The 49,263-nt window shown below is 48.5% G+C and carries 33 protein-coding genes and 1 pseudogene; 14 read left to right on the top strand and 20 right to left on the bottom strand.

Features of this window, described 5'->3' with window-relative positions:
• The coding region (locus KKE17_05965; GenBank protein MBU1709533.1) for an MFS transporter at window positions 1–1,105 on the bottom strand (1,105 nt) is incomplete at its 3' end.
• Window positions 1,106–1,402: 297 nt separating this feature from the next.
• Here KKE17_05965 and KKE17_05970 point away from each other — a divergent pair.
• From KKE17_05970 to KKE17_05980, 3 genes are read left to right on the top strand one after another with little or no spacing between them, the layout of a single operon-like run.
• Window positions 1,403–2,539, top strand: a complete 1,137-nt coding sequence (locus KKE17_05970) for a Fic family protein (GenBank protein MBU1709534.1) — start codon at window positions 1,403–1,405, stop codon at window positions 2,537–2,539.
• A 5-nt stretch (window positions 2,540–2,544) separates the two neighbouring features.
• Entirely contained in the window at window positions 2,545–3,795 is a 1,251-nt protein-coding gene (locus tag KKE17_05975; protein ID MBU1709535.1) for an exonuclease SbcCD subunit D, read from the top strand.
• A gap of 3 nt (window positions 3,796–3,798) precedes the next feature.
• The gene (locus tag KKE17_05980) at window positions 3,799–6,237 is read left to right on the top strand and encodes an SMC family ATPase (protein MBU1709536.1); all 2,439 of its coding nucleotides are present in this window, start codon (window positions 3,799–3,801) and stop codon (window positions 6,235–6,237) included.
• A gap of 32 nt (window positions 6,238–6,269) precedes the next feature.
• On the opposite strand, the gene KKE17_05985 is transcribed toward KKE17_05980, so the two are convergent.
• Window positions 6,270–7,022 (bottom strand): MipA/OmpV family protein, encoded by a 753-nt coding sequence (locus tag KKE17_05985; GenBank protein ID MBU1709537.1) that lies wholly within the window; start codon window positions 7,020–7,022, stop codon window positions 6,270–6,272.
• 433 nt (window positions 7,023–7,455) lie between these two features.
• On the opposite strand from KKE17_05985, the gene KKE17_05990 reads away from it, so the two are divergent.
• Genes KKE17_05990 through KKE17_06000 form a run of 3 tightly spaced genes read left to right on the top strand, consistent with a single transcriptional unit; the run spans window position 7,456 to window position 15,843 of the window.
• Complete coding sequence (locus KKE17_05990) at window positions 7,456–13,008, top strand: FG-GAP repeat protein (protein MBU1709538.1); 5,553 nt, start codon at window positions 7,456–7,458, stop codon at window positions 13,006–13,008.
• Window positions 13,009–13,029: 21 nt separating this feature from the next.
• A complete protein-coding gene (locus KKE17_05995; protein MBU1709539.1) occupies window positions 13,030–13,563 on the top strand; it encodes a hypothetical protein in 534 nt (177 codons plus the stop codon).
• Window positions 13,564–13,584: 21 nt separating this feature from the next.
• Entirely contained in the window at window positions 13,585–15,843 is a 2,259-nt protein-coding gene (locus KKE17_06000) for a hypothetical protein (protein ID MBU1709540.1), read from the top strand.
• A gap of 60 nt (window positions 15,844–15,903) precedes the next feature.
• Here the strand turns inward: KKE17_06000 and KKE17_06005 are convergent, their stop codons facing one another.
• From KKE17_06005 to KKE17_06040, 8 genes are all read right to left on the bottom strand, one after another.
• A complete protein-coding gene (locus tag KKE17_06005; protein MBU1709541.1) occupies window positions 15,904–16,233 on the bottom strand; it encodes a DUF86 domain-containing protein in 330 nt (109 codons plus the stop codon).
• On the bottom strand, window positions 16,230–16,520 hold the full coding sequence (locus KKE17_06010) for a nucleotidyltransferase family protein (protein ID MBU1709542.1): 291 nt from the start codon (window positions 16,518–16,520) through the stop codon (window positions 16,230–16,232). Before KKE17_06010 ends, KKE17_06005 begins: the two co-directional genes overlap by 4 nt.
• A 160-nt stretch (window positions 16,521–16,680) precedes the next feature.
• Complete coding sequence (locus KKE17_06015; protein MBU1709543.1) at window positions 16,681–18,396, bottom strand: N-acetylmuramoyl-L-alanine amidase; 1,716 nt, start codon at window positions 18,394–18,396, stop codon at window positions 16,681–16,683.
• Window positions 18,397–18,433: 37 nt separating this feature from the next.
• Window positions 18,434–21,055: a DNA mismatch repair protein MutS gene (gene mutS, locus KKE17_06020; GenBank protein ID MBU1709544.1), complete on the bottom strand. Its 2,622-nt coding sequence runs from the start codon at window positions 21,053–21,055 to the stop codon at window positions 18,434–18,436.
• 5 nt (window positions 21,056–21,060) lie between these two features.
• Window positions 21,061–21,561 (bottom strand): HIT domain-containing protein, encoded by a 501-nt coding sequence (locus KKE17_06025; protein ID MBU1709545.1) that lies wholly within the window; start codon window positions 21,559–21,561, stop codon window positions 21,061–21,063.
• Window positions 21,558–22,055, bottom strand: a complete 498-nt coding sequence (locus tag KKE17_06030) for a YfcE family phosphodiesterase (GenBank protein ID MBU1709546.1) — start codon at window positions 22,053–22,055, stop codon at window positions 21,558–21,560. The genes KKE17_06025 and KKE17_06030 overlap by 4 nt, the downstream gene beginning before the upstream one ends.
• Window positions 22,056–22,342: 287 nt before the next feature.
• Window positions 22,343–23,059 carry a PEP-CTERM sorting domain-containing protein gene (locus tag KKE17_06035; GenBank protein MBU1709547.1) on the bottom strand — a complete coding sequence of 239 codons (717 nt, stop codon included), beginning with the start codon at window positions 23,057–23,059 and terminating at the stop codon, window positions 22,343–22,345.
• A gap of 432 nt (window positions 23,060–23,491) precedes the next feature.
• On the bottom strand, window positions 23,492–25,879 hold the full coding sequence (locus KKE17_06040; protein ID MBU1709548.1) for a sucrose synthase: 2,388 nt from the start codon (window positions 25,877–25,879) through the stop codon (window positions 23,492–23,494).
• A gap of 336 nt (window positions 25,880–26,215) precedes the next feature.
• On the opposite strand from KKE17_06040, the gene KKE17_06045 reads away from it, so the two are divergent.
• Window positions 26,216–26,716, top strand: coding sequence for a hypothetical protein (locus KKE17_06045; protein MBU1709549.1), 501 nt, complete (start codon window positions 26,216–26,218; stop codon window positions 26,714–26,716).
• Between the two features lie 59 nt (window positions 26,717–26,775).
• On the opposite strand, the gene KKE17_06050 is transcribed toward KKE17_06045, so the two are convergent.
• From KKE17_06050 to purL, 10 genes are all read right to left on the bottom strand, one after another.
• Complete coding sequence (locus tag KKE17_06050; GenBank protein MBU1709550.1) at window positions 26,776–27,078, bottom strand: YggU family protein; 303 nt, start codon at window positions 27,076–27,078, stop codon at window positions 26,776–26,778.
• A gap of 221 nt (window positions 27,079–27,299) precedes the next feature.
• Window positions 27,300–28,364 (bottom strand): DivIVA domain-containing protein, encoded by a 1,065-nt coding sequence (locus KKE17_06055; protein MBU1709551.1) that lies wholly within the window; start codon window positions 28,362–28,364, stop codon window positions 27,300–27,302.
• A gap of 41 nt (window positions 28,365–28,405) precedes the next feature.
• Window positions 28,406–28,696 carry a YggT family protein gene (locus KKE17_06060; protein MBU1709552.1) on the bottom strand — a complete coding sequence of 97 codons (291 nt, stop codon included), beginning with the start codon at window positions 28,694–28,696 and terminating at the stop codon, window positions 28,406–28,408.
• Between the two features lie 213 nt (window positions 28,697–28,909).
• A complete protein-coding gene (locus KKE17_06065; GenBank protein ID MBU1709553.1) occupies window positions 28,910–29,671 on the bottom strand; it encodes a MinD/ParA family protein in 762 nt (253 codons plus the stop codon).
• The gene (locus KKE17_06070; protein MBU1709554.1) at window positions 29,668–30,303 is read right to left on the bottom strand and encodes a GGDEF domain-containing protein; all 636 of its coding nucleotides are present in this window, start codon (window positions 30,301–30,303) and stop codon (window positions 29,668–29,670) included. The genes KKE17_06065 and KKE17_06070 overlap by 4 nt, the downstream gene beginning before the upstream one ends.
• 80 nt (window positions 30,304–30,383) lie before the next feature.
• Window positions 30,384–32,300 (bottom strand): methionine--tRNA ligase, encoded by a 1,917-nt coding sequence (metG, locus tag KKE17_06075; protein ID MBU1709555.1) that lies wholly within the window; start codon window positions 32,298–32,300, stop codon window positions 30,384–30,386.
• Between the two features lie 166 nt (window positions 32,301–32,466).
• Entirely contained in the window at window positions 32,467–33,414 is a 948-nt protein-coding gene (locus KKE17_06080; GenBank protein ID MBU1709556.1) for a hypothetical protein, read from the bottom strand.
• 106 nt (window positions 33,415–33,520) lie between these two features.
• Window positions 33,521–34,519 (bottom strand): DNA polymerase III subunit delta', encoded by a 999-nt coding sequence (gene holB, locus KKE17_06085; GenBank protein ID MBU1709557.1) that lies wholly within the window; start codon window positions 34,517–34,519, stop codon window positions 33,521–33,523.
• Between the two features lie 31 nt (window positions 34,520–34,550).
• Window positions 34,551–35,618 carry a 3'-5' exoribonuclease YhaM family protein gene (locus tag KKE17_06090; protein MBU1709558.1) on the bottom strand — a complete coding sequence of 356 codons (1,068 nt, stop codon included), beginning with the start codon at window positions 35,616–35,618 and terminating at the stop codon, window positions 34,551–34,553.
• Window positions 35,619–35,743: 125 nt separating this feature from the next.
• Window positions 35,744–38,734: a phosphoribosylformylglycinamidine synthase subunit PurL gene (purL, locus tag KKE17_06095; GenBank protein ID MBU1709559.1), complete on the bottom strand. Its 2,991-nt coding sequence runs from the start codon at window positions 38,732–38,734 to the stop codon at window positions 35,744–35,746.
• Between the two features lie 565 nt (window positions 38,735–39,299).
• On the opposite strand from purL, the gene KKE17_06100 reads away from it, so the two are divergent.
• The 7 genes and pseudogenes from KKE17_06100 to KKE17_06130 form a co-directional block, all read left to right on the top strand.
• A complete protein-coding gene (locus KKE17_06100; GenBank protein ID MBU1709560.1) occupies window positions 39,300–39,932 on the top strand; it encodes a prepilin-type N-terminal cleavage/methylation domain-containing protein in 633 nt (210 codons plus the stop codon).
• 41 nt (window positions 39,933–39,973) lie between these two features.
• Window positions 39,974–40,075, top strand: a pseudogene (locus KKE17_06105) (prepilin-type N-terminal cleavage/methylation domain-containing protein).
• A 404-nt stretch (window positions 40,076–40,479) separates the two neighbouring features.
• Window positions 40,480–41,187, top strand: coding sequence for a prepilin-type N-terminal cleavage/methylation domain-containing protein (locus tag KKE17_06110; protein MBU1709561.1), 708 nt, complete (start codon window positions 40,480–40,482; stop codon window positions 41,185–41,187).
• Window positions 41,188–41,196: 9 nt separating this feature from the next.
• Window positions 41,197–41,763, top strand: a complete 567-nt coding sequence (locus KKE17_06115) for a hypothetical protein (GenBank protein MBU1709562.1) — start codon at window positions 41,197–41,199, stop codon at window positions 41,761–41,763.
• The gene (locus tag KKE17_06120; protein MBU1709563.1) at window positions 41,760–42,371 is read left to right on the top strand and encodes a pilus assembly PilX N-terminal domain-containing protein; all 612 of its coding nucleotides are present in this window, start codon (window positions 41,760–41,762) and stop codon (window positions 42,369–42,371) included. Before KKE17_06115 ends, KKE17_06120 begins: the two co-directional genes overlap by 4 nt.
• Before the next feature lie 49 nt (window positions 42,372–42,420).
• A complete protein-coding gene (locus KKE17_06125; protein ID MBU1709564.1) occupies window positions 42,421–48,048 on the top strand; it encodes a hypothetical protein in 5,628 nt (1,875 codons plus the stop codon).
• Between the two features lie 630 nt (window positions 48,049–48,678).
• On the top strand, window positions 48,679–49,263 hold a 585-nt coding region (locus KKE17_06130; GenBank protein MBU1709565.1), incomplete at its 3' end, for a prepilin-type N-terminal cleavage/methylation domain-containing protein.

Genomic DNA, 49,263 nt, shown 5'->3' on the forward strand with positions numbered 1-49,263 from the left:
CACCGATCAGCACAAAAGACCAGTGCAGGCCGAAAAGGTCGGAGGTGAAACCCGCCCCCATGGCTCCGATAAAAACTCCGCCGCTCATCGCCAGGTTGAATGCCCCCATCATGGTCCCTTGACCAAAACGCCGCCCCTCTTCGGTGGCCAGCGCCCCCAGGGTCGGCCAGATCAGTGCCTCACCGCTGCCCAGGATCACAAACAATCCGATCAGGACCCAGAAATTACCAGCCAACGGTATAAGGCACATCACCGTGCTGATGATCAGACAGCCAGCCCGCAGCAGGAGTATTTTGTCCATCCGGTCTGCAAGTCGGCCACAGGGGGACTGCAATACGGCATTAACCAGGGTCCGGGCGGCGATCACCAGGCCGATCTCCTTACCACTTGCCTGAAACAGCTGGTGCATCAGCAGGGGAAGAAAAGCCATGGTGGGCACCATGATAATCATCGTCGCCAGACGGGTCATAAGAATCCCGGCTGTGCGGCGGGAAGCAAGCATCATTCCCAGGGATTTGATCACTCCGGCACCGCGTTTATTCTTCCGGGAGGACGCCGGACTTGCCGGTAATTGCAGCAGGATCAGCATCAGGGCGAGAAAACTGAAGCCCGCCATAAAATAAAAGGCCGAGGCCATACCCCAGAGATCGGTAAAAATTCCGCCCAGCAACGGGCCGCTGCCGAACCCGGTAAAGATGGCGATATTCAGCAGGCTCATGTAGCGGCCTTCCTGGCCCACCGGCGCCAGATCGCTGACATAGGCCATGGCCACCGGCACGATCATTGCCGAGCCCACACCATGCAGGGCGCGGATCAATAGCAGCGAGCCCATGGTGGTGGCCTCAGGCATCATCAGACCCACCAGGGCATAGACCGCAAGGCCGGCAACGAGAAATCTCTTCCGTCCCCAACGGTCTGAAAGATTACCCACCACCGGCTGACAAAACCCCCGGGTGAGGGAAAAGGCTGCAACGATGAAGCTCAGGGCCAGACCTCCGGCTCCGAGACTTTCGGCGAACACCGGCATGACCGGGACAATGATGCCGATCCCCAGAAGGGCGATGAACACGGAAAGCAGTATTGGCAGCAACAGGTGTCGTTGCATGGGCGGTTCAGCGGCATTGGCAGCAAGGGGTTTGAAGAACATCATCCCTTATAATCATATTTATGAATGATTAGCCCGTATTTCCTGCAGGAAAAGTCAGGGTCAAATCTGGTAAAAATGTGTTCTGCTATTTGCGGGCAAGGATAAAAAAAATCGTGATTACCACTAAATAACTACCGACAGAGATTTTTTTCTTCGATCCTGATTGTTTCGCATTTCGAGCTTTTCATGAGTCACCCGCATGCAGTTTGATGCGATTATCTTGCTTAATCGTGTCACGTTTGATATGATTATCCCATGGAATCGAATCAGAAATGGATATGGCAACACAGGGGCTGGCCTGATTTCACCTACGATGCCGGGAAGTTGTTGCCGGAACTCACCGCTTTATCTCGCCTGATGGGCGGTCTTGAAATGACCTGTCGTACTCTTGCGGTGGACAGCCTGCTGGATGCCAGAGCCCAGGTATTGACCGAGGATGCCCTTGAAACATCAGCCATTGAAGGAGAGATGTTGCGTCGCAGCTCGGTAAGAGCCTCGGCAAGGAAGCGTCTCGGGCTACCGGTAGATCATGATGCTTCCGACAGGCGAACAGATGATCTGGTGGCCATGCTGATGGATGCCCGGGAGAATACCGGCGGGCCGCTCACTGAAGAGATGTTGTTTGCCTGGCACGCCGCCCTTTTTCCCACCGGTTATTCCGGACTCAATAAGATCCGCGTCGGTGCATACCGGGGGAAAGAGCCCATGCAGATTATTTCCGGACCGATAACCAGGGAAAAAGTCCATTATCTTGCGCCTCCGGGTAGTGGTGTTGCTGCTGAAATGGCTCGCTTTCTGCAATGGGTTAACAGTGATAACCGGATCGATTCTCTTCTCAAGGCCGGAATCGCGCATCTCTGGTTCATCATGATTCATCCTTTTGATGACGGCAACGGCAGGGTCGGCAGGGCCATAACCGATTATCTGCTGTCAATGGATTTCCCCCTGCCAATTCAGGTGATATCTTTTTCCAGGCATGTTCGCCTGGATCAGAAAGGCTATTATCATATTCTTGAAGAAACCGGTAAACAAGGGCTTGATATCAACGGCTGGCTGTTATGGTTTTTTAAGACACTCAGCGCCGCAATAGATGAATCGCGATGGATCATTGATCAGGTGGTCCAGAAAGCGGCATTTTGGAATTTGTATGGCGAAGCAGGGATCAATGACCGGCAGCGTAAAGTTCTCAATAAATTACTGGATGCCGGGGAGCGTTTTGAAGGTTTCATGACCACCCGTAAATATGCTGGAATGACAAAATGCAGTAAGGTCACTGCCAGTCGCGACCTGAAAGATCTAGAAGAAAAGGGTCTGGTGCAAAGGAGACCAGGGAGCGGTAGAAGTACAAGTTATGAAATCAAAAAGAATAGCGGGCAGGAGTTCATTGAATAGAAATTATGCAGACACGCTTCATCCACACAGCCGACATACATCTTGGTAAAACCTACCGCAACTCGCCGGGCGAAGGGGCGCGCTACGAAGATTTCTTCAGTTGCCTGGCAGGTATCGTGGGAGATGCGGTGCGTGAAAAGGTTGACTTTGTGCTGATCGGCGGCGATCTCTTCCACACCGGCCAGATCCTCCCCAAGACCTTTGCCAAGACCATCGAAACCCTGCAACCCCTGAAGCAGGCCGGCATTCCGTGTATTGCCATTGAAGGCAATCATGACTGGATTCACCGGCGCAATAATATTTCCTGGATGGAAGCCCTTTCCGAAATGGGCTATATCCGCCTGCTGCGTCCGGACCGTACCGAAGACGGCGAATACCTTTTTAAGCCATTTGATGAACAAACCGGCATGGGCGGCCATATTATAATCAACGGTCTTAATATCTATGGCCTTGGCTATATCGGCGCTCAGGCCGGCAGCCATGTTGAACGCATCTGCAATGCGGCGACCACCGACAATAACCTTTTGCTCTTCCATGTGGGCATCTGGAAATATTCACCGGTTGAGATCGGCAATATGACGATCGAAGAGGCCCATCCCCTGGCTGAAAAATTCGCTTATGTCGCCCTGGGCCACGGCCACAAGCCATACGTCATCGAAACCCCGGAAGGAAAACCTTACGCCTATAACCCCGGCGCCCCGGAACGGGTGAATTTCGGCGAGGAAAAATACGATAAGGGCTATTATTTTGTTACCATTGACGAGGGTAGGTTTTCTCCGGAATTCAGACCCGTCAATCCCCGGCCCATGCTGGTGGAGGTGATCAATCTGGATGGCGCGCCGGATGCTCATACCGCCCTTGACAGTTTTCGTGATCAGGTCCGCGAAAAGCTTATTGGACAGAATGACGGGCGCCAGCCTCTGCTGGAATTGAAACTCACCGGCCGGGTGGGATTTCACCCTTTTGAACTGGGGCGCGAACGACTGCGCCTGGCACTGGATGAGTTTGCCGCGCCATTGCACGTTGAAATAAAAAACCACCTGTCTCTTCTGACCCGCGCCGGGTGTGAGGACCTGGTGAAAAAGTCCCTTGCTGAGATTGAAAATGATGTGCTCCATGAATTGATCGGTGCCCACAGCATTTATAAGGGCCGGGAGCAGGAGTTGGCCAGGTTGTCCCTAGCGATCCGGGATCTGGTTTTGAAGGGTGATGTTGAAGACGATGAATTGCTCGGGTTGTTCTCGGAGCAGAACTGACACATGCAGATACTTTCCATTTCACTCAAAAATATCAAATCCCATCGCGACAAAGAGCTGCACTTTGTCAATGGCATCAACGTCCTTTCCGGTGACAACGGCGCGGGGAAAAGTACGATTTTTGAGGCTATCGGCTATGCCCTGTTCGGGGTTGATGCCCGCGATTTTGTCGGTAATATCGAGCGGTTCATCACCATCGGCGCTAAAAAGGGAGAAATCACCGTAACCTTTCAAACCGATGCTCAAGAGACCTTTCAGGCCTCCCGCAGTGTCGGGGCCGGATCCAAATGGCTGCTGGCCAGAGAAATCGGCGGCGCTTTTGAGGTGGAGGACCATGCCGGCGCCCAGGAAACCGAAGCGCGACTCAAGGAACTCCTGGGTCTTGATAGCGGTCGCCCCTTGGCCGAGCAATACAAACTGGTGATCGGCCCCTTTCAGAACGAATTTCTCGGACCCTTTGTCCTCAAACAACCCACCAAACGTCAGGAAGCCTTTGACGAGATTTTGGGGATTGATGCCTGGCGCAAAACCTATAAGGGCACCAGCACCCTGCTGGCAGCAGTCAAAAATAAAATTGAAGTATTGAGCGTGGAGATACAGGGCAAAGAGGAACAGATTGCAGTGCTTCCCGAACGCAAGAAGGAATTGACTGGTTTGGATGCGGAAGCAAAAGCACAGAAGAAGGAACTGACGGGAAAAGAAACAACATTATCGAAGACCGAAAAGCAGCTTGCCAAACTGGACGCGCAGGAAAAAACAACCAATGCGGTGAAGTCGGATATTCAGATTTTTCAAAACCGTATTCGTGACGGGGAAGCGAAAATTGCCGACCAGAAAAAGCGGGTCGCAGAAGCCGAATCGGCCGTTGAAACTCTTGAAAAAAGCACAGCGGGCAAGGAGGCGTTTGTCGCGGCGGAGGCAAGTCTTGCGTCGCTGCGGCAGCAGGACAAGCAGCGAAGGCAGATCGAAAAGGAGAGTAGTGTCCTGGATAAGGAAACTACCCGCCTGGCCCAGACCCTGGAACACGAAAGCAGAGAAGTTTCAAGGATTGACCTTCAGCTCACAGAAGAGGAAGGTAAAATCAGGGACCAGCAGAAAACCCTGGTGGCGGATGAAAGCCTTGCCAAAAATGCGGCGCGATTGGCGGACCTGAAAAAAGAGCTGAAAAAGCTCTCCTCGGCACAAGGTCTTATTGAAGGCAAGCGGCTGGGCCTCCAGGAAGGCAAGGAAAAATTGGCCCAGGGTGTTTGTCCTTTTTTCAAGGAACCGTGTGAAAATATTGCCGGTAAGGCACCCCGTGACGTCTTCAGCAGCAGGGTAGCCGAACTGGACAAAGAGAGCCTTGAGTTGGTCAAACAAATGGCTGGGCTGAATCAGGAGATCGACGCAGCTGAAAAAGCCCGGCAGGAGTTGGATGCACTTGCGGTACGCGCCCAGGAACTTGAAAAACAGCTGACCGCCCTGTCCAGAAGGCGACAGGAAAATAATAAGCGCCAACAAGGGCTTGAAGAGACCAGGAAACAGCAGGCAGAGGCTGACAAAAAGGCTTTAGCCCGGAAAGAAGACCTTAAACGATACAGTAATCTTGATGCGGAAATAACCAGGATCGAGAAATTACGCACCCAACATCAGGCCGCGCGCGATGCATTCTTTGCCAACCAGAAGGATGCGCAGGATTTGAATAATCGGCGTGAATCCCTGAAAAAGATGTTGGCGCTCATTGAGAAGTTGAAAGAGGATCTTGCTGCCAGACAGAAAGAACTTGTTACCCTGGAAAAAGAGTATGATCCCATGCGTCATGCCGAAGAACGCCTGGTAAAAGAGCAATTGCTCGCCGGTGTTGCCACCCTCAAGCAGAAAATCACTGACCTTGGCAAGGACCGCCTCCGTCTTGACGAAGAGATCAAGAAAATGCAGCAGATTAAACAGGAGATCAAGGAACGGGAGGCTCAGAAGAAAACCCTTGAAGGCAAGGAAGAGTTGGTTAAATTCCTGCGCACCAGGATCTTCAATAATGTTTCGGCGCAGCTTTCAGAGCGTTTCCGCGAGGAAATAAGTTTACGGGCGGACCGCATTTACCGCAGCATTGCTGAAACCGATGAGGAATTGTGCTGGGGCGATAAATACCAGATCATTCTGCGGGACATGCCGGAAGGGGAGTTGCGGGAGCGAACCGATGACCAGTTGTCCGGCGGTCAGACAATGAGCGCCGTGGTGGCCCTGCGCCTCGCCCTGCTGCAGACCATCGGCGCACGGGTTGCGTTTTTTGACGAGCCCACCTCAAACCTTGACGCGGCGCGCCGGGAAAATCTCGCCCAGGCCTTCCGGGCAATCGATGTCGGCCGCGAGGAGGTCACCGAGCACTGGTACGACCAACTCTTCCTGATCAGCCATGATGTGGCATTCACCGAGGTCACCGATCAGATTATTTCCCTTGAATAAAGATGAATCCATCAACGGTTGGATGGTAAATACTAATCCGCATCCACCATTTTCTTGGATTTATACATTTTCCAGATCAGCGATATGCCGACAATAAAGGTGTCGTCCTGTTTGACCAGGGGGCTGTCGTTGAAAACTGCGTGTGAAACATTGTCCCATCTGAGATAGCCGCTCACTGAAAATTTGTCGTTGAGGCCGTAGACCACGTAAGTTGCCAGGCTGTGCCCGGCAGGTCCTTTCCCGGAGCGATAGTAGGGTCGATCATTTCGGATGTATTCCTGGTCAACGTCATAGAAAAAACCGTTCAGGTCGGCGTCGGCATAATACAGCGCGGCGCTTATTCCTAAAGAAGATCCCGGTGGCTTTAAGAGCGTTTCATTCTTGTATCGCAGTGTTGCACTGTAGCGGACTCCTTCATAATAAATGGATATAAAGGAATTGAATCTGGCTGAAGAGACCCCCTGAATCGCGGTTGAAAGGTAGAGGGGGTGATCTGATTCATTGTTGGTAATGTGCCATTTCAGTTCCGGGCCGACCCCGAACAGCGCCCCAAGCTCAGGCATGCCTTCCCTGGCACCATTGTCACCGTCAATGGGCGGATATCCTGATAATGAAATACTTGATTCCAGATACCTTGATTTGAAGAACATTCCTTTGAAGCCGTCCCGGTCGGATCTGAAATATTCTCCCCGATAGACAAAGTAAGGAAACGGCAGGACATAGTAGCTTTGCTCGTTGGACCCGGGATAATGGGGAAAAGACATGGCGCTGTTGAACAAGCCCATTTCCCATAGGGGTTTTTGGTGAGGCGCCGCAGGCTCTGCAGCAGAGATATCTGCCCTTAGAAGAATGCAGGCTTGGAGGATTAAAGAAATAATTAAGAATTTGGAAAAGGTAGTGGATTTCATGTACATAATCATCAAAATATTACATGCAGTTTGTAATGTTGTCTTGCAATATTACACCATGAACTCATCAAAAAGGTTTACCCCAGAGACAATCAAGTGAACTAGACAGTCACCATACAGTATTTAAGCGTAATTGACACTGACAGGCTATAGATTCCTCTCGAAATTGAATCTCAAATAAAAAGTTGTGTAAAGTGGCAATAACAATCCGATGCATTTTTTATTGACGAGGGAGTGTGTTTTTTGTTAGTTAATCCTGACAATCATTTTTATCCTTTTTGCTCGCATACCATTGGTCAGGATAACTTTTATGAAAAAACTATTTTTATTACTCCAATTGATTTTATGCATTGTTGTATTTAGTTCACCGGTATCTGGAAGCACAATATTTGGACCAAAGACATACACGAGATCAATCGGACAAACAACTGTCTATACAGATACATTTCAATTTTCCGCTGGTGAGGCATTATTTACTGTCGAGAATGGCAGCTGGAATGGCGAACATCGTGTTGATAATCAAGTAAGCAGCGCCACTGTTAGTGTAAATGGAATTGAAATATTTCGCCCAAGTGATTTCAACCAGAACGTACACCTTCTAGAAACTGTATTAAACCTCAATTCAGAAAACACCATCGTTGTGGAATTGAATGGTGCACCGGAAGGCTATCTCTCAATTAGTGTTTTTTGCCAGGCTGAAACGCCCAGCATAGCATTGTCGGCTGAACAAGCTTCAATTTACACCGGGGAAGCAACAACTCTGGAATGGAATTCCACTAACGCTGTCTCTGTCAGTATAGAACCGGCAATTGGTTCTGTCGATTTAAGCGGATCAATATCTGTAAGCCCCCTCGAAACTACAATATATACAATATCTGCGGTGGGACCTTGCGAAACAGTTACAGACCAAACCACTATTAATGTAAGCGATCCGCCCCAGCCTCCCACGGTTTTAATGAGTGCCGATCCCATGACAATTTATAACGGTGAGTCGGCGGTTTTATCATGGAGTTCAACGAATGCCGAGACAGTAAGTATTGATAACGGCATAGGGAATGTTCAAGTTGCGGGATCATTGTCAGTTAATCCTATAGTCACAACAGCATATGCTATCTCAGCCTCCGGTCCTGGGGGTACAGAAACAGCAACAGTGATCGTAGAAGTTTTGGAATTGAATGCGGAGCCAACTGTAACCATAATTGAACCAAATAATATGCAGGATATTGCTGACGCGGGATTTATAATTCAATGGATGGATGATGCCCCTGTCGGTAACGCAACGGTTTCGCTTTTCTATGATGTAGATAATCAGGGAATGGATGGAAAACTCATTGTTGCCGGGATAAACGCCGAGCTTGATGGTGTCGGAGATGAATACTTCTGGGACACCTCACAGATATCAAATGGTGCTTTTTATGTTTATGCAATTATTGACGACGATGTCAACGAACCGGTTGTTGCCTATTCTGAATATCCCGTAACCGTGTACCATAAGTCTGCATGTCTCGGCGCAGAAAAAATTGTTGAAAATTATTCAAAATGGTTGGGTTATTCGGGTGCCATGAGTGGTGAATATGCCATCGTTGGGGCACCATATTCCGGTTCTAGGTATGCCTATGGCAAAGCATATATCTATAAAAATGAAGCTCAAGGTTGGGTCAAGAAAAGCGAGCTAACTCCCAATGATTTAAAAAATCATTTTACATTCGGTAAATCAGTTGCAATGGATGGTGATTATGCTGTTGTAGGTGCTGATGGGGAATATAGTTCATATGTAACATATGTAATAGGTGCAGCATATGTATATAAACGAGATGGAGAAAACTGGGTTGAAACCGCCAAGCTCATACCGCATGATTCTTCTCTTCGGGACAAATTCGGGAGAACAGTGGCAATCAGCGGTGATTATATTTTTGTCGGTAGTTTAGGGAATGCTTTTTCAGTATATGTGTTCAAGCGAGAAGGAGAAAATTGGGTTGAACAAACTGAGTTGTTTGCAAGCGATGCCGTACCTGGCGATCAATTTGGTAGCTCCATTTCAATCAGCGGTGATTATGCGGTTATTGGGGCACCAAGCAGGGATGAAGAAGGTGTATGGAATGCTGGTGCTGTATATGTATTCAAGCGCGACGAGAATGGATGGCATGAGCAGGAAAAAATAACTTTAAGTAACCCTAAAGAATCAGATGGCTTCGGAAGTTCATTGGCAATTGAAGGTAATACCTTAATTGTAGGAAAAGGTGCGCGAAACGAAAGTGGCGATGACCCCTATATAGCGTATGTTTTTAAGAATGACAGCACTCAATGGGTTGAACAGGCTCGACTGAGTTATAAACAGAAGACGAGTTTAATGCGTTCTGCTCATGCAGTTTCTATCAGTGGTGATACGGCGGTTATTGGTATATATGATGAAGAAAATGGCAGTGGCGCCGGGGCAATAAATGTCTATAAACGTTATGGAGACATATGGGAGGACCATTTAAAAATAACTTCTTGTGACGGCGCTCCTGGTAACCGGTTTGGAACCTCTGTGTCTATCAGCGGGGATAATATTATGGTTGGCGCCCCACACCTTTATCCTTTATATGATCTAAATAATGGAGCAATATATTTCTATGATGTGCCCAAGGTTACTGTCCGTATTGAAGCTGATAATGAAATGATAGGTTTTGGTGAGTCAGCAATATTATCTTGGGATTCAGTAAATGCCGAGTCATGTGTGATAATTCCTGATATTGGCAGCGTACCTCCCAACGGCTCGGTCACGATTACACCTTCAGAATCCATAATTTATTCGATAGTTGCTATCAGTCCTGACGGCAAAGCGACTTCCAATGTGAAAATAAGTGTAGGCCCTGTCAAGCTCAAGCCCGCTAGGGGTGTGTCGCTTGACAGGTTTGGCAAAGCCGTGGCAATTTCCGAAAATTATGCAATAATCGGAGCGGATGGGGGCTACTCGACTCTTCCTGGTTCGGCATTTATTTATAAACGCGACGGCTATAAATGGATCGAGCAGGCGGAACTTAAAGCAAGCGACCCTAACGAAGAAGGGGAATTTGGCACTGTTGTGGATATAGACGGCGACTATGCTATTGTCGGCGCCCATAAGTATGAAAACAATTCATTAATTGATTCAGGGGCGGCTTATATTTTTAAACGTGAAGGGGAAAGCTGGGCTCAGCACGCCAAACTTCTACCAGACGATAATAATCAAGTGGATTATTTTGGTAATGCGGTTGCGATTAGCGGGGAATATGCAGTAGTAGGCGCACAAGGCAATAAGGATGATGGTTATGGCGGGTCGGTTTATGTCTTTAAGCGAAAAGATGATGCCTGGATCGAACATACAAAACTTCTTCCGCCTGATACTGATCTTGTCTATAATTTTGGACGTTCCGTGTCCATTGACGGGGACTACGTCATAGTTGGTAGTAAAAATAATAATCCATATGGTGGGAATGCTTATATTTACAAGAGAGATGGTTGGCAATGGACTCGAGTAGCAAGGTTGGAGCCAAGTCTTGAAAGTAGTGTGAATTATGGCGATTCTGTTTCCATAAATGGTGATTATGCGATTGTTGGCGACTACAATAACAACCAATATGGGGAGAATGTATCAGCATATATTTACAAAAGAGAAGGTGAATCCTGGGCTGAAACTGCCCGAATACCCACAAGCTACCACAAAGATTTTGCTTATAGCTTCAGGGTTTCACTGTATGATGATCTTGCGGTTATCGGTTCCGGATATCTTGATCCTGAAGGGTTGGGTAATGCGGGGGCTGCGGGAGATAGTGACAATGGTGGGGGGGCTGGTGCTGCGTATATTTTTCCAATACCGGAAGTCTACGTAGATCTTGATGCAGGGCCACCTATAACTCCAACCGGCGAGGCGACCCTGTCCTGGCATTCGATTCAGGCGGATTCCTGTTTTATCGAACCAGAAATAGGGATTGTCCCATGTAACGGCACTCTCGCTATTTCAATTTCTGATACAACCACCTACACCATTCATGCCTCCGGTCCACTTGGAGAATCAACATCATCAACAACAGTAACTCTCGGCCCCGTGCCTCCGGAAGCCCATATTACAGCTTCGTCGTTAATACTTTTCGGGGGAGAATCAACCACTCTTTCCTGGAATTGGTCTGAGGGTGATACAGCTACTATTGATAATGGAATAGGCGAAGTTCCGGCAAGCGGATCTCTTACAGTTACTCCCATTGAAACGACTATATATACTTTGTCGGCAACAGGTTCGGGGGGAATAGCTAAAAACAGCGTGACGGTATTGGTGTTGTACCCCCCTGATATCAGTATTACTGCTGACCCTATGGACATTATGCAGGGAGAACCAGCATATTTATCTTGGTCTATCGAGGATGCTTATACTGCGGAATTTACACAATCATATGGTTGGTCATCTATATATGTCTGGAGTAGAGAAGCAAGGGTATATCCCACTCAGACAATGATTTATACAATTTCAGCTATTGGTAGAGGAGGATCAACTACTGATAGTATAACTGTCAATGTCCGACCGAGCCCCCCCGAAATAGTTTTTTTTAATGCCCAGCCCACAAAAGTGGTTTTAGGCAATAGAGCATGGTTAGGTTGGGAAGTAAAATATGCAACAACGACTTCTATTGATAATGGGATAGGGATTGTGCCTAGTTATACAAGAAGAGATGTTCTTCCATTAGAAACTACAACATATACATTAACAGCTTCAGGTCCAGGGGGTGAGGTATCATCAAGTGTGACGATCGAGGTTGTCTCACCGCCGACAGCATCTATTTCAGCCACCCCCTCAACAATATTCAACGGTGAATCGGCAACTCTTGTTTGGTCAGCATCCAACGTAGATACCGTGACCATTGAACCGGGAATCGGCATTATTACTGCCGATAGCTCGACGGTAATTGCGCCAACCCAGACGACTACCTACACCATCACTGCGACAAATATTGCGGGAACGGCACAGGAAACAGTAACTGTTACCTCAATTGATCCTAATGCCTTCAGGGTGGAGATTGAAACCCCATTAGACGGCGAGATTATTGACAGGCCGAATATTTCCGTCAAGGGTACGATTTATAATGGGGGTAGTGATGAAATCGGAGTAACGGTGAACAGCATACCTGCCTTGGTCAGTGGCGACCAATACATTGCCAATCGGGTTATTCTTGAAGAAGGCGAGAATGTGATTACGGTGCAGGCGGAAATGGCGGATGGATCGATTTCAGACAAATCAATTACGGTTTTCTACCAGCCCGGTGGGGATTACATTAGACTCATCTCAACAATGGAATCAGGCATTGCGCCGTTTGAGACCAGTTTGATTGTCCGCGGCAACTTCGGTTTTGCCGGTGCTCCAACAATCACTGACTCAGGGCCGGGAGCAGTTGAGTATTTACCCGAGACTGAGGAGGACACATTTAAGGTGCGGATGACTATACCTGGCGTCTACACCTTTACTGTTGAGGCGGTGGATGAATTGGGTGATCCTTATACAGACTCGGCATCAGTTCTAGTAATGGATAAAGCCGAGCTTGATATTCTTCTCAAGGCCAAATGGGATGGGATGAAAGCAGCGTTGGCGGGGGGTGATATTGAAACCGGTCTGGCTCACTTTGTCGAAAAAGCCCGTGATCAATACAGTGGGATGTTTAATGCTCTTGCTGTTCAACTGCCGCAGATCGTCTCAGAAATGCAACCGATTGAAATGATCTATACTGAGGACAATCGAGCGGAATACAGGATTAACAGGATTCATGATATAAATGGCTCTCCTGTAATCATAACATACTATATCTATTTTACCCTTGACGAGAAAGGTCTCTGGAAGATTGAGAGTTTCTAAAACATGCATGGAGAAATATTCATGAAATGTATCAAAAATCTGGTGTTCATTATTATTGCCCTGGGCCTGTGTTCGGGATGCGCCATCACGAAAAGTTACGGGCCATACATGGGCAAGGTGGTGGTCAAGGAAACCGAGGAACCCATAGAGGGCGCCGTGGTCTTCATGCGGTTTTATACTGAAGGGATTTATTCCGTAACCGATTTTGCCGATGCAGTGGAGGTCCTTACCGATGCCAACGGGGAATTCAACATAAAACACAGGGTATTTGCCTTCAGGCCGTTTCAGGTGTGGCAACCACACTCACAGACAATCATTTTCAAGCCGGGTTATGGTGCGTTTCCTCGGCATCGAGGAACAAGTATCAGTCAATGGCAGGATGGAGAATTTCCTGAAAACCAGTATGTGACCATCAAGTTGCCGAAGTTGAAGACCAGGGAGGGGAGAAGGGATAATCTCAGTAATTTATATCCAGGGTCGGCACCACCTGAAGCATACAGAACATTACAAAGTCTTGAAGAAATTGAAAGGAAAGCTGTTGGTTTGAATCCTTAACACATGAATCTGGTATAAAATATGAAATACAAACATTTTGTTGTTCTACTTGTTGTATATTACTTCGTATATTCATCATGTTATGCTTATGACGATGAAAAAGTTCATCCAGAAATAAACATTAATGCCGCTAACCAGTCGATTTTAAAAACTACAAATCTTCTGAATATGATTGGCTTTACATATGGATTAGATACTTACATTGTAAAAGATAATGTAAAACTCACTATTGAAAGGTGGATTGGTCGTGGCGGCACAGACGAAGACGGTGCAATCTATGGATTCAGGTATCTCAGGCACTTTCATAACCCCCTAAAACCATGGGATGAAGCAGGGCTTGATATTTTTCTCTGGCCTTATTTCAGGTCATCCATTGTCTGGTCGCAATTAAATACCGCGACACTCTTTTTCCCCAACTATAATTCCTGGGAATGGGCCAGGGAGTATTATTATCAGGCTTTAAAAACCGGTGATGAAAAGTATTTTGCCGACACCTTCAAGTCAGTCGGACATCTGACTCACCTGGTAGCCGACATGGCGGTTCCCGTGCATGTCAGGAATGATTCGCATCCCTTGGGAGGTATCATTATGGAACCCACCTGGCGCAAAGATCCTTATGAAAAGTGGGCTTCAAAAGTAGAAAACCAGCCAAAAATCAATTACAATTTTCCGAACGATCCTGCCAGCCGTTTCAAGATCGATCCGTCAATATTCACGAAACTCGACCATAAGACGGATGCTGATAAAGCCCTTGCTCCTTATCCCATATCAGCCCTTTGGGATCAGAACGAATACACTACAGCAAATCCAGACAAGCTTATAACCCAGACCTCAAATCTCGGCCTGGCCGAATATACCAATGCTAATTTTTTCAGCAAAGACACCGTATTCAGCAGTGATTTCCCGCATCCTGCTGAGAATGACACGGATGTCTGGCTAATCGACTGGAATAATCCTGAGGAAGTTGATGCCAGAGATGGGTTTAAAGATAATAAAATCTATATTCATGGAAATGTAGGAGACGGTAAGGTGATCAGACTGGCCTCCTTGGGTTACCTGGCCCGGGAATGTCTGATTGGTGGCTATTATGATTTTACTCCTTACGGACAGGACGACTTTGTACATGAAGATTATGTATCCGTACTCGTTCCAAGAGCCGTTGGGTACTCTACTGCTCTTATTGATTATTTTTTTCGCGGGACTCTTGATATAAGCGAGCCGTCTGGGCATGTCTATTCGGTTGCAGATGGAGCAAGGCTTTTGGAATTTGATTTTGGAAACGGCCCTGTACTGATGCCGGCATTCACTACTATTAAGGCAAAGGTGAGAAACACGACACCCGACGAAATCATGCAGGGGGGGGAAATGATAGCCGTAGCCAGGTATAAACGGCGCACTGATTATCAGCCCGATCTTTCAACTGATCCGCCGAGTCAAACATCGAGAGAAGCGGATTATTCCTATTCGACCTCCGATTTTTGGAACGTGCCCGCAGAAACAATGAGTACTGGCGATTGGGTCCAATTTGATTTCGATTTTTCCGGCGATCCCATACCTGTTGGAATTACCGACCTTTCATTACGAGTGGTATTTTACGGTACGCTTGGTGATGAAAAGGATGTGGCGGTGGCAGTCGGCATGAAAAACTTAAGTGAACCGGATCATCATGTGCTATGGAACTCAACAGACCAGGTGGTGATTGACAATCAACTATATACTGCGGATCAGATCCGGAATGATCCGGCAATGCTCGATTATGTGGACAAGAACAACAATGACGTTTTGAATGAGATATCCGAGGGAGAACCGTATATCGATCCTTATGATGTAACCTATCAGTTATCATTTTCATTGCTCGACCCACAGACCAATCAGGTCATACCCTACCTTGCAGCGCAGGTTAACAATTTGCCTGCAGGGAGATACTCCAGGTTGATTATTCTCACGGACAAGCCTGATCCGGATACAAGCTGGATAACTGTTGTGAATTCTTCAGTCATAGAAAGTTCGGCTGAATATTATTCTTTTTCAAGTGCCAGGGCCCAGGAAGAGAGAGACCCGGACGGAAATATCATATGGCCAATCCCAACTCCTCTTAAGCCCCAACAGCCAGGTACATATAGAGGAACCCGGCAACATCATTATCTTGCTGAATGGTACTGCTGGATTGCGGATGTTGATTTGCTGCTCCAGAATGTTCCTTGTGATCCGCTTGCCGATGAACGGCCAATTCCAACAGATCTTACACCTTATCCTGTGGATGTGATGCCGTTCCCATGAAGAAAGCAAAAAGCTATACTAGACAAGGTTTGTGCAGAGACGTTGATGGGGAATGAAGGGTTATGATTTCAGGTTATTGAGAATGACTTGTTTTAATTCCGGAAGGTTGTTCTCGATTACATTCCAGACCGTATTCAGGTCCACACCCATATATTGATGGATGAGAATATCCCGGAGACCGGCAATATCTCTCCAGATTATTTCTGGATTATTGCTTTTAAAGTCTTCACTTAATCGTTTTACCGCTTCTCCGATAATCTCTAAATTTCTGATAATTGCATCCTGCCAATGAGATGTTGACATGAAAGTTTCTCTACCGACACGGGAATAGGTCTCTATCTTTTCAATAGAGTCGAGGATGTGATGAAGATAAACGGAATCCTTTTTCATAAGGCAATAGAGTCTCGGAGGACATCCTTTCTGATATAAGGAGAGAGTGCTTGTTCTGTGAGAACATCCACCTTCTTATGGATGAGATCTTCAATTTCATGTTTCATGGCAATAAGATCGAGAAGGGATCTTCCTGGCTCCATCTCAACCAAAAAGTCAATATCACTTTCCGGGTGATCATCACCCCGTGCCAATGAGCCAAATAGCCTTAATGAAATTGCACCATGAGATTGAGCGATAGATAAAATTTCTTCTTTTTTATTTTGTAGAATTTTCATCAAATTCATTCTTAGAGTCTCAATATATGAATTATGGGAAAAAGTATGATTAGAATATATTGACAAATTCTTTGCATTAAGTCGAGTTTGAATTAATGCATGAAAAAGTAATGTGTGTTCTGTCGGTCTCCTTTTTGGTGGGGTCTCTGTTTGTCTGGAATGAGGCGATTTACTTTAACATGAGGTTTGCCATGTTGAGGTGGGTGACGTATTGATTAATTCCGGAAACGATATTTTCAGCAACGGTTGAGAGGTATTTATCGCTTTTCAGGCGTTTTTCTTCCTCCGGGTTCGAGAGAAAGGAGATCTCGACAAGGATGGAAGGCATCTGGGCACCGACCAGGACGATGAACGGCGCTCTTTTTACGCCCAGGTTGGTGATGTTCGGGTAATGGCTGTTGAGGCCGGTCACCATATTATCCTGAATGTATTCAGCAAGTTTTGCCGACTCCTGTATCTTTGAATTTTGGATAAGGTCCATGAGGATTGCCTGCAGATTGCTCATCTGGCCTGCTGATGTAGCGTTTTCACGGGCGGCAAGTTTCATGGCTTCGGCGTTTGAAGTGAGATCGAGGAAATAGGTTTCGATTCCTTTGACATCGCTTGAGGGTGCAGCATTCACATGGATGGAGATAAACAGGTCGCCGTTCCTGCTGTTGGCAATGGCGGTACGCTCTTCCAGAGGAACAAAAATGTCGCTGTCCCGCGTGAGAACAACTTCAGAGCCGATTTCTGATTTAAGAAAACCAGCGACTTTTTTGGCAATTTTGAGCACAACATCTTTTTCCTTGAGACCACTGGGGCTTATGGCGCCGCAGTCTTTTCCGCCATGGCCCGGATCAATGATTACCCGGTTGATGCCAAGGCCAAGCTGTCGTGCAATGGATAATGGCTGAGTGGACTGGATTTTTTCTTGATTTTCTTTTTCAACCTTCTTTGTTCCGCGAACATCGATCACCACGCGGAACGGCTCTTTCAAGCTGAAAATTTTATAATCGCCGATTGACTGGGCATCAAGCACAACCCGGACATTGTCGGCAGAATATTGCGAACTGCGGGCCTGCTGTATCAGACCATCCTGGATGGGAACGGTCGCTTGGAAATTATCAGGGATTTGACAATTTTCAAGGTCGATGAACAGGCGTTTTGAATGGTTCTGGTCTTTATTGAGCATGTAATCTTTAAAAACAACCGGAGATGTGGTTTCAATTACTACCCGGGTATAATCCTCGTTTGACCAGAATCGCAGGGGCTGCAAAGATGCTTTTTCCACACCGGATGGGGAGATTTTTGACGAGCTGTCGAGCATTTGCAGCATTTCATCGGCGGATAGGTTCTGGCGTGTGCTTGGTTGCAGTTTTTTAAGCTGTGCAGCCGCGGTCTGTGCCATATCTCCATCCGGGTAGAGGGCAACTATTTTTGCAAAGACCCGGGCGGCATGGTCACTGTCTTTTTTGTCATCGAGATAAATTTCCCCCACCGCATAGAGGGAGTCGTCCGCAAGCCGGTGCCCGGAAAAAAGCGAGGCCACGTCTTCATAGTAGGCAAGGGCCTCGCCCAGGTCCAGGGGGTTGTTCGACCAGGAGTACATGGTGCGGTACATTCTGGCCATCATGAAAAGCGAAGAAGGTGCATGCTGATCATCCGGGTCGGCAAGATAGACCTGTCTGAAATTGTGTATCCCCTGAAGCCATTCCACCCGTGAGCGCGATTGTTTTGTATCTTTTACCAGTTTGTTGAAAGAGGATTTTGCCTGGCGATACTGTTGACTTAAATTGTCTTTTGCAGTGGATGTTGCCGGATCTGCCAGTAGAATGCAGGCAGCTAACAACGGGATCAGCAGGCAAAGGAGACGGGATTGTAAAGAGATGACGGGCTGTGTCATTTTGAACCTGTTGCGGATGAAGTAAAATGAGTGTTTGTCAATCATCATTATGCAGTTCTTTTAATTCATATATGAGGGTGAGCGCGTCAAGCGGCGATAAACGGTCCGGTTGGATCTGCTCCAGGCGTTTACGCAGCGGGTCCTGTTTGCCGGGGAAAAGATTCAGCTGGTTCGGATGCCCGGCGGTCTGCCCCTTTGATGGGGAAATCCGCGGCGCGCAGTTTTTGTTGAATTCTCCCTGTTCAATATTATGGAGCAGCTCCTTGGCGCGGCTGACAACCCGTTGGGGAACGCCGGCCAAGGCCGCCACCTGGATGCCGTAGCTTCTGTTGGTGCCGCCGGGCATGAGTTTATGCAGAAAGATAATCGTATCGTTCCATTCGCGCACGGCAATATTATAATTTTTTACTCGCGGCGAGGTTGCCGCGAGATCGGTGAGTTCGTGGTAATGGGTTGCAAAAATGGTTTTGACCCCTTTACCGTTTTTATTCACCAGGTCCTCGGCAACCGCCCAGGCAATCGATAATCCGTCAAAGGTGCTGGTGCCCCGGCCGATTTCATCCAGGATAACCAGGCTTCTGTCCGTTGCATTATTCAGGATGTTTGCGGTTTCGTTCATCTCCACCATAAAGGTTGACTGGCCCATGCGCAGGTTGTCCATAGCGCCCACCCGGGTGAAGATTCTGTCCACGACGCCGATGGTCGCGGCCTCGGCAGGGACGAAACTTCCCATCTGGGCCATGAGCACGATGAGCGCCGTTTGTCTGAGAACCGTGGATTTCCCCGCCATGTTGGGGCCGGTGATAATCAACACCTCGTTGCTGGTCTGGTCAAGATGGGTGTCGTTGGGAACAAAACGGCCCATGGGCAAGGAGAGCTCGATCACCGGATGACGGCCTTCCCTGATGATGATTTCATCCCCGTCGTTCACCGTGGGTTTAATGTATTTCCGTTTTCTGGCAACCTCGGCAAGGCACGAATAAAAATCAATTCTGGCGATGCAGGATGCGGTTTGCAGGATCCGCGAGCTCTGTTGGGCGGTTTTTTCGCGGATTGCCGAGAACAAACGGTATTCAAGGTCAAGCCGTTTTTCCTGAGCCCCGGAAACTTTTTCTTCGAATTCTTTGAGTTCCGGGGTGATAAAGCGTTCGGCATTTACCAGGGTCTGTTTGCGGATGAAATAATCCGGGACGTTGGCAAGCTGGCCCTTGCTGACCTCGAGATAATAGCCGAAAACCCGGTTGAAGCCGACCTTGAGATTATTGATGCCGGTACGTTTTTTTTCTGACGCCTCAAGGGAGGCGATCAGGCTCTTGCCGTCTTTGAGGATTGAGATGATCTCATCAAGTTCAGCATCGTGGCCGGCCTTGATCAGGCCGCCGTCACGGATTGTTATTGGCGCGTCTTCGCGGATGCTTGTTTCCAGCAGCTCATGGATATCGGCTAATTCATCAATGTGGTCGTGAATTTCCCCCAGGAGGCCAACGCATCCTGCAAGGGAGTTTTTCAGCATGGGCAGTTGCGCCAGCGATGATTTAAGGGCGGTGAGGTCGCGGGCATTGCCGCTGCCAAGCACGATGCGGCTGTTAAGTCGTTCAAGATCATAAACCTTGCCGAGCATTTCCCGCAACGATTCCCGGAAGGCGGTCTCGGTATAGAGATGTTCCACCGCATCAAGGCGGTTATTTATCGCATCGATATTCTGTAAAGGGAAGAACAGGCTCTTTTTCAGGAGTCTGGCGCCCATGGGGGTTCTGGTTTGATCCAGGGTGGCCAGCAGGGTCCCTTCGCGTCTTGCTCCGACTATGGTCTGGGTGAGTTCCAGATTGCGCCGCGAGGCTTCATCGAGCTTCATTGCATCAGCAATATCAAATGGTGCAATCTTTTCCACATGGGAGAGATCGGTTTTCTGGGTTTCATGGAGATAGGCAAGCAGCGCGCCGGCTGCGGCCACCCCTGATTTCATATGCTCACAGCCGAAACCGGCCAGGTTTGCGGTTTTAAAATGATCAAGGAGGGTCTCTTTGGCATTGTCCCGTTGGAAAATGGTGGCCGGCCGTCTGGTCAGGCAGATCTCCGGTAATGCCACGGAAAAGGCGGCTGCATTTTTTTCATCAATTGTCTCTTCCAAAAGGAGTTCTGACGGCGCCATGCGTTGCAGTTCGTCCAGCAACTCGTCCATACCCTGCCGTTCGGTAACCAGAAATTCACCGGTGGAGAGATCAAGAATACTCAATCCCCAGGTGGTTTTAAGGCAGACCGCCGCAAGATAGCGGTTGCTCTTGTCATCGAGGATCTGGTCGTCGGTGACCAGGCCCGGGGTGATTACCCGGACTACTTCCCGCTTGACCACGCCTGTTGCGGTTTTCGGATCTTCCACCTGTTCGCAGACCGCCACCTTGAATCCGGCATTGACCAGCTTGGCAAGATAGCCGCTTGCGGCATGATGGGGCACGCCGCAGAGCGGCACCCGGTTTGCATCGTCTTTGCCGCTGCGGGAGGTAAGGGTGATGCCGAGAACCCGGGATGCTGTTTTGGCATCGTCAAAAAACATTTCATAGAAATCGCCCAGCCTGTAGAAAAGAATAGCGTCCTGGTGTTGTTCCTTTATATCCAGGTATTGACGCATCATCGGGGTTATCTGGGGTGCTTTGGACATGATCGTTAATCGCTCTTTTCCAGTAACCGCCGGAAATCAGGCAGCAGTTTGTCAAAGGTGTTTTCAATATGTTCGGGGATGGTTTTAAGATCAGCAAGCACTGCCATGAAATTATGATCCCCTTCCCAGCGCGGCACGATGTGGAAATGCAGATGGGCGGCAATTCCCGCCCCGGCTGTTTTGCCGAGATTCAGGCCGATATTGATGCCAGCCGGGTTCAAATGCTTTCTGATGATTGAAACGGCTTGCTGCAGCAGGCCCATCAATGAGGCGTTTTCTTCCGGGGCAAGATCGCAGATATCGGCTATATGCCTTGCCGGGGCGACAAGCAGGTGGCCGTTGGCATAGGGAAAACGATTCATCAGCACCACTGTGGTCCTGTCCCGGTAAAGCATGAGGTTCTGCTTGTCGTGTCGCTGCTCTGCTGCGCAATCAAAGATGCATTCCTTTTGGCCTTCTTTGCCAAGGACATACTCCATTCTCCACGGTGTCCACAAGGGTTTCATAATTTCGGCACCTCATAAATATGCGCTGAAAGCTTTTCGCCGATTTGAAGAATTGCATAGGTGCCTGCGGCCCCCCAGCGGCCGGTGGCGCGAAAACTGCCGGGATTGATAATCAGTTGAGAGCCGATTCTGTGGCAGACGGCACGATGCGTATGGCCATAGACTATACAATCAGCTTCGGGAAATTCGTCCATGAGATGCTCTTCCAGGTCATGATAAAAGCCGGCCCCGTGGGTAAGGCCTATCCTGACTCCCTGGATTGTAACGATTTTTTTCTTCGGCAGGGAGTCAAGGGTTGAAAAGGAACACATGTTTCCATGAACCGCATGAAGCTCTTTTCCCTTGAATACCTCAAGAATACTCATTTCCGTGAGGTCGCCGGCGTGCAGTATGGCGGAAGTGTCAGCAAAGCATTCTTCTGCAAGTTTCCGGAACAGTTCGGTTGGGCGATCAAGATGCGTATCGGACAGGATGCCGACCTTGACGGTTTTCATTTGCTGGACACTGTCTAACCTATTAGTATTACCTGAAAAAACATTAACTCATGATAATATAGTCAGAAACAAATCACAACCGCTATAATCACAGGGGCCAAGGAGATGGTTTTTTTTCCTGAAAAGAGTAGAAGATGAAAACCCCGGTGGAGAGATCTCCATCGGGGTTGAGTTTCTTCAATATAAACAGAGTATGGCCGTCAAGACCAGGATACGCGAACAATGAAAATCATGGAGAAGCGGCATGTTCCTGGAAGAAATGTCCCGCTTTTCGCAAGGTGATCAGCTTATTTGCTGTGCAGTGTTGGCCTTCTCAGGCAGGCGAGTCCAAGAAGCCCTGACCCGAACAAAACCAATGTTGCGGGCTCAGGCACCGAGCTTGTCGTTGGTGCCGGTTCAGACTCCGCGCTTGTCATCGAATAAGTTCCTAGGGGAAAGGGGGTGGAAGAGCTAGAGTTGGTTGATTCATTATCCAAGGCATTGGGGCCGCTAAAAAACCACTCCGATATGTCAAAGGTAGTTGAGTTGCTTCCGCCGGTATTATTATTTCTATAGGCCCATCCATCCAGATACTCCCATGGCTGTCCCGTGCCATCAACATTGATATCACCGAACACATCGACAACAGAGCCGTTCTCGAAAAGCTCAATTGCATCATCGCCATTGATATTAGTGGCTCCGCTTATAAAACTTGGAGTAAATCCGAAAAAAGTATTAAAAAATGGCTCCTCAGAAGCAACATATAAAAAATCACCGGCAGTTGCTGAGCCAGAAAAAGTAAATTCCTCTCCATCCGTGCCGCCGCCATTATTTGCCGAGCCAAACCCATAAATACTCAAGTCTGCGATATCATTGAGCACATAAAATTCAATTGCCTTGGGTGTTCCCCCCTCGAGCGGGCCATCAAACACCCCGCTGATAATCATATTTGTTGCCTGTGCCGTGCCGTTTGCACAAAACAAAAACAACCCCAGAACCAATCCCGCCAGATAATTTTTCTTCATTTTTTCCTCCTTCGTGTTGAAGTTTGATCATTCACTGAAAGGCAGACAGGATCTTCCGGTGAATCTTGATTATTTCGGGAAGACTCCCGGCAGTTCCGCATGAACTGCCGGGATAGCAGTGCTTTTCCCTATTAAAGAAACAGAGTTAGTTATGTGCATTCCCGACAGAATCGACGAAGTGCGAGCATTGCGAATCCATAAATAAGGATTGCTTTTCAGGTATATATCTAATTGATAACACTGAAAAAGCTGCTAAACTCAAGAGAAAGAGGAGTTTAATGCAGACGCATCAAGGAGAACTCGTTCGTCAGGCAAAAAGGACTGAAACAAGTTTGCAGGCATTAGTCAACAAAAAATGTTAGGCAATAGGGAAAAATTGAAGAAAATGATGCAAATGATCATTTTGAGTTTCGTATTTCGCTGACCTTCCACCTAGCGGATTCCTTCGGCCAGTTTTCTGAACTGCAGGTTGTAATACATCTCGAGATACCGTTTTGTTTCCTGGCGGTCAAGATCGGTGACATAATGCCAGAAACCGTAAATACATGAAAGGGTGAGAAGCTTGCTGGCATAAAGCTTCCAGGTATAATGACTTTCGACACGTTTAATCCCGGCCCCCGAAATTTCATCCCAGTAGCCGGAGTTGCTCCGGCATCGCTTAAAAAAGGTGGAGATGATTTCTGCAGCCCGTCCACCATGGTTGGGGTCTACATGAAAACCGGATCTGCCGTCTTCAATAATTTCCAGAGGCCCGCCATGGCACGTTGCAAAGGTCGGCAAGCCGGAGATCATCGCTTCGATTACAGTGAGCCCGAAGGCCTCGAAAAGGGCGGGCTGGACAAAAATCCCGTGGCAATCGGCAACAAAACGGTACAGCTCACCGGCAAGGGTTTTATCCAGCCGGGTGCCCAGCCAGCGCACCTGACCATCCAGGGAATATGTATCCATCAATTCATGGAAGGAGCGGATCTGCTGGGCTTCTTCCTCATCATCGGAAAGCGAAGCATCAATATTGCCTGCAACAATCAAAAGATTGGCCTGCTCCCGAAGCTCCGGGTTTTCAGCGTACCATTTTACCAGGCCGGTGAGGTTTTTTATCCTGTCCAGGCGGGCCATGGAAAAAATAATAGGTTTTTCCGGGTCGTTTAATATGCCCCGGGAATTTGTCCGGTTCTCCCGGCCAAAGACCATTGCTTGAATTTCAGGGTGAAGCCCGGTAAGTCTTCGTGGGCTTTCACTGTAGGGGAAGTAGATCTCGGCATCGGCACCGGGAGAGACGATATTGAATTTTGGATCAAAGACATCAATGCCGTTTACCACCCTTTGCAGACCCGGCATGCTGAAGGCGCTGTAACTTTCGTATTGCCCCACCACCTCTTCGCTGCCGGCAATCTCCTGATAGGTGCTGGTAATGATGAAATTGGCTGAATTCATGGCAATGAGATCCGCAGTAAACTGGCAGGAAAAATTGTACTGCTTTTCAAGATCCTTCCAGAACAGCGCCGAATAGAGATATTTGGTTTTTTCAAGGGCATGGGCAATGGTGCACTGCGTGACTTTAAGGCGCTGTGCAAGAAGATATGAGACAAGATTGCCGTCGGAATAGTTGCCGATAATCAGGTCCGGCCTGCCCATGAGCTCGGCAACTATTTCTTTTTCGGCCTCAACGGTAAAGCCCTCTAGGTAGGGCCAGACATGAAAGCGTGAGATCCACTGGGGGATAATTTCTCCTGCAGGATTACGGAAGGGAACCCGGATAATTTTGGCGTTTTCGGTTCCGGCAATCTTTTCCACCTTCTGGTCGCAGGACGTCCCATTGGACTCCGGGATAAGCCGGGTGACAACCAGCAATTGCGGCTCAATGGCCAGGCCCTGATCATACAGGCGCAGGCGCATTTCTTTTTCAAGGGCCCTGACCTGGTCAAGGATATAAACAACCTGGCCTCCGGTATCCGGCAAACCAAGGACATTTTCCTGGCCAAAAAAACCGTGCGGGGAAAGGATCACCATGCTGAAAATCATCGGAATGCTCCCCAGGAATTTTTCAAGATTACTGGGTTCCGGGGCCTCAAGGATATCCGACAGCAGGGTTATCTTGGCAAGCATCTGTTCAATGGTCCGACCCCAGCCCGGCTCAAAACCCAAAGTCTGAAGGTCATCGGCAACATCATTCCAGGTCGCTTCCGGGCTTTTCGTCTGCAGAAAATCTTCCGCCATGCCCAATGCCTCGCGTAATTCCTGCACATCGTTGATGCGCTTGTTCAGCATCAATTGCATCCCTTTATGGGAATGAACCTGAAGAAACTCCAGAAGATGTTTATCCCCTTTGCCCAGATCGTCGAACAGGCGACTTGAGAGATGGCGGTTGAGATATTCGACGCCGGAGCCGATGGAACGCTTTTCCCTGAGCTTGGGAAAGCCTCGTTCAAAGGGATCGAAATCGATTTCCAGGGTCCAGTCGTCATTAGTATCCCGGCCGGTGACAAAGCTTTCCTTGTGCTGCAAAAATTTGGTGGTTGAGATCTCTTCGATTTCCATTAGCTCGACATGCAGCCGCAGATACACCCATTGTGCCACCCGCGGGCGAACCGCAAAATAGATCCACGGAGATTCTGCGGTTGCTTCCTGGGCAGTGCGGATCATCTGGGCAAATGGTGATTGCAGCAGGGTATTATTATTGGTTTCCTGGGCATGGCGGGTCATCACATCCATAAGATCCGAGCGTAAAAGATGGGGTCGGTCAAAGGCAAGATAGCGACGGACAAGGACATAGACAGCATCGCGGTTGTTCTGAATGTACTCTTTAAGATTGTTTAACATGTTGGAATCCTGGGGTTGATGGTAAAAAAGAAAAGGCATGGCTGCCTGCGAAAAAAAGTGTCGAGTATATGAAATTTTTTGGCGAGAGTTGCGTTGTATAAAAAAAGTTGAAACAGAATTATCGGATAAGGTTATTCTTTCATTGTTGAACCGGTTTGTCAAAATCCTTTATGAAAATTTTCCTTTCACAAAAATGACATTTCCTCTATAAGCTTTTTTAGGGAAGGATTTGAAACGTGAAATAAATGTTATGTTTTGCATCGGTCCTCTGCTGCTCAGCATATATTTCGGAGCGGGAGAAGAGTGTCTGGGAAACAATTTTTTGGAGGGAAAAAAATGTGGAAGTCTATCAGGGAATTTTGTGTTGTGTGCGTGGTTTTTTTTGTAACACTTACTGCGACAGCTGGTTTTGCGGCGGCGGAATGGAACGAATATCGGTCGGAAAAATATGGATTCATCATGTTGGTGTTGAGTAATACCACCATCCAGGAAAAAGTAGCAGGCCCATGGGGCGGACTGTATGCCATCGATGAGGGGGTCGAGGTCTGGGGAATGGCCAGACTTGGAGAAAAGGCAACCGCTGAAGCGATGGAAAAGTTTGGCGTTGAACTGACAGGAGTTGCTGCAGGCAGTTGGCAACAGGTTAGCAGCGGCAGCGGCAATGGCTGGGAATGGTTCCGCACCGTTAAGGCAATGCAGGGCGCCAGATCGGTTTTTGGCGGATACGGAGTTGGCCCTAAGGGAAGCTATTTGATGCTGATCAGGACCACGGCTGAAGATTTTAAGGAAAATGAATCAGACTATATGGATTGGTACGGCAGTATAAGGCTTGAGTGACAGGTCTTTTGACGCCTGCTATTTATCCCCATCCGGCATGGCGCCGGATGGGGATTTTTTTATTGAATTTCTTTTTCAAGAATTCCATATGCATCGTCCAGTGTAATGCCAGAGAGGACAAAGAGTTTGTTTCTGTTTTGGCTGCCGCTTTTTAAGGTGACTGCGGATTTGGGGATTTTGAAGAGTTTTGCCAGGGTGGAAATTACAGCGGTGTTTGCTTTGCCGTCCACCGGCGGGGCGGTAATGCAGATTTTAACTGCATCGCCATGAAGTCCGGAAATTTGGTTTTGAGAAGCCCTGGGCTGGACATAGATGCGGATTGAGATGGAACCATCCTTCTCCTGCCGCAAGTATTCGATCATTTACCGCTATCCTGCATATTTCATGTATAGTTTTGAAATGTTCTGACTAGTTTCTGTCCATATATGGTCTACGGGGTTTGCTTTCCTGATCTTGAACACAAGGCCTTCTTTCTGAACAGACGCTAACAATTTATTTTCAGAATATTATCACAGCCTTATTCAAGTAAAATCAAGGTTGCAGTCCGCACTAAAAAAGTAACTGGTGAAATATGCTGGCGATTTTATTCTTTGGACGGTTCTTCTTCGTTTATCGTAACGCTGAACTCAAGCTCATCCAGCGGGTCGTTTAATGATATCAACATGTCCCCGTCAAGGTCCGGAAGTGCATCACCGCCGGTGAGGTCGTCATCGTTGATCGAGATATCAAGCCCTGCAGCGGAAAACCCTCTGTCTCCAAGGTTCACGGCCTCTTCAGGGGAACCGAAATCAGGGGTCTCGGTGAGCAGATCGATTTTTTCATAAAGCTCGTCAAGATTGTCTGCTGAATCGTCTTCCAGTTCAAGGGGTGTTCCCATTTGTGAGTCATCCAGCGGATCTGAGAGGTCAAAGAGCAACTCTTCTTCGGAATCGTCACCGGCAGGCCCCGCCGACTCTTCAGCTTCAGCGGATTCAAACGTCAATTCTTCTTCCGGCGATTCAACTATGGCCGCAAAGGGCTCTTTCTCAAATGAAGACTCAATAATTTCATTTTCTGCGGCGGATTCCTGAGGTTCTTCGCCCGAGGTTGAAAAGTCTGGTTCGGCGGCATCAGCCTCGGGCGCGGGAGCGGGTGGTACAACTGCTGCTGCAGCGACGGACGAGAAGTTATTTCCTACCTCTTCATCGAGGCGGGCGAGATAAGCATTCAGCAGGCTACGTATCTCATTCTGGATGCTCATCTTCATTTTTTCAAGCCGATTGAGTTCAGACTTGAGGTCTGCGATGTCGGCATCCGCCTGGTTTTTCAGCTCGTTTGCTTCAGCCCGGGCGTTTTCAAGGAGTGATTCTACTTCCTGGCGGGAGGATTGTCTGAGTTCATCAACATCCAGGCGGGTTTTTGCCATAAGCTCGTCGGCGATGCGCTGGGTGGAAATGATTGCATTATGGAAGGTCTTTTCCTGGTCCTTATATTTTTTAATGGTTTGCTGGACCTCGGAAAGCTTGGTTTTAAGTTGCTGATTTTCAGTCATTAAAATCAGAAATTCCTCTGCAACTTTCTCAAGAAAAGCGTCTACTTCTTCAATATCAAAGCCACGGAAACGGACATTAAATTGTTTGGACTGTACATCTTGTGGGGTCAGAGACATAACCTGCTCCTTTTCGGAAAAAAATTAATTAAGATGCATTGCTATCCAGCGATCTGATGAAGAGTTGGAACGAGAAACTCCCGAAGAAAATAAATTACCAAAATGAGGATCATCGGGGTAAAGTCTATGCCGCCGCCGATAAGGGGGACAACTTTTCTGATTCTTTTAAGCACGGGTTCCGTTGCTTCATATAAAAAATGAACAATGGGATTGTGTGGGTCGGCGTTTACCCAGGATATAATGGCGCGGCCGATAATTATCCACATATATGCCCCAAGAACTATATCAATCAGGGTGGCAACGGCATTAATGAAATTAGTGATCACAAACATTTAAGGGCGCCTCGTAAAAGATGATATCGTATTGTTCCTGTTTGTCAGGATACGGTGTTTTTATACAATAAAGACAGCCGGATTGATTGATTACTACACAGAATACTTACAGATTTTAAACAATAAAGCAAGAGCAGCAGGGTTTTTGATTTATTAATTTTTTTTAATGCGTTTATTAACTGTCCTGAAGCATTCAGGTTGGGACAACAATTTTTATACCGCGAGTATTCTGTCGGCAATGGCGGTAATTGATTTTGCCGCACGGCTTTCCGGCGCTGAAATCAGCAGCGGGTTTCTTGCTCGAATCGCCTTCACCGCGTGGGAGTCGAGAGGGATGCTGCCGAGCAGCACCGGGTTTATTTTAAGGAAATTGTTCAGCACCCGGCTCATGCCGGAAAAAACCTCATTGCCTTCTTTTTGTGATTTCACACTGTTAATCACCAGTAGGAAGCGGTTTTTGTTGTGCCGGGAGGCGAGAATTTTCATCAGGGCATAGGCATCGGTCATCGAGGTCGGGTCCGGTGAGAGGATGATGATATTGCCCTGGGCCCATTGATTAAACCATAAAACCGATTCGCCGATGCCCGCTGCAGCATCCAGCAGCACATAATCAAAGGAGGCGGCAAGTTCCTTGAGGGTGTCGATGAGAAAGGTTTGCTCCTGCGGAGAAAGGCTTGCCATTTCAGGGACTCCGGAGCTTGCCGGCAGAACATGGAAGCCATGTGCAGTCTTGACCAGAAGCGCTGAAGGGTCGCGGCCCTGTTCAATGGTTTCCTGCAGGGTGTGCTGGATGTTGAGCCCCAGAACAATATCGACATTGGCAAGACCGAGATCGCCGTCAATGAGCAGGACGTTTTTGTTTTTTTTGGCAAGGGCAATAGCCAGATTAACTGCAAAAGTGGTTTTCCCAACACCGCCTTTGCCGCTGCTGATACAGATGATCCGAGTATTATTTGTCGGAGATTTTTCTTTCATGATCCTCCGATACCGTTGATAAGTTCAAAAAGGTGCGCCCTTTCTTCAACCGTAACCTGGCAGGAATGCTCTTTGCGGATTCCCGATACATGGCAGATTGCTGATTGTTTTTTGCGTTTCGCAGCAACAAGCTCTTTTTCTGCTGCGGCAAGGATTTCTTCGGGCAGCATATGGTCATCAGCATACGCGATGGCCATACCGATCCAGATTGTTACGGGCGGGGAAAGCGCCAGGAATTCCTGTTGAATTGCCTCGGCCCTTTTTACACTTCTGCCCAGGCTGGTACCGGGCATGATAACCGTCCAGGCGGATTCCGAAGAGGAGGTGATGATATCGGTTTCCTGAAGATGTTTTTCAATGGTTTCGGCGGATTGGTCGTCTGGATTCTTGAGATCAATAACAAGCAACGAACACGGGAGCCGCGTCTGCTGAATCCGGTCAAGCTCGATTGCCAGGGAATGCATGAGAGAATGGCTGGGGGCTGGCAGGATCTGTTCAGGGGGAATCCTGGTTGAGTCCGCCAGGCGACTGGTGAGTTCTGATATTTTTCTGACAAGATCCCTGGGGTCGCAATCGTTCTTGACCACGAGAATTCCTGCCGCCGTGTCGTTTTTCCCATCGGGAATTGTCATGGTCCTGACCGGATAGCTGCGCGTTTGTTTCTCAATGTCCCTGCACAGGGCCGCTATGCTGTGGTTTTTTCTTTGCATGATCAGGAAAGACGGGTTCCGGTGGTTACTGGATCCGAGACCGAGGCCAACACCAGACGATCTCCATCCTTTGCGGCAAGCACCATGCCGTGTGACTCCACACCCATGAGCTTGGCCGGTTTGAGATTGGCAACCAGGATAATCTGGCGGCCGATGAGTTCTTCGGGTTGATAATGCTCGGCAATACCTGCCACCACGGTTCTTTCCTCCGGGGCCTTTATCGTGAGTTTCAGCAGTCGGTCAGATTTTTTTACTTTTTCAGCAGCGATTATTTCACCGATTCGCAGATCGATTTTTTTAAAGTCTTCAAAGGAGATGAGATTGTCCATAGGAATGTCTGCCGGAGCATCCTTTTGATTTTCTGGGGTTTTGGCCTGCTGTGTTTTTTTAGTTTTTTCTTTGGTATCGATCCGCGGGAAAAGGGCCTCGACATCCTGAAGTACCGTGCCCGGTTTCAAAAGACCCCAGCCGCAATGATCTTTGAGGTTCTGTTCGGATTCCAGGGAAAGGGTTCTGGCCATTTTTTCAGCGGTCTGCGGCATCACCGGCCGGATCACCAGGGTAATGAGACGCAGGGTTTCAAGAAGGGTATAGAGGACCGTATCCAGTTGTTGCTTATTCTGCGGATCTTTTGCCAGCTCCCATGGAGCATTGGTAACAATAAATTTGTTGGCGCGGGAAATTATCTCCCAGACGCACATCAGCGCCTTATGAAAAGCAAAATCGGCCATATGTTTTTGATAATCCGCAAGCATCTGTATCGCCGCATCAGCAATTTCTTTGTCCGTCGCTGATGGCTCTCCCGGAGCCGGCACCAGATTATCCGCAAATTTCTTCACCATGCTTAAGCTTCGGCTGAAGAGATTTCCAAGATCGTTGGCAAGATCAGAGTTCAGTCTTGCCAGAACTGCATCCACGGAAAAGGACGAATCAAGCCCGAAAGACATCTCCCGCAGGAGAAAATAGCGCACCGCATCCGCGCCGAATTCTTCAACCAGGTCGGCGGGTCGCACAACATTACCGATGCTTTTTGACATTTTGGTGTCATTGATATTCCAGTAACCGTGTACATGGAGCCGTTTGTATGGCGCAAGCCCAAGAGACCTGAGTATCGTCGGCCAGTAAATCGCATGGGGTTTCAGGATGTCTTTGGCAATGATATGTTCGGACACCTTCCACATTTTTTCAAAATCCGCACCATCCGGGTAGCCGATGCCGGTGAGGTAATTTATCAGCGCATCAAACCAGACATAGGTGACGAAGCGGTCGTCGAACGGCAAAGGAATCCCCCAGGTAAGGCGGCTGGTGGGCCGTGAAATGCAGAGATCTTCAAGGGGGTCGCTTAAAAAGGAAAGCACCTCGTTGCGGTAGCGTTCAGGGGTGATGAATTCAGGATTGCTCTTGATATGGTTGACCAGCCAGTCCTGGTATTTACCCATTTTAAAGAAATAGTTCTGTTCGGTGATCGCCTCGGGCGCAGTCAGGTGGTCGGGGCAATTGCCGTCAACAAGTTCCTTTTCGGTGAGGAAGCGCTCGCATCCCTGGCAGTAGAGTCCGGAATACTCGCTGAAATAAATGTCACCCTGGTCATACACTTTCTGCAGGATGTCCTGGACTGTTTTTATATGTATCTCATCGGTGGTGCGGATGAAATTGTCAGGCTTGATCTGCAGTGGCGGCCAGGCTTGCTTGAACATCGCGCTTATCCGGTCCGAATATTCCTTGGGCGAAACCCCGGCGGCGGAAGCGGCTTTTTCAACCTTGTCGCCGTGTTCGTCGGTGCCGGTCTGAAAACGGACATCCTCGCCGAGAAGGCGTCTGAACCTGCTGACTGCGTCGGCAATTACCGTGGTATAGGCGTGGCCGAGATGGGGCTGGGCATTCACATAAAAAATCGGTGTTGTTATATAAAGGCTCATTATTGGTTCCGGGTTAGGAGAAGTTTTTTTGTATCATAAAACGTATCAGCCCGTTGACAATCGGGATACTTTTTAAAGGTGTCACAGTGTTTTTGTTTTCTGCGAATGGCTCACATCTCAGGCATTGAACAGACAGGTGCGGGTGTCCCTGGGATATCCGGATGATTCAGTCGTCCTCGTTTGTATCCCCTGAAGATCCGGACTTTTTACCGTGTTTCTTGCCGGGCCTGTTTTGTTCCTGCGGCGGTTTTTCTCCCCACTGGTCTCGGTCGAGGAGGACATGTTTTCCCGGGTCCTCCTGACTTATAACGGTTATGGTTTCCCTGAGGGCATTGTTGTGAATCACCTTATACTGCTTTCCGTCAACGGAGATTATTTTGCCCGGTTTCGGCATGTTTTTTTTGGCAATTTTATAGGCATTGTACTCGTAGGTCAGGCAGCAGAGGAGGCGGTTGCAGATGCCGGAAATTTTTGCGGGGTTTAAGGGCAGGTCCTGCTCTTTGGCCATTTTTATGGATACCGGCGCAAAATTGGTGATGAATGAACTGCAGCAGAGTTCCCTGCCGCAACAACCAAGGCCGCCGATGAGTTTGGTTTCGTGGCGGACCCCGACCTGTCTGATTTCAACCCGGGTTCGGAATTCCTGAACAAGATCTTTAACAAGCTCCCGGAAATCGATGCGGTTTTCAGCGGTAAAATAAAAAATGATTTTACTGCCGTTGAAAAAGCGCTCAACCTTGATCAGTTTCATGGCCAGAGTATGTGTCTCAATATATCGTTTACAGAGGCCAAACCCCTCGATTTCACGTTCGATAAGCCGGTTGTATTTGTCGATTTCATCCCTCGAAGCTCTCCGGACGATGGTAAAGGACGCTTTGGGACATGTTCCCGAGGATTCAGCATAGGTTGCGCCGGCCTCAAGAACCATTGCAGGTTCAAGACCATGATCGGTTTGCGCAAGAATTACATCATTAACGGCTAGATTAATGATTTTTGAGGTGGCCGAGTGGACCTGTTCTGCTTCGCGGAATTGTATTTTGTAGCACCGGATCTCCTGGGTTGCAGAAGTTTCGGGGTCGGTCGGGGTTGTTATTTCTTCCTGTTGTATGGTCATTTGATTTCTTATATAAAATTTTTGAGGGAACTGTTTTTTATCCGTAAAAATAAAAAATTTTCGGATAAAAATTAACTATAAAGCCAGGCAAACAGTTACCATACCATTAAAGAAGCGCAAAGAAAAGCACCTCGCATACCATTGCGCGATTACAGTTTCTGAGAAGTTGTTTTTTTGCCTTTTCAATGAGCTCAATTCTGTCAAAAAGCTCAGAGACATTCCAGCGCAACCGAGCTGTTGACAGCTCATTTTCGTGGTCCGGGAAAGCTTTTTGGGCAGTTCTTTCCGACGTTTTATCAAGAATGAGATCCCGGAGCCATAAAGTCAAAAGATTCAACAGGTCTTCAAGGTTGTCTTTGAGTTTTGCCGATTTTTCCGACAGATCGAAGACCTTTACCACCGCTTCGGGCTGATCAGGGGACAATGCCAGGAGTGAAGAAATGATTTCCTGTCTCAGGGGCAGAAGGTTTTTATCATTGAGCAGCCGTGCCTGGCCGATGCGCCCGGCCGATGCAACCGCCAGAGTCCGGGCGGTGGGTGGATCGATATCTTCACTTATCAGCAATCCGGCAACAGCATCATAGGAAAGCGGATAAAAAGGTATGGTCTGACACCGCGAGATAATGGTGGGCAGAACGGTAGCTGAATCGTCTGCAGTGAGAATCAGCAAGGTATTTTCAGGTGGTTCTTCCAGTATCTTGAGCAGACTGTTTGCAGCTTCCCTGCGCATGGTATGGACATCTTCCAGAACAACCACCCGGTAATCGGCTTCAAAGGGCGGGAAAGTCAACATGTGTTTGAGGTCGCGGACCTGTTTGATCTTTATTGCAGCGCCATCCGGGGCGATAACATGAAAATCAGGATGGCTTGCCGCAGTGAACTTGACACATGAGGAGCAGGTACCGCAGGATTCTCCGGCCTGGTGGTTTGCACAGTTGATGAGGGTTGCAAAAATAGCTGCAGCGGTTTTTTTGCCGACACCCGCCGGTCCCCGAAACAGGAAGGCATGACTCATCCTGCCGCGCATGAAAGACTTAATAAGCAGGTCTTTCGCTTTTTGCTGGCCAATAAGAGAGCTGAATTGAAGATGGGTGCGCTGCTTCATACTTATAAATTGATAATCCTGCAGGTATGGATCAAGACCCGAAAAGAGATCGTTGGCGAACTTCAATTTCAGCCGCAGTTTCTTTGCTGGTCTCGGTGGGTTTTTCAACAGTTTGCAACAGATCGTCCGCTTTTTGCTCGGATCCGCTCAGAAAGAGAAAGCGCTCCAGGTGGCGCTGGTAATCGGTCCATTGCCGGCCGGGCTCGGTGAACTGCTCGCCAAGTTTTTCCATGGTATTCATTTTGGCGTCCAGATCATCAATGAAATGAAGCATGAAGGCCTCCATGGTCATCGGCACTGTGGGTGAGCCGAATTGGTGCTGGCCGTGATGACTCAAAATCAGATGGCTCAGCTGGGTGGCAAGCGCCTCCGGGAAATCAGCAATTGTGCGTATCCGTTCATTGAGCATTTCAATGCCAAGGACCATATGGCCGACCAGTCGCCCGGAATCCGTATATTGAAAGGGATAATTTGCATAGGAATATTCTTTGATCTTGCCGATATCATGGAAAATTGCCCCGGCGATCAATAACGATCTGTCGAGAATGGCGTAATGGCCGGCAAGACTGTCCGCAAGTCGTGCAACGGCAAGGGTGTGTTCCAGCAGACCGCCGTAATAGGCGTGGTGCATCATTTTGGCTGCCGGGGCTTTTTTGAATTGTTCGATGAAATCCCCGGAATTAAGAAAGGCGAGCAACAGCTTGCGAAGATGAATATCGGTGACGCTTTCGGCAAGAAAGATCAACTCCCGGCACATTACCTCCGGGTCGTTTGCCGTTGAAGGGAGAAACAGAGACAGATCAATGTCCGTGGTATCAAAAGCCTCAATGCTGTTGATTTTCAATTGCAGCGAATTTCTGAAAACCTGGCCCTGGCCGGAAAGAAAGACGATTGATCCGGGTTGACATCGGGATTCCCAGTAATCGGCTTTGTCCCAGATCCGCCCGGCAATTTCCCCGGTACGGTCCGAAACCGTAAGCATGAGATAGAGGCTGCCGGTTTTGGTTTCCGCCCGGCTCATCTCTTTGACCATGAAAAGGCCTTCAACGGCCTGATTGTCTTTGATTTCCTTTACGAATAGTCCTTTTTCAGGAGGCATTATTTTGTCGTTTTCCTAAATTAATTGGCTTGCAGTTTCCATTTGGTGGGCCTCGCTGCCCAATTCATAATCAAAGGGAGCTTCGGTTATTTCTTTCCGATCCCGATATTGCATAAAAATTCGGGTTAAAAATCAAGGGTCTTATGCCACGCTTCTTTCAGGTCCGCCAAGGATTCGCTCAGCACTGATTTGCCTTTAAAACCCTTCATCTGCAGGGTCTCCACCGTGGTGGTGAAACCGACTCTCGCCCAGGGGTTGTGCCCCATTACTTCCTTGAATGCATCAATGTTTTCCAGGGCAACGGTCACCACAAAACGGCTTTGTGATTCGGAAAACAGCAGAATGTCTTCCCGGTGGATATCGGTGCGCGGAATTTTATTCAGGTCGATTTCCATGCCGAGGCCGCCGGCAAAAGCGGTTTCTGCCAGGGCGACGCCGAGACCGCCATCGGAGCAGTCGTGGCATGATGCCACCAGACCCTGATTGATTGCCTCTGACAGGGCGCGATACAACGGTATGGCGATATCTTCCCGGACGTGAGGAACGGAGTTGCCGGTGGCGTTATGCTGCAGGGCATATTCCGAGGCGCCGATTTCAGGATAGGTCATGCCGAGGACATAGACGATGTCACCCGGTTTTTTGGCGTCCATGGTCACCGCCTTTCTTATATCGTCGATCTTGGCAACCACGGAAAAAAGCAGGGTGGGCGGAATGGAGATTTTGGTGTCGCCCACCTGATAATCGTTTTTCATGCTGTCCTTGCCGGAAATGCAGGGCACACCGAAAGCCTTTGCATAGTGGGCTAAAGCCTGGTTGGCGCGAACGAGCTGTGCAAGTTTATACGGGCCGTCAGGAGTTTTGTCGGAAAGAATCGGGTCGCACCAGCAGAAATTGTCAAGGCCTGCCATGATATCGAGGTTCGCTCCGACGCAGATAGCGTTGCGGATCGCCTCGTCCATGGCACAGGCGGTCATGTGATACGCATCAATATCGGAATATCGAGGACAGATGCCGTGGGCAATGACCAGTCCGTCGAAGGAATCCAGTATCGGCCTGATAACCGCCGCGTCACTTGGGCCGTCATTGTTGAGACCGGTAAGCGGTTTAACGACGCTGCCGCCCTGAACTTCGTGATCGTATTGCCGGACAACATACTCCTTGCTGCAGATATTCAGCCGTGAGAGCATGCTGCGAAGTTCGGCGCCAAGGGCAGGGTTGTCGGGGAATTTCGGTTCGTCATAGGTTTTTGGTTCCCACCTGGCGACCATCTGCATGGGGGGCAGCCCTTTATGGACAAATTCCATATCCATGTAGGCAATGGTCTTTTCATTATATAGAATATGAAATTTTCCGGAATCAGTGAAGTTACCCAGCACCGTAGCCTCGGTATCCATTTTTTTGCACAGCGCCAGGAATGCTTCAAGCTTTTCCGGGGCGATGGCAAGGGTCATTCTCTCCTGGGCTTCGGAAACGAAAATTTCCCAGGGCTGCAGGCCGGAGTATTTCAGCGGCGCCCGGTCGATGTGCAGTTCAAAACCGCCGGTATCCTCAGCCATTTCGCCAACGGACGAAGAAAGGCCGCCGGCACCATTGTCGGTGATGCAGCGGTAGAGTCCGAGATCACGGGCTTTGAGCAGGCAGTCGAACATTTTTTTCTGGGTTATCGGGTCACCGATCTGCACTGCGGTTGCCGGCGAGCTTTCATTGAGTTCTTCGGATGAAAAGGTTGCGCCGTGAATGCCGTCCTTGCCGATTCGGCCGCCGGTCATGACGATATAGTCGCCGGCCTCGGCCTTTTTAAATTCAGAGGGCACATTGTTGACAATTGCCGGCATAATGCCCACGGTGCCGCAGAAGACCAGGGGTTTGCCCGCGTAACGTTCATCAAAGACCAGGGAACCGTTTACCGTGGGAATGCCGCTTTTGTTGCCGCCGTGCTCAACGCCCTCGCGCACCCCTTCAAAAATTCTTTTCGGATGCAGCAGGCGGGCGGGAATAGGTTTATCGTAAAACGGCGTTGCAAAACAGAAAACATTGGTATTGCAGATGAGCTTTGCGCCCTGGCCGGTTCCAAAGGGGTCGCGGTTGACGCCGACAATACCGGTCAACGCACCGCCGTAAGGGTCAAGGGCAGAGGGACTGTTATGGGTTTCAACCTTGAAAACCACGCTCCAGTCCTTGTTGAAACGGATAACCCCGGCATTATCCTTGAAAACCGACAGGCACCAGTCGTTATCGCCCATCTTTTTTCGTATTTCACTGGTCGGGTTGCGGATATACGTGTCAAAAAGGCTGATTATTTTCGAGGTGGAATTGTTCGGGACATCGGTGTATTCAATGTCGCCGTTAAAAATCTTGTGCTTGCAATGTTCCGACCAGGTCTGGGCAAGGGCTTCCAGTTCAACATCGGTGATTTTTTCGCTTAAGCCCATCTTCTTTCTGGAGGCGACCACATCCGGCGAGCCAAGAAAACCGCGGATGAGTTTCATTTCTTCAAGGGTGAGGGCAAGAATCCCTTCTTTACTGATGCGTATCAGTTCTGTGTCAGGAACATTCAGGTCGATTTCCACGACCTGTCCCTCTTTTTCTCCCATTACCTTAGGGGCAAAAGGCTCAAGCCCCCCGGCCCTGACAAAAGAATCGTGATCCATGATGGTGTAGCGTTCGATAAGCTCGTTGGCAAGGAGTTTGCCGGCAATGGTTTGGGCGTCGGTTTGAGTCAAAGAACCTGAAACAAGATATTGTACGGAAGTATAGACCGCCTCGCCCTGTTTGAGTTTTCGGCCGATGAGCAGCTCCAGCGCCTGGGATGAGGTGCGGCCTTCGTTGTCGGTGACCCCAGGACGAAATCCCACTTCGATAAGCCAGTCAAAGGAAATGCCCCAGTCGAGCGCCAGGGGGCTCAGTGAATAGTCCTGGGTAACCGGATCGCAAAAAGGCCCTCTTGCCGCCTCGATCAACTGGTCCTGGGAAATGTCTGCATCCACCGTGAAAACCTTGATTGTGCGGACTGAGTCGGCTGCGATGTGCAGGTCCGATTGTATTCTCTTGTTTGTCTGCTCACCGAATGAATCAATGAAAGAAGGTTTCAGGCCTACCTGAATTCGTGCAAGCATCGGATATCTCCCGAAGGGTTAAGTTGATTATTTATCAAAGTGTAAAGGTTGGCTGCAAGATTTCTTCGCAGAAAAACCACCTGGATAACATGTCTTGCTGAAAGTTTAATTAAAAAAGGCACTATACCAAAAGTGTTTTGTTTTTTAAACGGTATAGAGATAAAAATGACGAACCGCAATCATAAAGAAATTTAATGGTGTTTTGGGGGATGTGTAAATTATTTAATTGGTGTGGTTTGATTTTTTTTAAGTACTCTTTTAATAATATTAGAATTATAATCGTCATAACCGGAACTTGAATGTATTTCGAACAAAAGGTGAGCCGGAGCGGGCATGGATTTTGCTATGCTTTACCGTGTTAGGGAGTGCCATGATGAACGGTTTCATATTAAATGAAAGTCAGGATTTGAAGGCGGCGTGCGATATTACTGTTTGATTTTGTTTGTTTTTTGTGGGTAAAATTAGACATGTATCATTTTTTTCATGGCTCAGCGTTCTGTTAATTCGATACCTTGAGGACCTAACCGAGAAACAATATTTCAGGGCAAATAATTTTACGAAGAAAATGCTAGATCATACAAAATCGAATTATTCTAAAGGTTTTTCTCTCATAGAACTGATAGTCGTCATGGTGATTATCGGTATTCTTGCAACCCAGGTGGTTTTCAGTTTTACCAGGCCCCTTAGAAAAGTGAAGTCTACAGCCCTTCAGTTAAGGAGTGATATAAACCTTGCCCGAGCCGAGGCGGCAAACCGGGCTCAGGCTGTCACCATTGATTTTTTTATGGGCACTGAGGATGGATATCGACTGTGCATTGATACGGGAGCTGCCGGTTGTGCTGATGATTGTCCAGGTCCTGGTTGCATAAAAGAGGTTTCGTTCCGCAGAGAAGTTCAGTTCTACGATGCGAATGCGACAAACGGCCCAGACAGGGACGCCGGAGTGGGCACCAATCGCCCGGCTGTTGGCTCTGATGGTGTTGATTTTCCTCTTGCATTACCTGGGGTTGACAACAAGTTTTTGATGCAACCAAACGGCACCGCCTCGGAAAAGGGAGCAATTTTTATTTATGCCCCTGAGGCGGCAGATCACACGGTCATGCTGGCGGTTCCCCTGCGGGTTGGTGTTGAGGATACTTCAGGGCGGGTGTGGGTTGAGATCTGGGACCGGGGTACGTCAAGCTTTGGGCGTAAATAAGGAAAAGATTTAATTATAAATCAAGGGGTGAGGGGCAATAAATGAGACGAAATTTTTCTAAATCTTCCGGGTTTTCCCTGATTGAGCTGATGATCGTTGTGGCGATTATCGGTTTGCTTGCAGCCGTGGCAATGCCTGCCTATTTCAAGCATATACTTCGGGTGAGACAATCGACCTGTGTTCAGAACCTCATTGATGTGAAAACCGCCCAGGAAAAATATTACGCCCTTTTTGATACCTATGCCAGCACGGGCACCCTTGAAACCGGTGTCGATGTCTTTGCTTCGTATGTGAATTTTTCGGCATCAAACACCTCCATGTGTGTTTTTAATATCACCGGCGGCACGACTTCATTTACCGCCAGGCTTTGGGGGGACCTTGATCGGGATGGTTTTGCCACAGACTGCTGGAGTATCTCAAGCACAAGCGCTCAACCGGCAACAACTGGCGGTGTCGGCTGTGTAGTCAATGGCGAAGGGTTTAGCTTTTCCACGCTCGGAAATTTATTATAACCATAAAGATGATTTTGCAGGAGTTAACCTACGGGATGTTCGGACCAGGCGAGATAAAACAACGGAACAAGGGGTTTACCCTTGTCGAAATGATGGTTGCCCTTTTCCTCGGGATTATTGCCATGGTGGGCATTTATAAAACCTATGTCGCCTATAGCACTGCGGCTGACAACCAGGGCCAGGCTCAGGAATTGCAGCAGAATCTGCGGGTCAGCATGGCGATGATGGTAAGAGATATCCGCATGGCGGGTTTTGATCCTACAGAAATAGGTGGAATTGGTTTTGAAGAGGCAACCACCCATAAAATTCAATTCCGGATGGATATTAACCAGGATGGAGATGTAGCTGATGATAATGAAGACATAAAGTATTTCATTAAGGATATTGATGGAGACGGCTTTTTTGGCCTTGCCCGGCACAATGTCAATACCGGTGTGGAAGAATATATTAATGAAAATATTGATCCGGTAAACATAATTGCCGGTGAGTATCCGCTGAATTTTGTTTTTATGGAAGGGATCACGGTTCTGCCGACTCCTGTTACCGGAAGCGATCGGGATAGAATCAGGTCCGTTGAAATCGCCCTGGTTTTGAGAAGCACCAACGAGGACTATTCTTTCAAAAACACAAATTCATATAACAATCTTCAAGGTCTACAAATATTGCCTGCAAAAAATGATAATTTCTACAGACGACTGACAACCGCCAAAGTCAATTGTCGAAATATGGGACTCGATGATTAGAGGGAAGGAATGATAGGAAGTAAAGGTTTTTCAATACTTGAAGTGCTGTTCGGCATTACCGTTTTTATGGTGGGTATGCTGGGGATCGCCGCGCTGCAGATTTCGTCGGTGCAGGGTAATTATTTTTCCTCGAATCTTACTGAGGCAACCTTTCTTGCCACCAGTAAATTCGAGGAGTTGATGGATCTGCCGTATGATGATCCTGATGACCCTGATGACCCCTTAGATGATAGGAATGGTGATTCAGCCGGGCAGGATAATAATGCTGCTGGCCCGGATGGCGTAGATGATGACGATGACGATGATGACGGTAATCCAGATGGTATTAGTGGGCCAGATGATGTCATAAATTTCGGACTGGATGCAACCGATTATACTTCGCCTGGTGTGGCGCTGTTTGTAGACCATTCAGAAAATCCGCCCCGCAGAGGCGGTATGTATGTAGTATCATGGAATGTGGCAGTGGACCACCCGCTGCCTAATTGTAAAACAGTAAAGGTCTGGGTGGAGTGGACAATTAAGGGCGATCGGAAAGAACGGATTTCCATGGCAATGGTCAAAGAAGAGGTGAAATGATGGGGGCGCGTTTCCTGATTAATAACCAGAGAGGATCAATACTCAATATTGCCCTGCTCATTCTTATGACATTGACTCTTGTTGTCATATACATGAGCCGGTCCACCACCACTGATGTGAAAATTGCCGCAAATGAAAAAGCCGAACGGGTCAGATTTTATAGTGCTGATGGCGGTGGGGATATTGGTATTGAAATTTTTGAACAAAATGTTGCCTGCCCCACTGGTTTCGCTGGAAGTGCCACCACGGGTGCAATTATTCAAGGGAAATTTATTGTAAAAACCCTTGATATCAGAGCGAATATCGAAAAGGCAACAGGGTTTGTAATCTCAGATTCTTCGACAAGAGATGTTTATTGGCCGCCAGGAAGTGCTTACGGGGATCAGGGGTCAACAAGTTTGGCCTTTGGCGGTGAAACATTTCATGGCCAGGGGGCTTCCCTGCAGATGTCTGCGGGCTATGAAGGAAAAGGAAAAAGCGCAGCAAGCGGTGGCGCGCATCTGTTGTTTGATATCTGGTCACAATATTATGGCTTGAATAGCGCAAATGCCCAGATCTGGCTTCGCTGGAAGCACTTGATCGGTCAAGAGGATGATTGCATCTATTGATAAAGGTATACAGGGGTAAAAGAAGATGAAGAGGGCTGGAGGAGATTCCATGAGATCGAAATTAAATAATCGAACGGCTTTTCTGTTTTTCATTATGTTGACGGTTACAGCTTTGACTTTCCCTGGTTCGGGTTTTGGCGATCCCTGCGGTGAAGGGGTCGGCACTCCGCCATTTCTGGCCGAGGGTGTGCCCCCTAACCTTATGCTCCTCATTGATAACTCAGCAAGCATGTATGAGCTGGCCTATGATGATCTTGCCGACCCCGGGTTTTGCAATGATGATAGCTATGTACCGAAATCATCAGTTGCCGCCTGGGCTGACGCTACGGTCTATGCGGCTGAGAAGGTTGTCAGTTACAATAACGGCACAGAAACTAAATGGTACATGACAGCAGCGGGCGGCACCTCTTCCGGCACCACCCCTCTGGATGATACCGGTGTCACCGACTGGGCCGTGTTTGGGCAGACTTATGCCGGCTATTTTACTCCCGGTTCCTGGTATGAATGGGATGGAGCACAATTTGCCCTGATTTCTCCTGCACCGGCTGATGCCGCTGCCGCCTGCAGCGGTGCTGGTACAGAATACACCGACGCGAATAACAGCGATGTCTGTATCACCATCAACGCGGCTTCCGTCACCTCTTTTGCCGCCAAGGGAAATTATCTCAACTGGGCCGCAGCCTCGAAATTTGATGTCGAAAAAAAGATTCTTACCGGCGGTAAATGGGATTCATCAACCAACCGGCTGGTCATGGAGTCCCGCGGTTGTCTGGGTCGCAAAATGATCAAGCAGATCCCCATCAAGGATGCGGGCGGTACTGTGTATTACCTCACTTTGGGTATCAAGGCCAACTCCAGTGACCTGACCCAGATCGAGATCTTTGAACCCACCTCCACCGGCTTCCAGTTCGGGGGCGGCGCATGCGAGGCGGCCTTAGTAGAAGATGCCAAAGGAAATGCGGCAAACTTAGCCCAGGACTGCATGGAACTTGGTGCGCAGAATGAGTCATTTGCCAATTCAAACGGGGCGTTTAATATTTCTTTCAGTACCTGCTGGCGTCACCCGAAAATTACCAACGGGAATGTCACTGCCTTATCGAATCAATGTGCGGGGATTTATGGTGATGATGTGAATCCTTATGACCCTCTGCCCTCCTGGGCGGACGGGGTGGTCTATGCTTCAGGCACCACGGTGACAGATAACGGGAAATGGTATGAGTCGCAGACTGCCGGTACGGCAACCGATACCGGTGACGGCACTCCTTTGGATGCGACACGTGACTCTGGCGTGACCTGGCTGCAGGTACCCAGGAATTATATCAATGCAGCAGACAGCGGGTATATCTGCTGGGGTAATCAGGCCACCGGTGAAGGATATATTGGCCGCTGTTTTAATGTTACCCAGGCGGCATTGCCGGCGATTCCGGGTTCAGGCTGTGTGGATACTGCCTGCGCACCCAATGGGCGCCCCTATGGTGGTGATGATGATGCAAACTGTATAGGCGGTGTTCTCTACAGATGTCCTGCAGGGTCTTCGTGGAATAACGGCGCAGGGCAATGCAAGCAGGGTCCTACCTTATATGCCTGGGAAAAGCAGCAAACCTGCGGCGTAGGGGGATCCCCGGCCACTTCATTAGCTGGGGCATGGGTTGCCGGTTATGATAGTCTGGGGGAAGATGTAAATGCTAATGAAGAGCTTGATGCCGGAGAGGACACCAACGCCAATGGCATACTGGATCAAGGTTGCATATATATGGCCATACGCGATTTCTGTTCGCCTTTTTATGATCCCGGCGTGATTGATCCTGCTTCGCCGGTTACATCCGTTGCTGATGAACATTTTCCCAACCTGCCGGCGATCTTGATGGAAATAGCCCTGCAGGGCCAGCTCAGAGAACCAATTGCCACCTTGAACGGTTATATCAAACAGACCACTGATCCTGAAGGTTTGATTGACGATTTTGCCGCGGATATCCGTATCGGCGCCATGCAGTATAACCAGATGGGTACCCGGAGCGAATGTGATGCCTCGCCCAAGCTGACCCACAGGTTGTATGATGATTGTCCGGCGTCCAGCCAGGACGGCGCCAAGCTCATCGCCTATATGGATAACGGCACCGACCACACCGCAAGACTGGTGCAGGCGATCAATGATATTAAAGCCAATACCTGGACACCCATTGCCGAGGCCTATTATGAAGCTCTGGGGTATTTCACCCAGCAGGACACCGTCGCTCTCGACATGCGGTTTGACGATGACGATTTCCTCCGCGACAGCGATTACAGCAAGGCATTTCCCTTTGCCAGTGTCGATGCCAATTACGATCCAGTGCCCTCCTGGCTGTCAAGGCGGAATATTGCCACTGCGGCTTCCGACTGGACCGTTGTTCCGTTCCCGCTGTTGACTCTGGTGAAAGATGCCGCGAACAAGTTGTACTGGACTAACGCTGGCGGCACTCCGAGCCTTTATCAAAGAGACGGCACCACCTTTGCCACCGACGTGGCTGAAGATACAGCTGTCTCCTGGGTGCCGGTGGACCCGGTGACCAATTACTGCCAGAAGAATAATATTCTCATTATTACCGACGGCGGTTCCACCGTGGATGTCCATCCTGATATTATAAGTAAAATCGGAGATTATGACGCTGGCGGCTCCGAGAACGCAGCCTGCGGCAATACGGTTGCCGGAGTATATAAAGGGTATTACGGCAGCACCTATCTGGATGACCTGGCGAAATACGCCTATGCAGCGCCCGCGACCACCCTTTATAAGGACGGCCAACTCCTCGACGGCGAGGGCATTGACCAAGACAAGCAGAATATCACCACCTATGTGGTCACTGCCGGCAAGCTGCGCGTTACCGGGACCGATGAGTGCAGCCCTGACGTTTTGCTGGCCAATACAGCGACCAACGGCGGCACCAGTCTCTATGCCAGTGAGGACCCGGAGCAATTGGAGGCCAATCTCCGTTCAGTCATGGAAAGCATCAGGGCCGGAACCGCATCCGGGTCGGCCTCTTCGGTCATCTCCGCCTCCCGCGGCGGCGAGGGCGCGATTTACCAGGCCATTTTCTGGCCGAGATTTACCGACGAGGATATTGTCTGGATCGGTGATGTGCATTCGATGTTCATCGATTCTCTTGGCAAAATGTATGAAGATACTGATAGCGACGGGAAATTTGATGACGACGGCACCGATAAAACAGTTGTCCTCTATTATGATGAGAGTCTGAATACGACAATGGCCTGTAATGACGGTGTAAACGCTGACAGGGATGGCTGTCTTGGCACACCGAAGGCGTTAAATGCGGTGAACTATCTCTGGTCTGCCGCGGAATGGCTATCCGGGGTTGGAGCTGCTGATATTACAGCCCAACGGGCTGATGCAGATTATATTTCACATACACAGAAACGATATATCCATACTTGGATTGATCTGGATAACAATGGTGTGGCTGATTTAGCTACTGAATGGATTCCTTTTGTCAGTGGAGCTTCAGGCCCGACCGGCAAAGCCCCCACCCCACCGCATGCCATCTCTGTGGATTTTGCCGCTGCAGACTCCACTGAAGTCGAGAACATCATCGACTGGGTTCGTGGCGATAATACTGTCGGTCCTGCCTATCGAGACCGAGAAAGGAATTATTCATTTGATTCCAGTGTCGCTCCGACCGACATAATCTGGAGATTGGGTGATGTAATTCACTCAACACCAATGGCTGTTACCCGTCCTTCAGAGGGGTTTCATATGCTTTACGGAGACGATTCCTATGCAAAGTTTGCACAAAGGTATAACAAGCGAAGGCATGTTATCTATTTCGGCAGTAATGACGGCATCCTTCATGCCGTGAACGGCGGGTTTTATGACAGCTCCCAATTGCGGTTTTGCGTTACCGCAGACTGTTACGTTGAAAATGATGCGGTCAAGACTCCGGCATCAGAGAATAAACCGGAGCTCGGTGCAGAGCTTTGGGCCTATGTTCCCTATAACATATTGCCCCATTTGAAATGTCTGACGAGTCCTTCGTATGAACATAAATATTTTGTGGATCTGCGACCGAGGATTTTTGATGTGCAGATTTTTTTAGAAGAAGCGGCCTGTTCGCCGGATTATACCAACCCCGCCTGTTTTCACCCTGGTGGCTGGGGAACCATCATGGTCGCCGGAATGCGTTTCGGCGGCGCACCGATTGATGCCTGGACAATTGACGGTGATGGTGTTGGCGGCGCGGATCAACCCACCGACCTCCGTAAATTTATTTCATCGTATATGGTTTTTGATATTACCGATCCGGAACACCCGCCGACCTTTTTAGGTGAACTGACAGATCCTGACAAAACCAGCCCCAAGGCTGCCATGGGCTATGCGACAGTGATTCCTACGGTTATACCGATGTATGATAACAAGGGAACCGCAACTACAACCGATGATGCGACTTACTGGTATCTCGTTCTCGGCAGTGGCCCAACCGAACTCAGCGGTAAAAGCGAAGTTACTCAGTTTGCGAAACTCGCAATCTATCCGTTAAACCAGTTGACCAATGGGTCGGGATCAGCATTTATGATACCAAATAATCTCCCCTCAACTGTTGCTGTCGGTAATATACCCCCACAAACTGGAGTTTTTACGCTTCCGGGTGCGAGAAGTTTTGTGTCTGATCCCATAACCGTGGATTTTGACTTGAAGGAGAACTATATGGCCGATGCAGTTTATTTTGGAACTGTAAGCGGCGATTTCAAGGATACAGGGGCGAAACTCGGCTGGGGTGGTAAATTTTATCGGCTTGTGACCCGCAAGTGGGACGGAAGCAAACAAGTTATTACCCTTCCCAGTGATTGGGATGCGTTATTAAGCGCAGCGAGTCTGGACAATCCGGCTATCTTGGCAGACATTGGTCAGCCGATAGTTGCATCGCCAACTGTTGGTAGCGATCGTGTTGATACGTGGGTGTATATCGGCACCGGTCGGTTTTTTGATGAATTTGACAAGTCGGATTCCAACAGTAATGCCACCCAGACTTTCTATGGTATAAAAGAACCTCGAGTCTCAGTCGCAGGTGAATTTACCTGGGGACAAGTCGCCTTAGCAGACCTTGTAAACACTTCATTGGTTGCCAAGGTAGCATCGAATGCCAATCCCTTCCAGGCATCTATTTATTGCATAAATCCTTTTGCTCCGAATGTTCCGGGGGATAATTGTCCCGGCACGACCTTTGGCGCCCCTTTCCCTGGGACTATCGGGGCTGAAACATTCCAGGATCTTGTGGACTATATCAAGATCAAGGCCGGCTGGAAGAGAAATTTAAAACGATCTCGTGAGCGGAACCTTGGACAGGGCACGCTCCTCGGCGGTCTTTTGACATTTACTACATATCAGCCATTTGAAGACAAGTGCCTGCCTGAAGGACTTGGGTATCTCTACGGTGTCTATTACGGAACCGGTACTGCATTCCACACCGGTGTGTTCGGAGATCATGTCACCGGTGATGCAGTCCAGGATGTTGTGGAGATGGGACGCGGCCTTTCAACCACCCCGAATATCCATATCGGTAAAGCCGAAGGCGGCAAGGCCTTTGCCCAGACCAGCACCGGGGCAATTATTGAAATCCCGCAACCCAATCTGCCGCTCGGCAACGTGAAAACCGGAAGAAAGGATTGGCAGGAACTCTGGCAATAATCTGTTAAGTAAATAAATGTAGAGTTAAGGGGCTTGTCCTGAAAGGGGCGGCCCCTTTTTTGTCCTATTATGAGGAGCAAGGGAAGGCAAACAAGTTTTATCGAGTACTATTTGTGGTTTCAGCCAGGGAAATTCAGGTTTGATTGTTTCGGAAATCCGGAAAATTTTCATTTTATGTCCGATGGATTTTAAAATAAGCAAAGCCTAAGCGGTGGAATCCTGACAGGTATGAGTCCGGATCTATCCTTTTTTTGTGAACCGGATAAAAAAATTTTTATCAGCATTAAATAAGTTAATAGAGAGCGGCCGTGATTTGTGGGTTTATCTGTTAATGTTTGACGTTCCAGGCCCTTTTTCTGTCTTGTTTTTTAGGGGTTGTACGGGTAAGGGTTGACATGCAAGGTTCGTGTCAGGTAAAATGTCATAGTTATGCTAACTATCGATGATTGCATAAAAAAAATATCAATTAACGGCTTTGTTGGAAATTGTACCGATATAACGCTGGTTTTAGCTGGCGCGATTTTTGCTTAACTAAAATGCGAGGAGAGAGGCGGGTTTCTCCCTGCCTGCGCTCATGACATCAAGAATTTCAATGTTTTTTGAAGCGCATTCATTTTTTCGAGAGTGGTTATGATTGAATTCAACAAGACACACGGGTTTTCTAAACTGCTGAACGCAAGGCAGGGTTTTTCTCTTGTAGAGATGCTGGTAGTGCTCGTAATTGTCGGCATTCTTGCCGTACAGGTTGTCATTAGTTTCACTTCACCTGTCGTGCCGTTAAAAGGAGATGCCTTTGACTTACGGAGCAATATGAACATGGCCCGAGGGGAGGCAGTTAAGCGAAACGAACAGGTTTTGGTTGAATTTTTTAATAACACAGATATTCCTCTCGTTGGTGATGGAAATGACGATGGTTACATGATTTGTCTTGATAGTTTATCGACGAATACCTGCATAGATGAACCTGCCGCTAATATTATTAAAAGTGTTGTTTTTAATGACATTGTTCAATTTTATGGCACCCTGGCTTCAGGAGGCCCTCCTTTTGATGGAGCGGGGAATAATCCACCAGGCGGTGCCCTTGGGGATGGTGTAAGCTTTGTCGGCAATGCATTTTTAATGCGGAGTAACGGCACAACTAACCAGGATGGCGCTGTTTATCTTTATGTGCCGGATGCTGACCCGACAAAAATGCGTGTAGCACCATTTACTGTA

The organism is Pseudomonadota bacterium (genome assembly GCA_018823135.1).
GTDB lineage: Bacteria > Desulfobacterota > Desulfobulbia > Desulfobulbales > CALZHT01 > JAHJJF01.

Bases quoted from the DNA above. Each gene is read 5' to 3' on its own strand.
- KKE17_05970 (MBU1709534.1), top strand. From the start codon at position 1,403: ATGGAATCGAATCAGAAATGGATATGGCAACACAGGGGCTGGCCTGAT.
- KKE17_05975 (MBU1709535.1), top strand. From the start codon at position 2,545: ATGCAGACACGCTTCATCCACACAGCCGACATACATCTTGGTAAAACC.
- KKE17_05980 (MBU1709536.1), top strand. From the start codon at position 3,799: ATGCAGATACTTTCCATTTCACTCAAAAATATCAAATCCCATCGCGAC.
- KKE17_05985 (MBU1709537.1), bottom strand. From the start codon at position 7,022: ATGGGCTTGTTCAACAGCGCCATGTCTTTTCCCCATTATCCCGGGTCC.
- KKE17_05990 (MBU1709538.1), top strand. From the start codon at position 7,456: ATGAAAAAACTATTTTTATTACTCCAATTGATTTTATGCATTGTTGTA.
- KKE17_05995 (MBU1709539.1), top strand. From the start codon at position 13,030: ATGAAATGTATCAAAAATCTGGTGTTCATTATTATTGCCCTGGGCCTG.
- KKE17_06000 (MBU1709540.1), top strand. From the start codon at position 13,585: ATGAAATACAAACATTTTGTTGTTCTACTTGTTGTATATTACTTCGTA.
- KKE17_06005 (MBU1709541.1), bottom strand. From the start codon at position 16,233: ATGAAAAAGGATTCCGTTTATCTTCATCACATCCTCGACTCTATTGAA.
- KKE17_06010 (MBU1709542.1), bottom strand. From the start codon at position 16,520: ATGAATTTGATGAAAATTCTACAAAATAAAAAAGAAGAAATTTTATCT.
- KKE17_06015 (MBU1709543.1), bottom strand. From the start codon at position 18,396: ATGACACAGCCCGTCATCTCTTTACAATCCCGTCTCCTTTGCCTGCTG.
- mutS (MBU1709544.1), bottom strand. From the start codon at position 21,055: ATGTCCAAAGCACCCCAGATAACCCCGATGATGCGTCAATACCTGGAT.
- KKE17_06025 (MBU1709545.1), bottom strand. From the start codon at position 21,561: ATGAAACCCTTGTGGACACCGTGGAGAATGGAGTATGTCCTTGGCAAA.
- KKE17_06030 (MBU1709546.1), bottom strand. From the start codon at position 22,055: ATGAAAACCGTCAAGGTCGGCATCCTGTCCGATACGCATCTTGATCGC.
- KKE17_06035 (MBU1709547.1), bottom strand. From the start codon at position 23,059: ATGAAGAAAAATTATCTGGCGGGATTGGTTCTGGGGTTGTTTTTGTTT.
- KKE17_06040 (MBU1709548.1), bottom strand. From the start codon at position 25,879: ATGTTAAACAATCTTAAAGAGTACATTCAGAACAACCGCGATGCTGTC.
- KKE17_06045 (MBU1709549.1), top strand. From the start codon at position 26,216: ATGTGGAAGTCTATCAGGGAATTTTGTGTTGTGTGCGTGGTTTTTTTT.
- KKE17_06050 (MBU1709550.1), bottom strand. From the start codon at position 27,078: ATGATCGAATACTTGCGGCAGGAGAAGGATGGTTCCATCTCAATCCGC.
- KKE17_06055 (MBU1709551.1), bottom strand. From the start codon at position 28,364: ATGTCTCTGACCCCACAAGATGTACAGTCCAAACAATTTAATGTCCGT.
- KKE17_06060 (MBU1709552.1), bottom strand. From the start codon at position 28,696: ATGTTTGTGATCACTAATTTCATTAATGCCGTTGCCACCCTGATTGAT.
- KKE17_06065 (MBU1709553.1), bottom strand. From the start codon at position 29,671: ATGAAAGAAAAATCTCCGACAAATAATACTCGGATCATCTGTATCAGC.
- KKE17_06070 (MBU1709554.1), bottom strand. From the start codon at position 30,303: ATGACAATTCCCGATGGGAAAAACGACACGGCGGCAGGAATTCTCGTG.
- metG (MBU1709555.1), bottom strand. From the start codon at position 32,300: ATGAGCCTTTATATAACAACACCGATTTTTTATGTGAATGCCCAGCCC.
- KKE17_06080 (MBU1709556.1), bottom strand. From the start codon at position 33,414: ATGACCATACAACAGGAAGAAATAACAACCCCGACCGACCCCGAAACT.
- holB (MBU1709557.1), bottom strand. From the start codon at position 34,519: ATGAAGCAGCGCACCCATCTTCAATTCAGCTCTCTTATTGGCCAGCAA.
- KKE17_06090 (MBU1709558.1), bottom strand. From the start codon at position 35,618: ATGCCTCCTGAAAAAGGACTATTCGTAAAGGAAATCAAAGACAATCAG.
- purL (MBU1709559.1), bottom strand. From the start codon at position 38,734: ATGCTTGCACGAATTCAGGTAGGCCTGAAACCTTCTTTCATTGATTCA.
- KKE17_06100 (MBU1709560.1), top strand. From the start codon at position 39,300: ATGCTAGATCATACAAAATCGAATTATTCTAAAGGTTTTTCTCTCATA.
- KKE17_06110 (MBU1709561.1), top strand. From the start codon at position 40,480: ATGTTCGGACCAGGCGAGATAAAACAACGGAACAAGGGGTTTACCCTT.
- KKE17_06115 (MBU1709562.1), top strand. From the start codon at position 41,197: ATGATAGGAAGTAAAGGTTTTTCAATACTTGAAGTGCTGTTCGGCATT.
- KKE17_06120 (MBU1709563.1), top strand. From the start codon at position 41,760: ATGATGGGGGCGCGTTTCCTGATTAATAACCAGAGAGGATCAATACTC.
- KKE17_06125 (MBU1709564.1), top strand. From the start codon at position 42,421: ATGAGATCGAAATTAAATAATCGAACGGCTTTTCTGTTTTTCATTATG.